The organism is Enterococcus sp. DIV1420a, assembly GCF_051712165.1.
GTDB lineage: Bacteria > Bacillota > Bacilli > Lactobacillales > Enterococcaceae > Enterococcus > Enterococcus faecalis.
In genome coordinates, this window is record NZ_JBIOOI010000003.1 from 1 (window position 1) to 54622 (window position 54622).

Below are 54622 nucleotides of genomic sequence, written 5' to 3' on the forward strand. Positions count from 1 at the left end.
ATGAACGATTTTCAATTTATTTCAGCTAATGAAACCTATAGAAATTTGTATTACCAATTACCTAAAGTACTTTTTACATCAGAATTTTATAAGAATATGTCTAATGATAGTAAAATAGCTTACGCAATGCTCCAAGACCGATGTGAATATTCAATTCAAAATAATTGGATTGATCAAGATGGGCATATATATTTTATCTTTACACGAAATGAACTGATGGATATTTTAGGGTGTAAAGAAAATAAAATTGCAAAAATAAAAAAAGAATTAAAAGACAAAAATTTACTTTATGAAAAACGTATTCCTCCGAAAAAACTCCCTACTGGTGAATTCAAAAACTACCCAAACAGATTGTATTTAGGTAAGTTGGAAGTTTCAGCAACAGATGTTTACGCCATCAGTAATGCTAGCTATACAAATGAGTTTCCCGAAAGTGGGAAAAACCAACCTTCGGATAAACATGATAAAATCGGCGTTTCTTTCGAAAGTGGGAAAAACCAACGTCCAGAAGAATCCAATAATACCAATACTTTGTTCGAAAGTGGGAAAAACCAACCCAATCTATATCTAACTAATTCTTTAGATACAATAGATACAATAGATACTGAAAAAGAACGATTGCAACAACAATTATTGCTCGATCAATTTTCAGAAGTTCAAGAGCATACATTTCTTAGCAAAAATAGCTTAGAATTTGTTGCTGCCTTTTCTGATACTATTCAAGAAGCTCATGAGCAAGTAGGAACAATTATTCGTGCTAAAACTAAAGTAGAAAAAGAATACAATCTCGTTCTAATTGGTGAAGATTATCAAGAAGAAATAGACAAATGCTTGCGACGAGTGATGCATAAAATCAAGACGGATTCTACTGTTAAAAGTCCTAAAGGCTTATTTTACAAGTCTTTTTACAATTTATTTGTTGAATGTGCGTTAGAAAAAGAAAATATAAAAAATAGGGATAATTCTAAAGGTTCTGAAATCACTTTGCATAATTGGCTTGAAAAATAAGTAATTGATTCATTTGTTTGGATAAATTTCATTCTCTATTTTGTATCCCTTTTAAAGTTTATTTGATAAAATTGTAAATATAATAGCTATTAATTGGTTATTTTATTTGTATATCGCTAGAATTAGTTAGCAAATTTAAACTACGGAGGTTGATAAAAATGAAGAAGTACAAGAAGTTTTGTTTTTTAGGTATTGGGTTATTACCTTTGGTATTAGCTAGTTGTGGGACAAATACTGCCACAAAAGATTCACAAGATGCAACAGAAAAAAAAGTAGAACAGGTAGCTACTTTGACTGCAGGGACACCTGTCCAAAGTTTAGACCCAGCAACTGCTGTAGATCAAACGAGTATAACTTTATTAGCCAATGTGATGGAGGGATTGTATCGATTAGATGAAAAAAATCAACCGCAACCAGCCATTGCAGCTGGTCAACCAAAAGTATCGAATAATGGCAAAACTTATACCATTGTGATTAGAGATGGCGCTAAGTGGTCTGATGGTACACAAATAACTGCTAGTGATTTTGTGGCCGCGTGGCAAAGAGTTGTAGATCCTAAAACAGCTTCTCCAAATGTGGAACTGTTTTCTGCTATAAAAAATGCCAAAGAAATTGCTTCAGGAAAACAAGCAAAAGATACTTTAGCAGTGAAAAGTATTGGTGAGAAAACATTAGAAATTGAATTAGTTGAACCAACACCTTATTTTACTGATCTGTTATCCTTAACTGCTTACTATCCAGTACAGCAGAAAGCAATTAAAGAGTATGGGAAAGACTATGGGGTTTCTCAAAAAGCAATTGTAACAAATGGAGCATTTAACTTAACAAACTTAGAGGGAGTAGGAACTTCTGATAAGTGGACGATTTCTAAAAATAAAGAGTACTGGGATCAAAAAGATGTTTCTATGGATAAAATTAATTTTCAAGTCGTCAAAGAAATTAATACAGGAATAAATTTGTATAATGATGGGCAATTAGATGAGGCGCCTTTAGCTGGTGAATATGCAAAACAATACAAGAAAGATAAAGAATATTCAACAACATTAATGGCTAATACAATGTTTTTAGAAATGAACCAAACTGGGGAAAATAAGCTTTTACAAAACAAAAATGTCCGAAAAGCGATTAGCTATGCAATTGATCGGGAAAGTCTAGTTAAAAAATTACTAGATAATGGGTCCGTTGCTTCTGTTGGCGTAGTACCAAAAGAAATGGCCTTTAATCCGGTAAATAAAAAAGATTTTGCTAATGAAAAATTAGTTGAATTTAACAAAAAACAAGCAGAAGAGTATTGGGATAAGGCTAAAAAAGAAATTGATTTATCCAAAAATACTTCTTTAGATTTACTTGTAAGTGATGGAGAGTTTGAACAAAAGGCAGGAGAATTTCTGCAAGGACAGTTGCAAGATAGCTTAGAAGGATTGAAGGTTACTGTGACGCCAATTCCTGCAAATGTCTTTATGGAACGCCTAACAAAAAAGGATTTTACTTTGAGCCTAAGTGGATGGCAAGCTGATTATGCAGACCCTATTAGCTTTTTAGCAAACTTTGAAACAAATAGTCCAATGAATCATGGTGGATATTCAAATAAAAATTATGATGAATTGCTAAAGGATTCTTCTTCTAAACGTTGGCAAGAATTGAAAAAAGCTGAAAAATTGTTGATCAATGATATGGGGGTCGTTCCAATTTTTCAAGTTGGAACAGCAAAATTAGAAAAAAGTAAAATAAAAAATGTTTTAATGCATTCAATAGGAGCAAAATATGACTACAAAAAAATGAGAATAGAGAAGTAATGGAGGGTATATGGAATTAGTTCGTCGCGTTTTTATAAAGGATAAGGAAATTATTTTAGTCGGGACTGCACATATTTCCAGTGAAAGTGCTGAATTAGTTAAAAATATAATCGAAGAAGAAAATCCAGATGTAGTTTGCCTTGAATGGGATCAAAGCCGATATGACAAGTACCTGAACCCTGATGAATGGTCGGATACAGATATTGTTCAAGTAATTAAACAAAAAAGACTAACTGTATTAATTTCTAGCGTTATTTACAAATTAATTCAAAAACATTTGGCTAAGATTAATGATTCTGTAGCTGGTGCTGAATTTTTTGAGGCTGTTAGTAGTGCAGAAAAAGTTGGTGCTAAAATAGCGTTAGTAGACAGAGACTCACAAGTAACTTTTAAACGATTTTGGCGCTTAATACCACTAAGAAAAAAAGCGTTACTTCCTTATGCTTTTGGTAGTGTTTTGGAAGGTGCGGAAGAATCTGAAGAAGAAATGCTAAAATTGTTGAATTCTGAGAATTTTGAGCCTATTTTTGAACAGCTACAAGAAGCATATCCAGAACTGTGGAAAGTTCTGTTAGTAGAACGAGATCAATATTTAGCTCAGAAAATTTCAGATCAGGAAGCTGGTAAAATCGTAGTTGTTATTGGGCAGGCGCATTTACGTGGTGTGGAGAAAAACTTAAAAAGTAATCAACAAATCAATATAAAAGAATTAGAAACTTTACCGCCAAAGCTTTGGTCAACTAAAGTTTTAGAGAGTATCATACCTTTGATTATCATAGGTTTGTTAATTTATTCCTTTTTCTTAGGTGTAGATGTAGGTAAAGACCAAATAATGAGATGGGGCATTTGGAACGGTGGTTTATCAGCACTATTTACTTTATTAGCGTTGGCTCACCCCTTAACAATTGTCACTTCCCTAGTGTTTGCCCCCCTTGCTACATTGCTACCAATGGTGTCTGTAGGAGTGTTTTCTGCTATTGTAGAGGCTACTTTAAGGAAACCAAAAGTACGTGATTTTCAAACGATGGATGAAGATATAAAATCTTTGAAAAAGATATATAAAAACCGTGTTTTGAGAGTGTTTTTAGTGTTCGTGTTAGCTAGTTTGGGAGGAATGATTGGTAATTTTGTTGGTGGCTTGGAAATGTTTAGGCACCTTATATAATAAAAAATAAAAGAGCAGTCATGAAAATATTTTCATGACTGCTCTTTTATTTCAGGAATAGGATTATTTTCTATTGCAACGTAATTTTCATAATACATGGTTACTTCTTTAGGGGGCGTAAATTTTTCTTTTGCAGATATTTTTGTAAGTTCCTCAACTAAAGATCTGTGAATATCTTCTTTTCCAATGATTTTAAAGATGTTGATAATATTTACCGCATTTAAATAAGAATCAATATTTTTGTCAGTTAAAAATTGATATATTTGTTTTAAATAGTTTATTTCTAAATCGTAATATCCATTTATGCTAATATTTTTAATTGTTTTTAAGTGTTCAAATTGATTAATATAATACTGCGCTTCTTTTAGATTTCTATTCATAATTGATATTGTTAAAGCATTTTTTAGAACAGTCTGAATAGTTAAATCGTAATCTTTACCAAAGGAATCCACGATTGGATACATAGGCTTAATGATACTTGAAACTTCTTCATACGGTAAGACATTTAAAAGATTTGAAACAATTTCATAATCAATTCCAAAAAATGTTGTTCTTTTATCATATAAATGTTTTAAATCTGAAGTAATTGTTTTATTAAAAGTAGGAACTTCAATGTTATAATGATGTGCAATAGAAATATATCCAAGATAAATACTAAAGTACTGAAGACTAGTTAAGCGCTTTGGCTCAATCCTTTGAAAATTTTTGTCAAATAAGTCAGGGTTTGTAAATATTTTTGAAATAAGAAGTTTTTCTTTTCCTGTTTCATTTACGCTTTTTGTATTCATGCCAGCTCTATTTAAAATTTCAAAAAAATTTACACCTAAACGTTCTGAGAACTTGCTTAACTCTTCTACAGAAATCGGTCGAGAGTCAGCTTCAACTTTTATGTAAACAGATTTGGACATTATTCCAGAATATAAATCAATCTGATGGTAATTTAACTCTTGCCTTATTTGTTTCAGGACAGAACCTATCTTAAACATTTTCTTCCTCCTAATATGTAAAGTATCAAAAAGTAGACCTAAAATTCGATAAACTACAAAAATTTGTTAATATTTTAATTTTAGGTATTGAATACGACACTCGAAGATGTGTTTATTAAGCTATATCCCTTTTTTTTAAAAAAAAATACATATTTTAGTTGAAAATATAATACTTAGATGTTAAGATGTTTTTATAGGAGGGGTGTAAATGAAAACCACTCTAAAAAAACTATCAAGATATATAGCTGTTGTAATTGCAATAACCTTAATATTTATCTGATAGAAAAAATCATAGTAACAATTAAACAAATTAAGAACCGACTGCCATAGGACGGCAATCCTAGGGGGCAGTTAAACAATTCATGGTATGACATGAACTCTACTCGGTTCTCGTTTGTTGCAACATTAGTTACAACGTATAGTATAACAATTTTTTATGTAAAATTCTAGACTTTTTTAAACTCCTTTATTTGTCTAGGAAAAGTTTTTACAGTGAATTGTTTTTATTAGTTGTATAAATGTTGGAGCAGCGGGGAATGTATACAGTTCATGTATATGTTCCCCGCTTTTTTTGTTGTCTGTTAACTTGTTGAAAAAATAAAAAAACCAAGTAACAAGCACGCTCATTTTCTAAAAATGACCCGCTTGTGGAATAATTCAATGCTTTCACGCATTGTTTGTACTGGAACTACTCGTAAGAGCCGTGCAAACAACGTGTTGCATGGCTCTTTTTCTACTTGGTTCAGAAAGTAGGTGAATCAATGATTGAACTGAAAGCAACTGATTTGCAACGTATTACGTGTCAATTGACCTTGTTTAATCGACAAAGATTTAAATTGTACAACGGTACAACAGAACGCATTGTATATGATTTTTCAGGAAGAAATCTGTTGATCAATCCTGTGAGTTTTGAAACGGAGCAAGACATGGAATGTTTATTCAGACAAGTAAAACTGATTTATTTTGATGGAAAAGTGGTCGGTTATCGTGGCTGCTCGGAGCTTCCGTTAAAACTTGAATGTAGAGCGTTCCAAAAAATGGTTAAACGACAAAAGATGTTACTTAATGCACCATTCAACTATAAGGTTTTTGAAGAAAATGAATTTAGGGAATGGTGTGAAAAAATGAGAAGCTATAAGTAGTGAATTTGTTTTTTTATACTTGGTCTTTTTGTTTGTTAGTTTTAACTAACATGCGCAATTTACCAATAGCTAGGTTAGCTATCGAAAAAGGATGCAGAAAAGCACACGGACACGAAGGTGCAAACTGGCTACACGTCAACTTTTTTGCAAAATTTGGGAGATCCTTAAAAAATGAATACTACAGGACTTATCTAGTCAATCAGCGTGTCTTTAAAGGGCTAGGTAAGGATAAACTACCTAAAGAGTACGGTCAGAATAAAGGCGGTACGTGATTATGGGTGTGACACAGTAACTAAAAAGATTTCGTGCGATGATCTTTTGTTTTAAAGGGAGCCAGATACTTTTTTAGAGTTTGGGGTTGCTACCGCTACAAACCCTGCGATCAGTAAAATCTGTAGAAAAATTGCTAAAAAGCTAGCAAACAAAAGGATCAAGTAAAACGAGGATATTTACCATAAAACCAATAGGAGGAAAGTGAACATGAAGACATAGGAGTGTTTTTCTAAGGGGTCCAAGGATAATATTTTTTTAATAATGAAGGCTTTGTTACTATGTTCTTGAGGTGAGAAAATATGACAAAAAAAGTGCAAAATATCTGGCGTAAAGAAATGTTGGCATTGATGAATGAAGACGCAGATTGGTATAGGAATGAAGATACCGAGCGTTTTAAACGAATACAAGAACTTGCAAAAAAGATAGAAACAGCAAACACCAGACAATTTTCTTCTCATATTAGCAAGGAAAGATTTGAAGCCTATCAAAAAATGGGCTTACAGTTTAAAGAGATAGCAGAAGAATTCCATATAACAACTACAGCGTTACAGCAATGGCGTAAAGACAATGGGTATCCCATTTACAATAAAAATAATAAGAAATGAGGAAAGCAAAATGAAAAAGTTCGCAAGTGCAGGGTTAAGTATTTTAGTCGCAACAGGGGTTGCAGGTATTGGGGGAAATGAAGTACAGGCAGCAGAACAAGCGCAACCAAAAACACCTGAAAATAGTTCTACAGAACAACCAGCAGTGAAAGGTACACAAACAACGGAGCAAGCCATTACTGAAAAACAGCAACAAGTAGCAGAGAAACAAGCAATTGTCGATCAAAAACAACAAGTTGCTGACACTGCGAAAAAAGAAAAAGACACCATTGATCAATCTGTTAAAGACCAACAAGCAGTGGTCAATCAAAACAAAGACGCATTGGATCAAAGTCAACAAGCAGTGACTGACCAACAAGCGGTTGTAGACGAGGCTAAAAAAGTTGTGGATGAAGCAACACCTTCAGCCATTGAAAAAACCAAAGAGCAAGTGGCTACGGATACACAGGCTGTTGATGACCAACAAAAAGTAGTGGAGCAAGCTCAAACAGACGTTAACCAACAACAAGCTGTTGTTGATGAAAAAGCAAAAGAAACGACTGCTGCTAAAGTGCAAAATGATAAAGATCAACAAACGGTAACAGCTGCGAAACAAGAACAAGCCAAGTTTGAAGAATTAGCGAAAAATGCGGAAGCGGAAAAAGCAAAGGCAGAAAAAGAACAAGCAGCAAAAGAAGCTGAACTGGCTAACAAACAGAAAGAAGAAGCCAAAGCTAAAGATCAAAAGGCGAAGGACGATCAAGCAGTTGCAGACCAACAAAGCGTTGTGACAACTAGTCAAGAGAAAGTAACAGACGCAAAAGCAGATACAGCTGCGAAACAGGCAGATTTAACTGCGAAAGAAAATGCTTTGAAAGACAAGCAAGCAGCAACAAAGCAAGCGCAGAATACTTTAGATAGCTCAAAAGAAGAGCTAAAAGGACATAAAGGGATTAACTTGCCTGCCAATTTCACACCTGATTATTACAAAAAATTATCTGAACAAGAAAAGCAAGCAATGGAAAAAGAAGCATTAGCATTAAATAAAGTTTTTCCTGAAAATCAAGCAGATGCGGCAAAAGCAACGGAAATGATCGACATTAAAAATCCTACAGAAAAACAAAAGAAACAAATGAGTGATTATTTTGTTGGTTTATTAAATGACGTTCGCGAAAAACTTGGATTGCAAAAATTAAAAGTGTCTAGTCAAAATATTAAATTTGCTTGGGATAATGCGAAGTATACTAATCCTAATGAAATTGGACATGATGAAAATGCAATTAATAAAGCAGCAAAAGAGAATGGTTTTAAAGAGTATCCAGGGCAAAACTTTTATGAAAATTTAAGTGGCGGATACTTCCAACCAAAAGACGGGAAAATATCAGTACTAGATTTTGAGCGAGCAGCAAGAGAAGCTTTAGTCGATATGCTGTTTAATGATGGAAGAATGGGTTATGGACATACTGAATCATTGTTACAAGCAGATAAAACAAATACTGCAATTGCTCTTTCAGAAGAAAATCACGGTTTTTCTTCCGGTAAAATTCATATTATTGGGTACAATCAATCAAGATTGGTAGATCAAAATACTTATGAAGAAGGAAGTGTACCAGTCTTTAAGAGTAAAGAAACCCTTCAAAAAGAAGTAGCAACCAATCAAGAAAAATTAGCTACCGCTCAACAAGCAGAATCAGACGCACAACAAGCAAGAAGTGCAAGTCAGAAAGCCTTAAATACAGCCAAAACAACACAAGCAACAGCAGAAAAAGAACTATCTGTTCATAAAGCGACATTGGCTAATCTTCAAGCAGTTGCGACTAAGAGTACGACAAACTATGAAGAAAAAGTACGACAAACTGCAACGGCAGAAAAAAGCCTTCAACAAACAAAAGATCAATTGGCAACAATCAATGAGTTAATTCAAAATCGAGCTGCTGTTTTAGAAAAAGCGAAAACAAAAGTTGCAGACGCACAAGCGATAGAACAAACGTCTGCTAAAGTGCTGAAAGAAAAACAAGAAGCCCAAAAAGCAGAAGAAAACACATTGAATAGCTTGAAGGAAGTATTGAATTTAGCAAAAGAAAACTTAAATCAAAAACAAATTGCGCTTAAAACAAGTACACGTTCATTGTCTCGTTTAGAAAATGCTCAACCAACATACGAAAAAGCATTAAACGAGTTAAACAAAGCAGAAGCGGCAGTGGTCCAAGCACAAGAAGCCTATGAAAATTCTCTGAAATCGTTGGAAGAACTTAAAGAACAACAAGCCGTTGCTACACTTGCTTATACACAAGCACAAGAAGACCTTTCTAACGCGAAGTTAGAGCTACAGCAGTACCAAGGCATATTAAGAGACTTAGAGGTACAACAAGCCGAACAGCGCCGACAAGAAGCGTTGCAAGAGCAAGTAGCGAAAGAGCAACAACGCCTTGAACGAGAAGCAAAACAAAACCAAACGTTAGTAGCAAGTGCTACTTCAGCAGACAAAACACCTGGTCTCCAACAGTTATCTTTTTCTAAACAAAAAGAACAACCAAAAGCACAAGCATTAACACATTCAGAACCTCGTAAGACGAAACAAGTAGCAAAAGCCCAAGAATCCTTACCACAAACGGGAGAACAACAAAGTATTTGGTTGACTATTATTGGATTATTGATGGCAGCAGGTACGATCAGTTTCAAGAACAAAAAACGTAAAAAAAATAGTTAATAATTGTTTGATATAGTAAAACAAAGGTATATATCGTGTTTTAAAAGAATATAAAATAACTAAGAGAATCGAAGATGCTTTCGGTTCTCTTTTTTTAGTAAGGAGGGAAATGACAATGAAAAAGCAACGAGCCCCTTGTGTTTCATGAGCTATTTTACAAACAAAAAAATAAAAAAATCGAGGAGAATGATACATGAATCAACAGACTGAAGTAAAAAAACGTTTTAAAATGTATAAGGCAAAGAAGCATTGGGTTGTAGCCCCTATTCTTTTTCTAGGCGTGTTAGGAGTTGTAGGATTAGCTACTGATAATGTACAAGCTGCGGAATTAGATACGCAACCAGAAACAACCATGGTGCAACCCGATAACCCCGATCCGCAGGTAGATAGTACAACGCCTAATACGGCAGTATCTGAAGAAGCACCAGTACAAAAAGACACTACTTCTCAACCGACCAAAGTAGAAGAAGTAGCGTCTGAAAAAAATGGAGCTGAACAGAGTTCAGCTACCCCAAATGATACCACAAACGTGCAACAACCAACAGTAGGAGCTGAAAAATCAGCACAAGAACAACCAGTAGTCAGCCCTGAAACAACCAATGAACCTCTAGGGCAGCCAACAGAAGTTGCACCAGTTGAACATGGAGCCAATAAAGCAACGACCATTCCTAAAGAATTTGAAACACCAGACGTTGACAAAGCCGTTGAGGAAGCGAAAAAAGATCCGAACATTACTGTCGTTGAAAAACCAGTAGAAGACTTAGGCAACGTTTCTTCTAAAGATTTAGCCGCAAAAGAAAAAGAAGTAGACCAACTACAAAAAGAACAAGCGAAAAAGATTGCGCAACAAGCAGCTGAATTAAAAGCCAAAAATGAAAAAATTGCCAAAGAAAATGCAGAAATTGCGGCAAAAAACAAAGCGGAAAAAGAGCGTTATGAAAAAGAAGTCGCTGAATACAACAAGCATAAGAACGAAAACAGCTATGTCAATGAAGCGATTAGTAAAAACCTAGTGTTCGATCAATCTGTTGTGACGAAAGACACTAAAATTTCGTCGATTAAAGGCGGAAAATTTATCAAAGCAACTGATTTTAATAAAGTAAATGCAGGGGATTCAAAAGATATCTTTACGAAATTACGAAAAGATATGGGCGGAAAAGCTACTGGCAACTTCCAGAATTCCTTTGTAAAAGAGGTAAACCTTGGGGCTAATGGGGGCTATGCGGTTCTTTTAGAAAAAAACAAACCAGTGACAGTGACCTATACAGGGCTAAACGCTAGTTACTTAGGGCGCAAAATTACAAAAGCAGAATTTGTTTATGAGCTACAATCCTCACCAAGTCAAAGCGGTACACTCAATGCAGTATTTTCAAATGATCCGATTATCACGGCTTTTATTGGTACAAACAGAGTCAATGGTAAGGATGTTAAAACACGCTTAACGATTAAGTTCTTTGATGCGTCAGGGAAAGAAGTACTACCAGATAAAGATAGTCCATTTGCGTATGCACTGTCTTCTTTAAATTCAAGTTTAACGAATAAAGGCGGCCATGCGGAATTTGTTTCTGATTTTGGGGCGAACAATACATTCAAATACATTAATGGCTCATATGTGAAAAAACAAGCGGATGGAAAATTTTACTCACCGGAAGATATTGACTATGGCACAGGACCTTCTGGTTTGAAAAATAGTGATTGGGACGCTGTAGGTCACAAGAATGCGTACTTTGGTTCAGGTGTAGGTCTAGCCAATGGGCGTATTTCCTTTTCTTTTGGTATGACAACAAAAGGAAAAAGTAATGTGCCTGTATCTAGTGCGCAATGGTTTGCTTTTAGTACCAACTTAAATGCAAAATCTGTAACACCGAAGAGACAATTTAATAGTCCTAAAGAACCAGAAAAAGCAACGATTGAATTTAATGGATACAAAGCCAATGTCGTTCCTGTTCTTGTTCCGAATAAAGAAGTCACTGATGGCCAGAAAAATATCAATGATTTAAATGTGAAACGTGGCGATTCTTTACAATACATTGTGACAGGGGATACGACAGAACTTGCCAAAGTAGATCCAAAAACAGTAACAAAACAAGGGATTCGAGATACCTTTGATGCAGAAAAAGTGACGATTGATTTATCCAAAGTGAAAGTTTATCAAGCAGACGCAAGTCTAAACGAAAAAGACTTAAAAGCTGTTGCTGCAGCAATTAATTCAGGAAAAGCCAAAGACGTGACCGCTTCTTATGACCTTCATTTAGACCAAAACACCGTCACAGCAATGATGAAAACCAACGCAGACGGCTCTGTTGTTTTAGCAATGGGGTATAAATATTTACTTGTCTTGCCGTTTGTAGTGAAAAATGTAGAAGGCGATTTTGAAAATACAGCTGTTCAATTAACAAACGATGGTGAAACGGTAACAAATACAGTGATTAACCATGTGCCAGGTAGTAATCCTTCCAAAGATGTAAAAGCAGATAAAAACGGTACAGTTGGCAGTGTTTCTCTACATGATAAAGATATTCCGTTACAAACAAAAATTTATTATGAAGTGAAATCTTCCGAACGTCCAGCCAACTATGGCGGAATCACAGAAGAATGGGGCATGAATGATGTCTTGGACACGACCCATGATCGTTTCACAGGGAAATGGCACGCTATTACGAACTATGACCTTAAAGTAGGGGACAAAACGTTAAAAGCAGGAACAGATATTTCTGCCTACATTCTTTTAGAAAACAAAGACAATAAAGACTTAACGTTTACGATGAATCAAGCATTATTGGCAGCGTTAAATGAAGGAAGCAATAAAGTAGGCAAACAAGCTTGGTCTGTGTATCTGGAAGTCGAACGGATCAAAACAGGTGACGTAGAAAATACGCAAACAGAAAACTACAACAAAGAGCTTGTTCGTTCTAATACGGTGGTGACGCATACACCTGATGATCCAAAACCAACTAAAGCCGTTCATAACAAGAAAGGGGAAGACATTAATCATGGAAAAGTGGCTCGTGGTGATGTTCTTTCTTATGAAATGACCTGGGACTTAAAAGGGTACGATAAAGACTTTGCCTTTGATACAGTCGATCTTGCGACAGGCGTTTCTTTCTTCGATGATTACGATGAAACGAAAGTGACACCAATCAAAGACTTACTTCGTGTCAAAGATTCTAAAGGGGTAGACATTACTAATCAGTTCACGATCTCATGGGACGATGCCAAAGGCACGGTGACAATCTCTGCAAAAGACCCACAAGCCTTTATTCTAGCGCATGGTGGGCAAGAATTGCGTGTAACGCTCCCTACAAAAGTCAAAGCTGATGTTTCTGGGGATGTTTATAATTCAGCGGAACAAAATACATTTGGCCAACGAATTAAAACCAATACCGTTGTCAACCATATTCCAAAAGTGAACCCTAAAAAAGACGTAGTTATTAAAGTCGGTGACAAACAAAGTCAAAATGGCGCTACAATCAAATTAGGGGAGAAATTCTTCTATGAATTTACAAGTAGTGACATTCCTGCAGAATACGCTGGTGTTGTGGAAGAATGGTCGCTTAGTGACAAACTAGACGTAAAACATGACAAATTTAGTGGCCAATGGTCTGTGTTTGCCAATTCTGCGTTTGTCTTAGCAGACGGAACCAAAGTGAATAAAGGGGATGACATTTCGAAACTATTCACGATGACCTTTGAACAAGGGGTAGTGAAAATCACGGCCAGTCAAGCCTTTTTAGATGCGATGAATCTAAAAGAAAACAAAAACGTTGCACACTCATGGAAAGCGTTCATTGGTGTAGAACGAATTGCGGCAGGAGACGTTTACAACACAATCGAAGAATCTTTCAACAATGAGAAGATTAAAACGAATACGGTAGTGACACATACACCAGAAAAACCACAAACACCACCAGAAAAAACAGTGATTGTACCACCAACACCAAAAACACCGCAAGCACCAGTAGAGCCATTAGTGGTAGAAAAGGCAAGTGTGGTGCCAGAATTGCCGCAAACAGGCGAAAAACAAAATGTCTTATTAACGGTAGCTGGTAGTTTAGCCGCAATGCTTGGCTTAGCAGGCTTAGGCTTTAAACGTAGAAAAGAAACAAAATAATTGAAGACGAAAAGAAGGACGAATTGCTTGTCCTTCTTTTTTTAGTTATGGAGGGGAAACATTGGAAGCAGTAGTAGCAGAAAGAGAGGCAAAGGGGATGAAAGAAATTGCCATCCAAGAAAAAGATTTGACCTTACAGTGGAGAGGAAACACAGGTAAGTTAGTTAAAGTTCGATTAAAGAATACACGAGCAATGGAAATGTGGTACAACAAACAAATTACCGAAGAAAACATTCAAGAGATCACCACGTTGAATATCATTAAAAATGGAAAATCTTTGGCATTAGAAGTATATCCAGAAAAAAGTATCTATGTGAAACCAAATTTAGGCAGAATCAATGTGCCTGTCTTTTTTATCAAAACACCTATTAACAGAGGAGTATTTGAAGAGATTTTCGGCGAAACGTTAAAAGCATAAGTAAAGGAGAAAGAAAAGCCAATGTATGTATCTTTTGTTCTAAGTTGTTTGCTTGGATTTTCTGCCTACAGTCTATTAAATAGGCTAAATTCGTTGGAATTTGTGGATGCTTGGTTAGACAAAGAAACACAAAAAATCACACTAAAACGCTGTTTTTATGATACTTCTTTCAAGAAACAAACACTAAAAGAGTTAGAAAGAGTGATTTTTCGCTTACGGCAACAGATCATGGACGATTCAACTAGTCGCTTATTCATTTTAAAAGAAAGATACAGTGTTCTTGAATTAGAAGAAAAATACGAAGGAATAAAACGATTCATGTTAGACGTTTTAGAAGATGCTTATTGGAAAGAATTAGCAAATATGCCAGAAGACCAACGACACTTAGACGATTGGGATTTCTTTTAAAATGGGTTATTGAAAGGAAGCAATAATAAAAAAATGATGCCTGACACAAAAATATAGGAGGGAAAAAATGATTATTTTATCAGGACTTTTTATTTTAGGGATAGGAATAGTTGGAGGTTATCAGCTAGCCACGTTACCTAAATTAATTGAAATGAAACAGCACAAAGCAATACAGAACCATTTCAATGTTAAAGGAAATGAGTACACCTATTATCAAGAAGACAGTGAAAATTACATTTTATCCTTGGAAGATACAGAATATCGAATTAAATTTTCCAAGAACACCCCGTTAAAAGTGGTATTCACTGAAATTTTAGAACCTATGTAAGGGTGAGTTTATGTATATCTCTTTTGATTTAGAAGCAACACAAGCAGAAAAAATAGCTTTACCAGTCCATCAACGATTTTCGCTCGTTCAAGGTCTTTTGTTACTTGAACAAGCCAATCAAGAAGTTTTGGCCACAAAACAAGGAGGCACGATAGCCTATTTTTTATATACAGGAAAAGAACAAGAACTACCTATTTTAGAAGCGGAACTTTTATTACCGGTCAAACAAAAGGATATGTTAGACGTATTACTTGAACCAGTCACAAATGATCCAACGCTTGATCCAATAGAAGTAAAAAACTTCTTACAGTTAGTTAATCAATCGTTGCCAAAGAAGCAACGAGCTAAAAGTAACAAAAAAAGTACAGAAAAGAAGGCAACTATTGATACAAAACCAGTGAAGAAAAAAGTTTTTTTGTCCGTTAGTCTTATCACACTTATTGGATTGATACTACTTATGAGTGGTTTTTTATTAGGGAAAACCAATTCTACACCTTATCAAGAAAAAGAATTAGAGGTGAAAAAAGAACTCAATACCTTAACAGAACAAGTCAATGAGCAAAATAAAGTAGAAACATTTACTCGATTCTTTCTAACTAATTACTATTCAGGAAAAACAGATGCCAAAACCAGACAAGCAGTTTTAAAAAAGTTTGTAAAAAAAGAAACCTTATCTGATTTTTTATCGGAGAAAAGCCGAGCGAGAAGTATGTTTCCCTGGGAAGTAAAGAAGAAAGACAAACAATGGACGATAGCGTTCATTGTTGTATTAATCAACGAAAAAGACGAGCAATCGACAAAGAAAATTACGTTTACAGCTGAAGAAACAAAAGAACAACTGGTCGTAATGGAACGACCGACAGAAGAAGATTTTGAACTTACAAATTAAAATTAAAATGGAGGAAATAATGATGAAAAAAATTCTTTTTGCTAGTTTATTTAGTGCCACACTACTATTTGGGGGAAGTGAAATTTCTGCTTTTGCACAAGAAATTATCCCTGATGATACTACGACACCGCCCATTGAAGTACCAACAGAACCAAGTACACCAGAAAAGCCAACAGATCCAACACCGCCAATTGAGCCACCTGTAGACCCTGTAGAGCCACCTATTACACCAACGGAGCCCACAGAACCGACAGAGCCGACAACACCAACAGAACCTGAAAAACCAGTAGAGCCAACGGAACCGACAACACCAACAGAACCGACAACTCCTACAGAGCCAAGTGAACCAGAACAACCAACGGAGCCAAGTAAACCAGTAGAACCTGAAAAACCAGTTACACCAAGCAAACCAGCAGAACCCGAAAAACCTGTGACACCAACTAAACCAACAGAACCTGAAAAACCAGTACAACCAGCAGAACCAAGCAAGCCAATCGACGTTGTTGTAACGCCAACAGGGGAATTAAATCACGCTGGAAATGGTACACAACAGCCAACAGTCCCTATTGAAACAAGTAATTTGGCAGAAATCACACACGTGCCAAGTGTAACAACACCTATTACAACTACAGATGGAGAAAACATTGTAGCTGTAGAAAAAGGTGTTCCACTTACACAAACAGCAGAAGGGTTAAAACCTATTCAATCAAGTTACAAAGTATTACCTAGCGGAAATGTAGAAGTAAAAGGTAAGGACGGTAAAATGAAGGTTTTACCATACACAGGTGAAGAAATGAATATCTTTTTATCTGCCGTAGGCGGTATCTTGTCTGTAGTATCTGGGTTTGTCATCTTTAAAAAACGCAAAGCTAAAGTATAAGCTAGCGTATAGATAGGAGCGTACCATGAATAAGAAAAGAATTGTCTTTGGGCTTCTCTCTTTTTTCTTACCTATATTTTTAGTCTTTGGAGGCTTACTTTTTTTTCTTTTATTATTAACGAGTACGTCAGATACTTCAAAAAATGATTGTATTCAGCCAAGTATAAATAATCCAACTGATGCGACAGATACACCTAAATCGATCGAGCAGTTTGTAAAAAGCCATAAAGATGCTTACCTTTTATCATGGAAAGCAGGTGGCTTTTTACCGTCTGCTAGTATTTCTCAAACGATGGTAGAAAATGGGTTTAATTTTACTAACCCATCGGGGACGTCATTTTGGCAGGCGCACAATATGGGCGGTGTTAAAACGTCAAAAAAAGAAGATTTTCCTGTAACTTTAGCAACATTCGGCCAAGATTCTGTTGATATTTCTGGTACAAAGCCAGGGTCAAACGTCGGGGATGGCACTGGTGGGGCATATACCTGGTTTAAAGACTACAATGCTGGAATTGTTGGAAAAGCAGAATTTATGGCACACCAGACACTGTATACAGGTGCTATCAATAATACTGACGGATTAAGTACTTTATCAGCTATTTATTCAGGAGGATGGGCTACAGACCCTACTTACCTCATGAAGTTACAGGCCACATACAACAGCTTAGGCAAACAGTTTCAATGGTTGGACCAAGAAGCAATACAGAAATATGGTAACGCACCGTTTAAAAAGAGCGAACTTGTCCCAAATATTCCCGGAAAATCGCCAATCACAAACGAAAAATCTGGTAAAAATTCTGATTGCGTTGTTACTTCAGATACATCCGATCAAGTTACAGGACAAAATACTGCCCCATCATTAGAAGTACCAAGTGCTTATAAAGGAAAGTTAACACTTCCGCCTATCGATTCGAATGATTACGCTGGAAATAACTATCCTTTTGGACAATGTACGTGGTACGCCTATAATCGTATGGCGCAAATAGGCAAACCAATTGAATGGTTTTCAGGTGATGGCGGAAATGGCGCAGGTTGGGCTAATTCTGCTCGTGCGAAAGGGTACACAGTAATAAAAGGAAAACCAAGTGTTGGTTGGGCAGCTAGCATGCAAGGTGGCATAGGAGGTTCTGCACCGCCCTATGGGCATGTGGCAGTTGTAGAGTATGTCAATTCTGACGGCAGTATTCTTGTGAGTGAAGCAAATGTTATTAATCAAGGATCTGGTACGCGTTCATGGCGAGTATTAGACAGAGCAACGGTTGAACAAATTGATTTTATTCAAGGAAAGGGAGCGTAGCAATGAGGGAGCGTTTAAAGCAAGCACAACCACTAGTGATCGTTCTTTTACTTGTTTTACTGACCACTTTAGGAGGCGGTTATTTCAATGAGAAAAAAGAAAATGCACAAATAAAAAATCAAAAAGAGAAAGAGCAGCAAGTCCTAAAGAAAACTTTAGAAGAAAAAAACGGACAACTGAATGATTTATCTAGAAAAATTGAACAATTATTGGATGAAAAAGAAGATCCTGTTAATGAGCCATTAACAAAAGCAGTGAATGCCTTATTTTCACTTGTGTTTGACTATGATACTAGCAATAAAGAACAAACAGTAGCTAAAAGAAAAGAAAAAGCAACTGTTTATGCGACAGAGCAAGGGTTATCCGGGGTATTCCCAAGGGATGCAGATAAAGTTGTTCCTAGTGTTGTGACCGTTTCTCAATTAGATAAGGCACCTGAAATTTATCGAACCACACAAAAAGATACAGGAAAAGAAAAAACGGCATTGGTCCGACTAGAATATTCAGTTCGAATCGCAGGAAGCCAAGCGCAACGTGGAAATTTTATTTATAAGGTAACTTTCAATGAAGAAAGCAAGAAATTTACAACCATTGAGAATTTAGGTGAGGAAAATCAGTAAAAAAGTACGAATTACAACGCTTATTAGTTTAATGCTTGTTTTAGGGGGGATAAGCCTCTTTTTATTTATGGTAAAACAAAATGAAAAGGCAATGCTCAATCAGGAAAAGGAGCGAGCGGCCGTAGTTTTAGCAGACAATGAAACACGTGTCTTATTTTTTTACAAAGATACGTGTGCTGATTGTCAAAAGGTCTATCCGACGGTTTACGAAGAGGACCAGGGCGAAAACAACATTGTATTTATCAATTTAAATCAACCTAAAAACCGTCACTATATAAAGACCTATACGTTGGAAAAAGTACCAACATTTGTTACACCGAAAAGAAGATACGTAGGAACAGATACGAAAAAAATTCAGCAATTAATTGCTGAAAATAATGACGAAAGAAGTGAAGATTAATGCACGAAAATCATGTGAATGAAAAGGAGACAGCCGTAGAAAATACGGAACGTATTGCTAAAAATTATGCTTATGAACGCCCAGCGATTCAAACGGCGCTATTTATCTTATGGCGGGTGCATAATAAGCAGTATCAAACAGGCGCTCGGATATTTTACGACGAATTAGAAAAGGCCACCAAGACGTCTAAGACCGCTTATAAAGAAGCATTAGCTTTTTTAGAAGGTGCAGGCATGGTGGTAAACGAGGTTGTCGTAGAAAGTAAAGTCCCCCAATCGTTAATTCAACGTTACGGGATTTTAAAAGATGAGTAACAAAAAGGCTGTATTCAATCCGCAAGCAGGGAAGCAAGCCCAGAAAGAAAAAGTGAGGAAAGAGACACGTGTTTCTTCATTGGTTCAAATAATCCGAGCAATCTTCAGGAAGAAAGAGAAAGAACCAGAAAATTCTCGAACCATTCGTTTTTCGCCACGTTCGGCGAAAAGTATTTACTCAATGGTGTTTTTCCTTTTATTTTTCTTGATAAGCTTATTTTTATTAATGAGTTTTGGACGATTAAACACGCTTACAAGGCTTGCGATGCAAAAGCAAGTAAATCGTGAGGAAATTATTGAAAGCGTGAATAAAGGCGTAGCTGCAAGTGATCAATTGAAATATGACGGAATGAAACTTGTGGATCGCTTATTTACAGTGTCCTCAAAATTAGAAGGAAAAGAGTACTGGGAAGCGCAAATAACCCCTTATTTAGCTGCTGGATTGCGTGCAGAAGATTTAGGTCTTGATAAGACAAATGATGACCGCGTTGCACGAAATGTACGCTTTATTCGATTAGAAACAGTTGATTATAAAGAATCACTTTACAGCTTGTACTATGATGTCCGTTTTACTGAAGGGAAAGAATGGCGCCAAGTGCAAGTGATTTTGCCTGTTAGTTATGCAGAAAATGAACTGAAGTTACTTGATAGACCAACGTTAATGAATTTAGCGAAGACAAGTGAGAGTAACAAAGTTGCTTATGACGAGCAACGTTTTATACCTAAAGGAAAAGAAGTCAATGAAGAAGAAACAAAAAAACTGACGGAATTTACCAATCGTTTCTTTGAATTATATGTAAAAAATGATGAAAAGTTAGGACTAATTGCGAATGTAAAAGGACTAGAACATGCGACGCTAGAAAAAGTAGATATTACAAGTCTAAGAGAAACAGGCCAAGGGATCTATGATGTTCGAGGAACCTATCAATTCAGTTATGAAGGGAAAAGTCCGCTAACGTCTAACTTCTCATTACAAATTGAAGCAACAAAAGATAGTTATTTTATTAAAAAAATGAATGGAGTGTAAGAATATGTTTGATTTATCTGGTTTAGCAAATAATATTTCCTCACAGGTGATTATATTATTGGTGATTTTAGGACTGGTATCCTTAGTTGTAGCGGTTGCAACACAAGGGGCCGCACGAGGAATTGCGACAGTCTGCTTAATCTTAATTTTAATCGCGTTGGTTTTAGTGTTAAAAGATGCTGAAAAAATTGGTACCTGGTTGAAAGACTTAATTTTCAAACCAAATGCCGGCTTTATTTTCCCAATAAAAGGTTGGCGATTTTGATGGAATATAATTACACACGAGAATTTAAACAACCTCACAAGATTTACAGTATCAAAGGGGTAGCATTGCCTTTTGCGCCAAACGGCATTCGATTGGAACAAATTTTTGTAGGTATTGGTATCCTTATTCTCTTATTGATATTCGCGATTATTTCATTTGTCGCTAAAATCAATTTTTTTACCACAATTATTGCTAATTTTTGGCTGATTCTTATAGTAGGAGTGGGCGTCCTTGTGTGGACGCTCTTTTCTTTAAAATGGGATAATAAGAGCTTTCTTGATTATCTAATTGGTCGAGGAAACTTCTTGTATCAAAAGAAAAAAAGATATGAACATGGGCTACTTGTCCAATTCCATAAAGAAAAAGTCCAATACAAAGTTAGAAAATAAAATGTTTAAAGAGAGATTGCGAGGGGAAATCAGACTAGTAGAATAAAAGAAAAGTAGCTTAGCACATGTTATAATGATTAGGAGTTATTAGATAGCATGATTTATTAAATCCATACAAGAAAATATTAATGACTATAAGAGTAGGAGGAAATAATCTTGATTAATAACGTTACGTTAGTTGGACGATTAACAAAAGACCCAGATTTAAGGTATACACAAAGTGGAACAGCCGTAGGTCAATTTACGTTGGCCATTAATCGCAACTTTACCAATGCTAACAATGAAAGGGAAGCAGATTTTATCAACTGTGTTATTTGGCGGAAAGCAGCCGAATCATTGGCAAATTATGCTAGAAAAGGCACCTTGATCGGTTTAACCGGACGAATTCAGACCAGAAACTACGACAATCAACAAGGACAACGGGTCTATGTGACAGAAGTTGTCGTTGAAAACTTTCAATTATTGGAATCAAAAGAAATCAATGAACAGCGTAGGGGGCAATCTACGGGGCAAGCAACGTTTGATAAAAATGTTACAAGTAACGAACAACCAGCAACAGAGAACCAGACCCCCGATCCATTGGATCCATTTTCTCCAGAGAATAGTTCATTGGATATTTCTGACAATGACCTGCCATTTTGAGTGTGTTGAAAAACAATTGAAGACAGCAAATGCAAAGAAAGACAAGTGAATCGATCACTTGTCTTTTTCGTTCAATGAATAATCAAATAATCAGAAAAGGCGGTGAGAGATTGAAGTATCAGTTTTTAATTTCTTACTTTGAATTTGAAGTTTTTGTAGCAGCGAGTGTGAAAAACTTCCAAATGATGGAAGAAGAACTGCTTGAAAATAGAATCAAAGATTACCAAAAGAACGGACAGAAACAGACAACGTTGTTCTATTGGGAAATGGACGGCGAAGGAAAAGAAGACAGAGATATCTACCACAAAAAACGTCCTACCCCTGATAATGCGTATTTATTATATTCTGAAGAACTAGAGTCAGAAAAACTGGTAGAAGCAGAGAAAGAGGCAATAAAAATTGCTGAAAAAGTTGGAACAAATGGTTTTCAATTTATGCAAAAGAATCAAGAAATTGCTGTCTTTGTTAAAATGAAAGGGAACTGGTTTTGGCTACCTTTAATGGACTTGTCAAAAGTTCCGGATTTTCAATCTCCGTTACTGTCGTTCAGTAAAATAAATGAAGGGGAACAATTCTTTTCCTCTCTTTTGAAAACGTAAAATAAGTTTTCCGTAGTTAGAAGAACCAACTATTAGAATCAAGAGAAGTAAACCAGCAACGAAAAGAACAGTTTACAAGTAAAGCTACGTTTGATAAACAGTCAATGGATAAACCTGATCCTCTGTATCCATTTGCGTCATAAAACAGCCTAGTGAATATTTCTGACAATAACCTGCCGTTTTAATGATTTATAAGTGAATAAACAAAAAAGGACGAGTGGACAGGGCACTCGTCCTTTTTTTGGTCAAATGATTAGAGCGATGACAGTAAACAAAATCAATTAAAAAAGGGAGGTATATGTTATGTACAAATTTATATTGTATACGTTATTGATTATTTTAATTGTATTTCAATATATTAAGTATGAAGAATGGTTTTTCAAAAATAATGGAAGAGCAGTAATGGTGAAAGATCATTCAACTAAATGGGCCCTTTTGGTAACTAGCGTTATTGTTTTCGAAGTTTTTCTTTTTGGCAGCATAATCTATTTGTATTAATTCGTCAACTTTAATTCAATGGATATTCTGATAATAACGTACCGTTTTAAACAGTTTACAAGCTAACAGATAATAAATGAAAAAAACAGGGATTAAAAAGAAAGGAGTTGATAAGGTGCCACTAAAAAGTAAAGAGCCACGCTTAGACTTTCCAATTGAAGCCATTACGAATAATTTTCTTTTTACAACCTCTAACGACGTGTGGGTAGGTTATAAACTTGCACACCAAGTATTTCCTTTGAATAATCTAGACTTTTTCAAGGAATACATAGAGGACGGAAAAGGCGTATTCGAGCAAGACACGTTCGATTACCATTTTATGAATATTCCAGAATACTTTGATCTCGACGAACAGATTGAAGCGACAATCGATAAACTGGTAAAGGGAAGCTTTGCGGATTTAGGAGAAATCTATTTCCGACAAGCGGGTGATATTCTAAAAGACGAAGTCCAAATGAACAAATATAGTACGTATTTGTTCATTCGTTTTACCGCACCTATACAAGTTGCTAATCCTATGGAGTATATGGAATTGTTCAAGGAAGTTGGACGTAAGGCAATCAATGCTTTAACAGGGGTTCATGTACCAGTTAGCCAACTTTATCGCGCATATCAAGGATTAGAAAACAAGATTTACAAAGACTTATCAAATTTTAAAAATGTGGAACGCTTGGATCCAAGAACCATAGGCCGATTGTTTTATTATTTCTTTCACCGTGCAAATACCCGTTTACCTGAACGAACGTTACTTCCGGAAGAAATGACGGAGGGGATTATTGAAAATGACACGGGATATATGACTATTGAACAATTGGATAAAACGCATTACCTGGCTTTTTTACCGTTGATCAGTTTGCCAACGAGTATGTTTGGAAGTGCGATTATACAAAACTTACAGGATAGTTTGAGTACCACGATTGAAACCCATGTCAAGGTTACCTTTCGCCACCCAGATAAAGATAAACGCGATGTACACAAACGTCGTAAAAGAATCTATGAACAGGACAAAGAGCAAACACAAGTTGACGGTATTTTAGACGAAGACGAAGTGATTTTATTTGGGGAAGAGCGATTGCACGAACTAAGTAAAAAGATACGTAGTAAAGAACGACGATTGTGTCGTATGACGACAACGTTTGTACTTTCAGCCGATAGTAAACAAGCATTAGAAGAGAAAATAAAAGAACTCGAATTTGTTTTAGACGGTACAGACTACAAGTTATATCGACCGCTAGTCGACCAATTAACATTGTTTAATCAGTGTTTAATTGGCGCTAAGAGTCAATTTAAAAGCTACGAGCATGTTGTTTCAACAGGTTATGTAGCGGACCTTGGAATGGATTTAGAAAAAGAAATTGGTAACCGCTATGGCATGCCTCTAGGTCGTGTCATAACTGCTAAAAAATTCAAGTCCGTACAACAGGCACTTTCTTTATCAAGCAAAATCGTATGGTTTTTCCCAAACTTGACTAAAAAAGCCATAGAAGGCGCACAATATACAAATGGGAATACGCTAATCATTGGCCCACCTGGACAAGGAAAGTCAGTACTTGTTAAGTACATTTTCTTGTGGTTAACGTTTTTAGGACAAAAAATACTTTATATTGATCCAAAAAATGAAACCGTCCTTTTTTTCAAACGAGCATTAGATAAGTTCGGACATATTCCAGAATTTAAAGCTTTGTATCAACGCATTAACTTTGTTTCGTTATCAAGTGAAGAAAGGTATCGAGGAATGTTAGATCCATTGCTATTTCTGCCAAGAGAAGAAGCTATTCAAACCGCACGAAACGTGTTAGAAAATTTTGGTGAAGTTACGACAGACAGTCACACTGCAAGTGATAAGAAGACGCTGATTTTAGATTCTGTCAATGCGGTGATGAAAGGTAAAGGGAAAAAACACCTAACGAAAGTAATCGAGGTTATTCGCGAAAAAGACCCTAAATTAGCAAATTTAATCTCTGGCCACAATGTTGGGTTAGGCAAAATTCTTTTAGGGAACGATTACAGCGAACCTATTCGCTTTGAAAATCAAATCAATGTCTTAGGTACCCAGGGGCTTAAAATCCCTACACAAGCGGAAATAGACAGCGGACGATTAAACAATGAACAAATCGCAGGCATGTCTATTATGGAAGTTATTATGAAAATGACAACGATCTTCTCTACAGATAAAACTGAAGATGCTGCGATTATTTTCGATGAAGCGAAAGGATTTGAAGACACGGCCCAAGGACGTTTTCTAATTGAAGGAAGTTTACGTCAAGGACGTGCGAACATGACCGATATATACCTTGTCACACAAGCGTTTATGGATTATGATAAAGAAGATAAAAAAGAACTATTGTCTTATAAATTTGCGTTCCGCCCAAACCAAAAAGAAGCACAGAAAAAAGTTTTAGAATTTTTTGGTATGGATACGAACCCAGCAAATATTCAGTTAATTAATGAACTAAAATCAGGGACTTGTTTATTCCAAGACCATCGAGGACGTAGCCAGCCTATTGCAATTGATGTTTTATTCGATAGTTGGTTAATGGCCGTTTCGTCTACTAATAAAGAAGATGAAGCTACTCAAATGGCGTTGGCAATGGAACAAGGATCATAAAAAAGGAGAAGTGAGCATGAAAAAAGTACTACCTTTTATTGCCTTAGTCGGCTTGTTATTGTTGTCAGGTTGTGGAACAGATATGAAAAAGATATTAACTTCCGATGGTGGTAAATGGGAAGGGACGGGTTTTGGTGTGTCAACTCAATTCACTTTTTATAAAGATGGAGAAGTTAGTTTATTAGAGTCTGGATCAAGCTATAGCGGAACATACAGTTACAACGATAAGGAAGAAAAATTGACTATTGATATAAGTAACATAGGCAAAAACATTTTTTCTGATGTAAAAGAAAAGAATGGGAAAATAACTGCTAAGTATGGGAAAAACAAAATATCTCTTGAAAAAGTCAAAGAAAAATAAGAGGTGATACCTTGAACAAGAAATTATTAATTAAAACAGCCTTACTGTTTCTAGTAGGCTGTTTTTTTGTTGTTACACAAACTACATCTGTTAATGCAGCACCTAAACCTGATGAAAATAAGGTTATTGTTACGGAGCCAACTACTAATGTAGATACAATATATGATACTTACAAAGACAATGCTTTTGAGTTAATGACTAAGGAAAAAGAGAAAGAATCTGTAACGGGTTTTAATGAAGCTATCACTAATGCTTCTGCGACAATAAAGACTTTTGTTTGGTCAATGGTAAAAGGACTCGGAGAGTTTAATGCAGTTATGGTAAAAACACTATTTAGTATGGATATTATAACTGCTATTAAGCAACCGATTATGAACCTAACGTCTAGCATAGCAACTAATATGTTGGGCATTGCGGGAACGATTGGTATTGCCTTTGTCTTTGTTATTTTAGGTGTAAAATTTATTGGACAACAACGATACAAACGGTTTTTTGGTATTTTTTTAATGACGATTCTTATTTTTACGGGTCTTTCCGTCCTAAAAGATGCCAACACGTCCAATTCTTTGTTTGATATGATGTTTAGTGTAGATAAAGAAGTTGAGACTGCATTTGTGAATATTAATCCGGTCTTAGGTGATGTTAGTGTACCAATGACAGAGAAAGGAAAAGATAAGAACGGAAATGAAGTAGAGCAAAAATTATCTGCAGATCAACGAGCAAAAAGTGCAGGAAATTTAATTGCTTCACGTGTTTTTTACACCAATGTGTATGAACCTTACTTGCTCATGAACTACGGAACAAGTGATGTTAATAAAATCCGTAAGAAAACAGTGAAGTATAAAGACAAAGAATATGATCGAATCAACTTATTGTTAGACAACGATATGAATAGCGAAGAAAATGATAAGTTAATGGAAGAAGTTGTAAATTACGAAAGTAAAGACTTAAAGAACCGATCAATTATGTATTATAACAACTGGACCAATACTTTTTATGGTTTGTTTTACCTGGTAGTTAACTTCATTCAAACAGTGGTGTATTTTCTGTTAAGTTTCTTACGATTAATTATTGCGGTCATTCAATTGTTCCTATTGCCGTTGTTACCGTTATTGTTGTTCGCAGGACTCTTTTTAACTGAAACCAACGTCTTTGCGAATTACTTTAAAACCTTTGGCATGACTATATTTATGAAGGGAATGGTTGGTTTTGCGACTATTTTCTTTGCAAGTTTCTTATCACTAGGGTTTCAATTAAGCAATCAGACAGAGAACGTGTGGCAGAAGATATTAACGATACTTATTTATCTTCTTACACCGCTTGGTTTGTATGTCTTCCGGAAATTCTTTGCTAATCTTGTCACGGGACGTGTTTCACTTTCTGATGGTGTCGGGTTTATCGGAAATCCTTTTGGCACAGAAGCTAATATGCGTAGAGCGGCAAAAGAACAAAAACAAGAGAATAAGGAGCGCAGGAAACAGGCACAAGAAGAACGTAAAGCAGCTATTAAAAAACGTCAAGAAGAAGCAAGGAAACATGGTAAAGCAGAAACTGGCTTAAAACAACGACCATTAAATAAAGAACAAGAAAAACGTAGTGCGCTACGCCGTGAGTTGAAGCCAAGACCTCAACATAAAGCGCCAAATGCTATCGAAAAAGCACAAGAAGGATTAAGACAAGCGCACGAAAAAGGACGTATGCAAGAACAGAAGTCTGAAGAACAACTCAAACGGCAGCAACATGAATCAGCTCGTCAAAAAGAATATGAAAAAGATCGCTTGAAAAAACAGGAATCACTCAAAAAAATTAATGATCAAAGCGACGAATCAACTAATTTAACAGCTTTAAGAAATCAAAATCGGCGTACTGGACAGCGAAGTAAAAAACGCGAAACAGGTCATCAAACACTTATGAAACGACAAGGAGAAAAAGTGCTTCAACCAACAAATAAACCAAAAGATATGAAAAAACAAGTGGTTGCTCGTAGTCCAAGACGAACAGGACAACCAACGACTCGTCAAAATATCCAACCAAAAGTAGCGGCCCAAACGGTCAAACGGAGTGGTGGAACGTTGGGAAGTAATCCTGCCTATCGACGTCCAGAAGTACGTAAAAAAATGGATCAAGTGAAGCAAGTAACGCAAGTTGATGTACCTCAAACGCATTCTACACCACAACGTGTACAACCCAAGGTAAATGAGCCAATCACACGTATGAATAGACATAATACGCCAATAATTAAGAAAGAAAAGAGAACTAAACAATCACCAGTTGTTCGCAGAGAACGCAAGAAACCTGGTACACAGAAGATAACAAACAAACCTAAAGGAGTGAGACAACCTCGTGCAAGGAAATAATTTGTTTAACAATGGCTTGCTACAACCAAAGAAACCGCCAATAGGACAAGAACAACAAAAAATGACTCGCTACCACCAACTCCGACTAGTCTTTGGATTAGTCGGAGTTCTTTTATATCCTTTTGCGATTTTAGGCAGTATTCCATTACTGATTGGTCTAGCGGTTGATAAAAAAGACAAAGCTGCAAATGTATTTGATATGGACTATGAGAGTTTTTTGAAACGAAATAGTATTGTTTTTCTTAGTTTTTCAGGTGTGTTATTTGTAATAAATGTCTTTGCATTTATCCTCTGGATTCCCAGAGGGTATCTGTCTGCGTATCTTCTTTTCCCCTTAAATCTTCTTAATACAGCACTGCGGTTTAATTGGGAGACAATAGTCGCTTTGCTTATTGGATCAAGCGGAATGGGAGCCATTTTTTTGGCATTTTCTTCATTTGTGGCAAAACGAAAAGTTATCTCAAAGGAAGACGAACGGAAGAAAATAACCGAATCAAAAGCCTACAAAGGCCGAGAAAAAAATAAATTTGAAGAGTCGCAACGCTTCACAGATGAACAAGAAGAAGCGTATGAAGAAGCAGTAGAAACAGTTGATATTGACAAGTATAAAGAACTATCCAATCAATTATTGCTTGGCACAAGTGAGTTCGGGTTGCCGTATATCATCAACTTTTCAGAGTTCAATCAGCATGTTCTTGTTCCCGCAACGACAGGTTCAGGAAAGACAACATTACTACAATTAATCGTTCAACACGCCGTAAAATTCAACCTCCCTGTCATTCTCATTGATGGGAAAGGCGCACGCGATACGCTAGAAAGTATGCGAGAGATTGCACGGTTTTATGATAAAGAAGTACATGCCTTCACAGACGATGGCGATATGAGATACAACCCAGTAGAGCATGGAAATGACATATCTATTCGAGATAAGTTAGTGTCTTTAGCCGAAACAGAGAGTGTCTTTTATTCAGGCGCAGCGAAAGCTCTTTTGCAAGTAACAATTCAATTGTTAGACGAGTTTAAAGGAGCCAAGGTTACTTTATCTGGAGACACTCGTACGACAGAAACCGTTGAACGAAGTCTACCATTTGTTCAACGATTTTTACTTCCGAGAAATGTTTTACACTTATTTGCGGATGCGATTTTACCAAACAATCCCAAACTATTTGAGATTGAAGTAGAAAAGAAAATACAACAACCTAAGAAAAAATCAGTGAAAGAAGGAAGCGAGATACTGCCTGATTCAGACCTTGATAAAGAAGAAAAAGAGGAAGATTTACAAATTAAGAACAGTAAATTTAGAAACATTTCCCAACTAGGAATAGCACAAAAAGAAACGGAAACGATTGTCCTTAATCCAGAAACATTAGATTTAGACTCGTACTATTTATTACTCAAACGAAACCTAAGATATTTGCCAACAGACGAAGAAACAGGAGAAAATATCAAACAAAAATTGTTCGAACGATTATTTATTCGTTATGAACATAAAGATTCACCGTTTTATTTGTATGCCACATCAGAAGCATTACAGACAAACATTAACATGTTATTAGACAGTGAGTTAGGAAAATTATTTGATACAAAAAACGCAAAAAATGTTCTTGATGTGCAAGAAATTGTCAATCAACGCAAGTTAGTTTACGTATCGTTCAATGGATTGATTTACAAAGAATATATCCGCACTTTAGCGCAAATGTTAGTCGGAGACGTAAATTATTTTGCTTCTGAAATGTATCGAAAAAATGTGAAACGTGAAGTCCTTGTGATTTTTGATGAACCTGCTTCTTATCTAAATGAAACGTTTATTGATATGGTAAATAAAGGTAGAGGTGCAGGTGTTTATGGTATTTTCACCCCTCAAACGATGGCAGATATTGCAAAATTAGGGGATAAATTAATGGAACAACTTGTCGGAAATGTGAATACTTTGTTCATTGGAAAGACCAACGAAAAAGGTGAAGCCGAGTATTGGAGTGAAACAATGGGAACGTATCAAGACATTGATGTAACTTCAGTTACGGAACAAGAAGATGGTTATTCAGATGTTGGAAAATCTGATTGGTCAGGAGATAGAGGAACCAAACGTAATGTAGATCGCTTCAAAATTAGTCCAAACAAGATAAAAGAATTGCGTACAGGGGAGTTTATTATTTATCGTACAGCAGAAAATGTAAACCTCCCACCACAAAAAGTTTATGTGCGAAACGCACTCGAATGGTTACAAAAAAGTAATTCAAAATAGATTAATATAGTGTGTCAAATTTTGGAAACATCATGGAAATACTTAGGAAAACCACTGGAAAGTGTGTGGAATTATAAATTGTAGTGGCGTGTCCTCGGCGCTTGGTATAAAAGGCTTTCTCCGCCTGCAAAATTCCTGACCATTTTCGCTCAACGTGGGTTAAAACCCCCATTAAGCGAAAATGGTCAGGAATTTTGCAACTACGAAAAAAATACCAAGCGCCGAGGACAAACAGAATAGAGTAAAAAATAGAATGAGTAAGGTGATAGAAGTAATAAAAAATAAAGAAAAAAGTTCAAAAGATAAAGTTCAAAAGATTAACAACTACCCCTTGCGATAGACGCCCCTTCACCAAACCTTGAAGGGACTATCGCCCAAAACAACAACCTCCTAAATCCTCCACCAAAACTTGGAGGACTTAAAAGCTGAAAAAGAATTTCTACACGTTGTTCCGAAACTCTTTTTCAATGAAACAAATAGGCTTTGCCTATTTGTACATTTTATAGAAATGCGGTGATACTTTGAAACCATTACTTTACAATTACTTTATTGATTATTCAAAAGAAGATAAGATACACTTGATTCTTTTATGTTTACTACATGAATTGAGAGTTGTATCGGTAAAACAGCTTATTGACTTTTGTCAATTTGATAATATGGCAAAAAAAAGTAGTGTATACGGTAATCTAAAAAAACTGAAGGAAAAAAATCTAGTGGAATGTTCCCAAATTGGATCAACAAAATTTTATTACCTAACAAAAGAAGGGCATAATTACATTGGTGGGTACTACACCTTGCCAAAAGTTCCTGAATACAATTTACAACACCACTTACAAATTAATGATTATCTGATAAAAATGTTGGAACTTTGTAATAACCACCCGCACCTTAAAGCGGTAGTATCAGAGCGTCGCAAAGTATATGAAGTAAAGGACGAGAAGAAAAATCAAAAAGGCGTAAAATACTTTGTTCCTGACTTCATTTTTATGTTTTTGGATAGTATTGGACGAGAAGTAGAGTGGCAATTTGAAATAGAATTAACACTAAAGACAAAACGACGTTATAGTCAGGGTGTGTTTCCAAAATACATTAAACATTTAAAAAATTATGAAGATGCACGCTTAATTTATGTAACACCTAGTTCAATCATTAAAGAAGAACTTGATATGTTTAAAGAATATTTTATTGACAAAGAAGGGGACGAGTACAAAGAAGTGTTTGATCGATTGCATGTTTTTTCAGCTGAAGAATTTGAAAGTGAACTGAAACGATTACTAGAAAAAGATAAATTCATTAATTGGGAGTGAGTTTCATGAGAAGAATAGAGAAAGAATTCAACAAGAAGCTAGCCAGTTACGAAAGAGAGTTAAAAAAATTAGGCTGTCTGGATGATGAAACAGGGCTTATTCCCATAAGCAAAAGACGATGGCATGTCATTTGGTGGCAACCTGTTACACTTGCAAAAACAATCGTGAGATCTTTTCGATTAACGCTAGATAATGAAAACTTATGTATTTTAGGAGATGTAGAAATCACTATTTATCATGATGGAACATATGGTATTTCTAAAGAAGCTGTCCCAATTTTTATTAATGATTTATTGTCTTTAAAAAAGTTAATTACTATTTTCTATGGAACACCTTTTAACTTAAATTTTGAAAAAATTCGCTGCGTTAATTTTAACAGGTATTGTGTCTCTATTCCTGAAATTTATGTCGAGAAATTTGAAGTATTAATAAGCTACTTGATAATTTTAAGTAGCTGCTTATATGAAGTAAAAAAGCACGTAGAATATGATTAACAAGCTTTTCTTCTTTCAGAAGAACACCAATAGATTGGTTGAGTTCGCATACGCTCACCTAAGAGAGGAAAAGAACGAAGTCAAGCTTCGTTCTTTTTTCTACGTCGGAGAACCGACGTAGTGATTCAGACGCAAAAACCATGCGTCTGAATCAGGCCCGTTTTTAGGAAGGGCTAGTGTGTTTGATTTATCAGTTCTCATAGCCGTGTAATTTCTAAGATTCCCTAATCGTCTATCAGTCACTCGGCGAGTATAACCTAAAACATAACCTGTCGGAGGTCAAGGGCAAGTGGCATCGGCAAGCCGACCCTTGTCCTCCGACAGAACATGTTTTCTAGTCGGTTATGCCGAACGACCGATATACGAAAAGGGAATCTAACCAGAATTTCCCCTCTGACCTTTGAAAACTGAAAAGCGAAATCAAACAAACAGGCCTTCGTCTAAAAACGAGCCTAATCAAACCTTAGGGGTTGCACCCCTAACACCCGGCGCCTCACTCCCTCAACCGAAAAGGTTGGTTGGAAAGGCGTTGACCAAAAAATAGCTATCTATTGGTTGTTTGAAAATAAAAATCGAAAGAAGGAAAGCAAAATGCTAACAACAAAAGAAAAAAACAGATTAAAAAAAATGGTAGAAGGAAACAAAACGTTTCATTATTCTTATGTCGATAGACTTAGACAAGATGTAAGATATTACGTTAATCAATGTGAATCAGCTGTTAAAGCTAGAGAAAGCATGGAAATCTTAGAATTTATCTACAGTCTATTTTCTGATAAAGAGTTACCAGAATGGTACACAGAAGCCGACCTTGAAAATGATAAAAAATCAATTGAAAAATTGGAACGCTGGGCAGCTTAGCTGCTCAGCAACAATCAGAAAGGGCGATTAACATGAAATTTATCAAAGATGTAACGACATTAGAAGAATTGAAACGCGTATATAAAAAGCTAGCTTTAAAATACCACCCAGATATGGGCGGTACTGATAAAGAAATGGCGCAAATAAATAACGAGTATGAAGCGTTGTTCGATAAGCTTAAAAATACACACAAAAATAAAGAAGGTGAGTACTACCAAAAAGAAACGACAGAAACACCGCAAGAATGGCAAGAAATCATACACAAGTTGTTAACGCTAAAAATGGAAAATGTTTCAATTGAAGTGATAGGCGCATTCTTATGGGTATCAGGGAACACCAAGCCTTATAAAGAAGAGTTAAAAGCTTTAAATATGAAATGGAGCAACAACAAAAAGTCCTGGTATTTAGCCCCCGATGGATATAAAAAACGCAGTAAGAAAAAATACAATATGAGCGATATTCGCAATATGTATGGTTCGCAGGTAGTTAAAGAAGAACAAGCCAAACAAAAGACATTAACAGCAACAGCCTAAGGAGGAAGTAAAATGGAACAACGACGCCCAGTTATTCACACATTAAAAATTGAAACCGAGTTTTTCAAGGCAGTAAAAGAACGGCGAAAAACATTTGAGATAAGAAAGAACGATCGTAATTTTCAAGTAGGGGATATTTTAATTCTCGAAGAATATATGAATGGCATGTATTTAGATGATGAATGCGAAGCGGAAGTTATTTATATAACGGATTATGCACAACGTGAAGGTTATGTGGTGCTAGGAATTGAATTACATTAGTAAAAAATTAGATTATACGTCCAAAGAGGTAAAACCTCTTTGGACGACCAAATAAAAAGAAAGAAGGAATCAAGAATGATTAAAACAAGTGCAGTAGGAAGATTAACAAAAAGTTCAGAACTAAGAGTAACGTCAACAGGGAAGGCCGTTGCCAATTTTGCATTAGCTTGCAAAAGAGAAAGACTTGATAAAGAAGGGAATGCCCAAACGACTTTTATTCAATGTGTAATCTGGGGGAAACCTGCAGAGGTGTTAGCAAAATATACGCAAAAAGGCTCATTAATTGCGGTAAATGGTGAATTGCAATCACGTTCTTATGATGACCAACAAGGACAAACGCATTATGTTACAGAATTAGTCGTAGCAGGCTTTGAATTTTTAGAATCAAAAGAAACTGTACAAAATAGAGAACAAAAACAACAAATGCCAGAAATGGCGAACGCCGAACCGTTTTATGGTATGGATGATATGGAACCGCCTGCTTATCATTAAAATTTATCTGAAGGAGGGAGAAAATGAAAAAGTTAATCGGTAAAAAGTGGCTGCTGCTTACAGCAGTAGCCACTTTTTTATTATCAGGATGCGTAAGTCTTGAACAAAAAGCACAGGATAGCGTAAAAGAAGTTACTGGAAATTTTACTCAAACGATCTCAAACGATCAACGTATACCAGCTGACTTTGTACGACACGTAGACGGTGACACAACGGTTTTGAGGATTGACGGAAAAGAACGAAAGGTTCGCTTTTTATTAATTGACACACCCGAGACGGTCAAACCAAACACAAAAGTTCAACCGTTTGGGTTGGAAGCTAGTAACCGCACAAAAGAGCTTTTGTCTACTGCTACAGAAATCACTTTTGAATATGATAAGGGCGATAAAACAGACCGTTACGGGCGAGCGTTGGGCTACATATTCGTAGATGGAATATTACTACAAAAAACGCTTGTAAGTGAAGGGTTAGCACGTGTGGCCTATGTAAAAGAGCCTAACACTAAGTATTTGGAAGAACTAGAGCAAGCCCAAGAACAAGCTAAAAGTGAATCACTCGGAATCTGGAGCATACCAGGTTATGTGACAGGAAGGGGATTTCAGCCATGAAACAAACAGAACAAGGGAATTTTGAAGAGTTTTGTTGGTACTTATATGAACTCAAAATTGTTACACCGAAGGAATGTACCAAACATATCATAATAGAGAAATCGTAAAGAAGTTTTCACAGATACGGAAAGAAAAAATACCAGGTGTACACCTGGCTGCCAATAAAATAGAAACGCACAGAAAACCTATATAAAATAGGCTTTCTGTGCGTTTTATGATATACTAAAGCAGTAGAAAAGTTATGACGGTGGCTATCCAATCCGAAAGTGAGGTGGTGCGTATGAGCGTACTTCCAAAATCTAAAGAAAGGAGAAGCCTTTTGTCTGCATTAGAAACAATTCAGCTGATATTAAGCTTTGGTATGTTTACCATTGCGTTGATTAAGTTGATTGTGGAATTGCTAAAAAACGACAAAAAATAACCGTTCATTAACTTTGGCGAGTTAAACGGTTATTTTTTAACTATAAACAAATGCCACCGTCTTAAACGGTTCTACACTAGAGAGTTGTGTTAGCGCACAGCTCTCTTTTCGTTTATAGTATAGCATATTCTAAAAAAAAATACTACTAAACGACCAGGGCGCAACGATCTATACAGACGTGCGCCTTTTTTAGTTCGGGAAAAGGGAATGAATCCGTTGTTCCGCGGCGGTGCGGTAGCCCTTGCTCCAAAACCAACGGATTAACTGCTGCACTCAACACGAGTCAATTAAACGTTCTCTACCCATTCGTTCCGATTGGGGAACGTTTCCTTTTCCTACTCGTTCCTCGCTTAACGGAAAAGTCCATTGACACGAGTTGTTCCTTGTGGGATCACAAGGAAGCGTTCCGCAGTGATTAACATTTCTAGTAGGTATTTCATACCTACTAGAAAATAAAGTCAAGGGCGTTCCGGTCAAAAATCCCTTTTCTGATGTCAGAACAGTGTCACGCGACCTTTTTCGTTTTCAGGCCGTTCATTTTGCAGTGTGTAACGTGCTGCTCACTGTTTGCTACAGTACCACAGCCAGTCGAAAAAACAAGGGTATATAAACGAGCAAGCTCGCCCTTGTTTTTTCTTTATGTCTATGGTCCTTCCACGGCACAGCGAGCGACACGAACACACTGGCGAAAATGAACAACCTAAACAAAAACGAAAAAGGGGGTAGACTACACCGTTTGACGAAAAGGAATTTTTGACCGTCCAGCTTCACTTCCTCAAACGCCTAACAAAAATGGTTGTTCAAAACCCAAAAACCTGAAAGGAGGTGGTTAAAATGAATGAGCCACAATTAAAACTTGACCTAGAAAAGGCACAATTGGAATACCAAAAATTAAGCCAAGCAATCAATGAAAATGATACAGTCACGCTGTTGTTAAATTATGGTTGTTTAAAAAATGCCAATGACCGTTTAAACCAACTATCATTTTTATTGAACCATATTGAATGGAAGGACGTGTAATAATGGCAAAAAAAAAGAAAAAATACTGTGTGACAATTGTTGAAACTTTAGAGGTAGCTGTATATGTTTACGCTGAAAGCGAAGAACAAGCACATGAATTAGTTTCTAACATGTATTACGACCAAGAAATAATCTTAACAGAAGATAATCACGAAACAACAGAATTTATCATTTAAAACAACGAAAGAGGTGAAAAAGATATTTTAGAGGTGTTGAATTATTTCCACGAAAAAAGCGCAAAAAAAGAAACCTTTTGCCACAAACAAAAGATTTCTAAAGAATTGGTAGTTATACCTGAATAAATTTGTAATTCAAGTATAACGTATCTCATGACCTTTGACAAGTGAAATTCCCCCAACCTCTTATTCATAAGAGGTTGGACTAACAAAAGAAACGAGGGAACGTTATGGACTTTCAAAATATACAAACTGTAAAAGAATTGACATACGCACTCAAACAATACAATCAAAATCTAGCAACCACTATTTTTGACGACACACAAGGTTATATCAGTGTAGCTTTTAGAAAAGAAAGCATTGAAAGAAACGGAAAAAACTTCCAATTTTTGTGTTTCTATCCTAATTATGAAGTAGCCCTTTATCCAGTCGTGACGTTGCTTTCTTATCTTGAAAAGCTACCAGAAAAAGCAATCGTTGCGATTAAAGACTCCGACGGTAACTATTCGTCCCTTTATCTAACCATTGATGAAACGATAGATAAAGGGACGAAATACAAATGGCTAGTAATTAGCGACAGATTTTCTTATGAACGTTTTTTCTTAACTAGTCAATTGACTATACAAGAGCAAGCACTGGAAAAGATGTTAAAAGAACTAGAAACCGAACCTGACAGTAGACTAGAAGCTATTCACAACTGGCTATGTCAGCAAACCGATAAAGACCTTTTGACTGGTATTTTAAAGGAAGATAGAACATTGAAAGGGGCAGAAGCTTACTGCATTCAAAAGGCCTATGAAATACGTAATGGTAACGGGGCAATGGCTAGTCACATTACTGTTTTTAACTGGGTTAGAGAATATTATACGCTTGACGAACTGCCAACGGATAAGCCAAAAATACAAGCGACAATAAAAAGCGATTATATCAATCAAAAAATACAGCGACCAACACCAGTAGAAACCAAGAATAATAACGAAATAGATTTGTTTGAGGGGGAAGATTTTTAATGAATACTAATGACTATGTAGAGAATAAATTACAACCGCCAAGAGCGTTCTTTGAATGGTGCTACACTTCTTTTCGGACATATGTATGGAAAAATAAGAGTGAAACCATTGTTGCTTCAACAAGAAAACACGATTGGATAATTGAGAAAAAATTGAGAAAGAACTCTCGATTGACCTTTTATGATTCAAGTAATTGTTTTCAGATTGTTCTAAGTACAAGTAAGCGAATTGAAGTACAGACCTACAAAGTTATTTCAGAGTATGAAAATGGAGTGCAATGTTTTAGTGAACAGCTAGAATGTATTGAAATATTTTCAAATAATCAACATATCAAGATTGGAAAGATATGTTTACCTGTATATTATGGTTACAATATGGGCATAGCCTTATATCCTAATGAATGGAAAAAGCGTTTAGAACGTGTGTCAGAGTTGAAATATCTAAATTTAGAGCGACTAAACGTTGACAATTTAGCTATCACGTACAAATATAGAACCTTGATAGAATTTGCTCAGAAAATAAATGCTCATAAATTAGCATATGATGTTATGAGTGGTGCAGTAGACATGCGAATACTTACAAAGAACTGTTTAAGGAAGTACAAAACATTTTTAAAGAATACAGACAATAGTTTAAAAGAGATACAGCTGAAACAAACATTTGAAAGCTTAAACATACCAATGGTAAAAGGGATTGAAAAATACGTATTAAAGAGCGACATATCCGATTTTCCAAATGAGATTGGCGCTGTTAAGTTTCAGAATTGGTTAGTAAAGCAAGGAAAGTCATTTAAATATTATCAAGACTACCTCAATATGTTAACGCTCCTAAAAATAGAAATAAACAAACGTAATCAGTTACCGCCAGATTTAGAAGTCGCACACGATTGTGCAGTGGATAGAATTAATCAGGTGAACTATGAAGAAAGGGATAAAGAAATAAAAGAACGTTTGGAACAATTAAGGAAGTATGAAAGAGATATTGATGGGTACACATTTGTGTTACCTAAACGAGCAAACGACATAAAAAAAGAAGGAAAAGCACTAAACCATTGCGTAGCAAGCTATATAAGCAGACACGCAAAGGGAGAAACAACGATTATCTTCGTAAGAGAGAAGAAGAACCCTCAAAAATCTTATTTCACATTAGAGTACAACTACAATAGGGTTGTTCAGTTACAAGGAAAGAAGAATCGACAAAAGGTACCAGATGAATTGAAACAAGCGGTAGACAAATGGGTCAAGGTCATTAAAGATTAAACGTTAGGAATGCTAAGAAAAGACCGTTCTTAGCATTCCTAACCGAAATCTAGGACAAAATCCATTGTTCCGCTGCGGTGCAGTTGCCCTTGCTCCAAAACCAATGGATTTTCTGCTGCACTCAACACGAGTCAATTAAACGTTCTATTCCCATTCGTTCCGACTGGTGAACGTTTCTCTTTTCCTACTCGTTCCTCGCTTAACGGAAAAGGACATTGACACGAGTTGTTCCTTGTGAGACCACAAGGAAGCGTTCCGCAGATTTAAGTTTTTTCTGAAGCAGTTTCACTGCTACAGAAAAAAGGCGTTGGTTCTATGGCATTTTTCTGTCACTCGTCACTCTGTTGCGGTTATCATTTCTTCAGTGAGCCGGCCTTGTGTACTTGCGAATCATACAACAGCCAGTCGAAAACACAAGGGTAAAATGCACGAGCAAGCTCGCCCTTGTGTTTTCTTTGTGTCTGATGTCTGTTCTCTGCGCACCCAAAACCTCAAACTCACTGAAGAAATGGATCATAACAGCAAACAAAGAAAGGAGAGGACCACAGAAAAATACCGAACCAACGAAGTTCAAAAGAAGCACCCCTTCCTAAATCTTCAAAAAAAATGAGTTTTGAAAAAAATAAAAAAACAGAAAGAAGCGAGTAAAAATGACTAGACTTGAACAAGCACAAGGAAAATTGCAACGACTAAAAAGAGAAAGCGAAGAAACACACCGCTTAATTAGAGCGGAACATGACCGTATCCCTTTTGGACAGCCTAACATTATTGGCCGTGGGGACATTTATAAGAAAGTAAATGGCTATCATGATCGTGCAATTAAATTACTGAAGGAACAAGAAAAACAAGAAAAAAGAGTGGAAATGCTGGAAAAGGTAGAAGACTTTAAGGAAAAAAACGAGTTAATTAAAGACGTTCATGTGGTCGGTAAATCAAGTTATGCGACGGTTGGCGCAAAAACAAGCGTCAATAATATTGACTACTTTAAAAATGAACTAAAAGAGCTTGAAAAAGCTAACGAAAAAGCAAAAGCCTATAACAAGACAAAACCAGCAATTAAGGCGAGAACCTACGGCGCAGCAATCACGAAACTAAAAAATAAAATTGCGACCCTGGAACAAATGAAGGAAGCGGATGAAAACAAGGTGGTGAGTGAGAGAACAAAAGAGCTGATAGAAAGCGGTGCAGTGACGCAGTGGAAGAAAAAACCAATATTCTATTTCGTTAAAGGGTTGCGAAAAGTAGCACTAGAAATTGACGAAAATGGAGAATTCTTTATTTCTAACTATTATCCGGCTTGTACAGATGCAGATAAGGAATTTATCAATAAGTTATTAGATCCTGCAGCTGAAAGCACAAAAAAAGAAACCTTTTGCTGAAGACAAAAGATTTCTAGGACGTTAACTATTTATAGTCATGAATAAGTATAGCGTACCTTAGAAAAATATTCAATGGGTTCCTGCCATAACGATGGAGTTATGGCAAGGATTCATTGCAACTCATAGAATAGAACAATTATCTAACAGTAACGAATTAAAAAAAATATTGCTTTTGGAGGAATACAAATGAGAAGATTAAGTAATACGACAATGGCCAACGAAACTCTAAAAAAAGAAGCATGGTATAGAATGATGCTTACCGACCTATCAAGTTCTGTCATTGATGAGTTCATGGAAACAGGGAAATGCCATTACACCAGCAATTACTTTCAAGGTGAAAATATTTTAGTCACTGAAGAAATAGAGGCAATCATAAAGACGGCCGAAAAGAAGTATGGCTTCCTGGTGTACTATGTAACTGAAAATAAAACAGCGGATGGCCAGAGATTTTTATCATTATTCTACGTTGGACGCGATACTAGTGATTGGCTTTACTGTCACAGGGATTTAGAATCTTATAGGCAATATGTGTATGTAGTTAATACGACGAACCCTGCATTTTCAGAATTTGGAATGATTCAATTTGATCCAATACTAGGCAGTCTTTTACGAACTGCATAGATAAAAAAATATATTTTATGGTATCAGTTGGGCTTTTTGGCCCAGCTGAAGCCTAACGTAAGGAATTATAAGAAAGGTGGGGAATGAGCATGGAAATACGGGAATTAACCATAATAGAAGATCCTTGCTTTTATCAATATACGACGATAAAAGAACTTGAATCGTTCAATACGTCTGAATTAACGATTGCGCTTAGCGTAGTTAGAAAAGAGCAGCGTCGTTTGAAAGAAAAAGTGTATCATTCTGGATCTGGAGATCAAGTGGATAAAAATAACGTTAAATTAATCAACAAGTACAGAGCCAATCTTGAAAAACTGCTGTTTATTAAGCAAGGGTATATTCCGGATGCAATCACGCAAAACATGATTGATACATTGATCAAAAACAATAAAAAATCCATACAGAAGATTAAAAAAGGTTGAGTTTAACAAGGCAATAGAAACAACATTTAATAGAAGAGAGGATGTAAAGCATGGCTGAAAAAATTGATTTGAAAAAGTTATATCATGAAAGTAAAAAGGAAAGAACCGAAAAACAAACGAAAATGGAACGAGCGTTAGAAGGAGTCGTGTGTGGTTTTCCAAGAAATACAGCAGATGATCCAATTTTAAAGATTACTATGAGCAAGGAGAATACGAATGGATGAAAAAAGAAAAGATAAAATTCAACGGTTGTTAGCACTAGCGAACGATGCGAATGATGAAGAATCAATGACAGCTTTAGCAAAGGCCCAGGAATTGATGCTAGCCTATGGAATTGATGAAGAAGAAGTGTTTCATTATCAGCAACACCAAAGACAGGAAAAGGTTGTAGATAAAGTGATTTACAAAGGAAGACCACATAAATGGGTCTACAGACTAGCTGGAATCATTGCAAAGAATTTTCGTGTGAAGAATTACTATCAAAGTTCTTCAGATATAGAATTACACTACGTAGGTTTAACAACAGATGCAGAGATTGCAGAAATTACATTTTTATATGCAAAAGGTAGTGTTGCCTTTTGTTCAAAAGAGTTTATGAAGCAACCGGAAATTAAGCGAAAATATAAACGAAAATGGCAATTAAAACAAGACTATATCGAAGGGTATTTGACAGCTCTTAGTTCTGTATTTGAAGCCCAGGTACTTACGAATGGTTACGAACTTGCATTGCAGTTGCCTGTCGCAGTCCATGAAGAAGTCTCAAAGCTAGGCTTAGTTAAAGGAAAAGACACCTCACACCAGGTTGAAAACTTCGATGCTTTTCAGTCTGGTTACCAGGAAGGCTTGCAGTTTAAGAGTAAAGAGTTAATCAACTAATGAATTTATAAATGGAGGAAATAATATGCCTGATTTGGATTCCTACTTAGAAAGATTTGAAAACTATCTGAAGGAGCAAGAAGAACAAAATGAAATTTTTGATCCAGACGATAGGAGGTGCAGAGTTTGTGGATGTACCCAATTTAATGCATGCCCAGGGGGCTGTTATTGGATTGAAGAAGACTTATGCAGTAAATGTGTATAGAAAGAGAACAAAAAAAGCAGATAAAAAATTATTTGCTTTTTTTACTTATATATTTTATACGATAAAAAAACGTGGTTTTTAGTTTGAAAACCCTGTAAGATTAATATATGGACCCATTTAATGTAAATATAAAAGGTGTTCGTTTTCTTAGGGGGGATTTTAATAAAATTTGAGGAGTGAAAAAATGAATAAGTTTCAAAGTTGGCTTATGGCCAATAAAAATCTGTTAATTACAAGTGTAGTAATGTGTCAAGTCTTAGTTTTAAGCATAGGGATAATCAACTTTCCTTATATTGATGACACCGGCAGGCAAATTGATGGTAATACGGACTTTGCTAGAAGTTATTCTCGTTGGGGTAGCGAAATTGGTTCTTGGTTAGTTCAAGGGAGTAGACACCTTACGGATATGGGGTTATGGACGCATATTATTTCTGGATTCATTGTATCAGTAACAGGGATTATCATTGTTTACTCTTTTCATAAGAAGCTATCTCTTTTAGCTTTAACAGCAGCCATGTTGGTTGGCTTTAATCCTTGGTTTTTACAAAATTTAAGTTTCAGGTTCGACAGTCCTTACATGTCTTTGAGCCTTTTATTTTCAGTACTTCCATTTCTATTTTGGAATAAAAATAAAGTCTTATTTTTAGTTGTTTCTATTTTAAGCATTTTTTTGATGTGTAATACTTATCAGGCGTCTTCGGGGATCTATGTCGTGATGGTGTTAGCATTATCACTGAAGCAGCTGTTAGACAATCAATCGTTTATTGCTGTTCTTAAAAAAGCGATTGTAGCTATGATTAGCTATATAAGCGCCATGTTTCTTTATCTTATTGAAACAAAATTTAATCCTGAAATAGCAACGCGAGGCGGTATGACAACAATCGCGAGTGTTAAGGATATACCCAAAACAATCCTGGTAAATAGTCAAATGTATCTGTCAAAAATAACTGAACAGAGTACAAAACTATGGATACTTTTGTTTTTTATTCTAGTAATTTTCTTTGTTTTAAGTACTGTTCTTAATGCGAAAGTATCGCCTGTTAAAAGCTTTTTATACGCAGTGTTATTTCTATTTTTAGGCTCTATTTTGAGTTACGGCGTCTTTTTAATCTTTCCGGAAAAGCTTTTGTTAATTTCGCCTAGATACGGCTATGGATTTAGTTTTTTTGTAGTTTCAATTATCATGCTTACTTTGGCAAATACTTCTAAAAACGTGCTAGGATATGTGTCAAAAACAGCGGTTTGTCTTTTCTGTGTTTACCTTTTATCTTTTACATTTGTTTATGCTAGTGCGTTAAGCCACCAAAAGGAATCTTTTGAACGACAAAGTATGATATTAGCCGATGATTTAAAAGACCTAGTGAACCGTGACACGGTGACCGTGCATAGTACGTCTTTATTTAAGGATTCGCCAGTATTTGTTAATAGTTCGAAGAATTATCCTATATTAAAAGAACTGGTTCCACCAAATGAAGCCCTTTATTGGCCAAATCAGTTTTTATTTAGAACGTACACTGGTTTAAAAGTGAACATGGAGATCTTTGATATTAACGCGTTGAATAAAGAAGAAAGTGAGTTAATGAAATCTAATTATTACCATGACATTTATGTAAAAGATTCAGAAGTATTTGTTCATGTTAAATAATCTTGAAATAAAAGTAATATCAAGGCAATTGAAAGGCCAAGGTAGATACTGTAAAATAAAAATAGCTATTTCAGATTTAACTATTTTCTTACAGACTGAATGAATTGATCGTTCAGTTCTATGAGTATTTGTTAGAAATGAAAGGCTAAAATAAGTTATAACCTAAGAGACTGTCTCCCCCCAAGAGACAGTCTTTATTATTTTATTGATGACTAAATAATTTAAAAAATATAATAGATATTTTAATGAGTTATCGTTTGGAACGTGAAATTTTTATCGTTTCATGGTTTATGCTGTTACTACTTTTTTTAAAATTGTATACTAAATGTGAGGTAAGTTATTTCTTAATATCTTGAAAGAAAGCGCTTTATATGTTGTGTTTATATATAATCTTTTTGAAAGTAGGTGTTTGCTATTCAATTAAAAAAAGTAAAAATAGTTTCTTCGGTTGTTATTTCTTTGTTTGTTCTAAGTTCTTGTACGGGAGAAGGAGGGGAAAATAAAAAAAGTGTAAAAGTAAGTAAAGAAAATGTGGAAGCTGTTGAAGTCTCTAAAGATAAGGAGGAAGAAGAATTTAGTATTTATGATGATACAGTTAGTAAATTTAGTAGAGTAACAGCGAAAGAACTTTTGGAAAATAACGACAACAAAAAAAGATTTGTTTATTTTGGACGACGAACTTGTCCATATTGTAGAAAATTTGCACCTTTATTAGGTCAACTAGCCCAAAAAAACAAATTGCAAATAGAATATTTAGATACAGAAGATACACAAATTGATAAAGATATTCAAAATGTACGTGAAAAATACAATGTTGAAACTGTTCCTACTTTAATTTATTTCAATACCCGAGGTGAAGTGCAAAAATATGATAGTGAAACAAAAGAAGCATTACCAAAATGGTTAGAACAAAAAAATTAAGATAAGGAGAATTAAGATGAAAAAGATAGTAGTTTTTATGTTAGGGATTGCCATTCTTGGAGGGTTTATTGTTCCTGGTACAGTATTAGCAGACGAATTAGTTAAGGAGAATTCTTTAGATCAAGTAACAACTTTGGATGATGTGGATTTTGATTTAACTGGGGATGCAGACCATATTATTATGCCAAGAGAAAGCGGCAGAGGATCTTGTAGAGATATGGTTCGTATTGGTCGTAGACCTGCAAATTCTTGTGATTCTGCTGGTAGACCTATAGGTAACCCAGTTAAGATAACGGCAAAACAAAAAAATTGTTTAATTGCATTGTATGGTACGGGTATTGATGGGGCTTTTGCTTATGCAACTGGAGGACTATGGTGGGCAGTTGTGGGTATTCATGGATTGAAGAGTTTGGCAGGTTGCGTATAATTTTGGGAGAGTGATGTTATGTCTATAACAGGACTTAGAATATTGAGTTTTCTCACTTGGATATTTTTTGTTTTATCTTTACTTAGTTGGTCAAATTCACTATGGAGCGTAGGATTTCTTTTTTTAGCAATTTTATGTCAATTTATCACCCCAAACGAGTATAGAATGAGTGTATCAGTGTCTGATAATAAACGTACAGTTTGGTTTGATAATGCTTTAAAAAAAAGAGAAGTTTTTTGGACAATCGCATTGTATTTAATACCGTTAGTGGTAGTAATTAGCATTTTAATTTACACAAAATTAGGTTGAATAGATTTTGCTAAAAATTACATTGTGTATCCTCTGGGAAAAGGTATAAGTAGCTATGAACAATAAGAATAAAGTTTTTTCAAGAAATAGCTTCTTAGTTTTTACTTTCTATATGATCTGGAACTTTTTTACTCAAGTTGTTTTTAATGAATTTAATAGGTTAAAATTTTTGGAAATTTTTATTTCCACAATAATTGTTTATGTAGGATTAGGTTTATTGGAAAATGTCTATTATTACTTTAAAAGAAAGTAACAGTAAAAAGAACCAACAGGGTATGCCTTGTTGGTTCTTTTCTTTGTCCAGTTGTTACCAGGTCAGTAGTAGGACATTCAAATTGGGCATACGTCATTTGTGTTAATTTTGAGTACGCTTTAAATTTACATGTAATGAATAAAGTAATGGGTATTCGTTTTCCACTAACTGGCCAAACAGATAGATAGGTGAAGAACCAATTTAACACAAACAGGAATGATTGTGTTTACATTTACCTTATGTGTGATATAATATAAGTGTAATCAAAGAAGCCTACTCTTGAAAATTCAAGAATAGGCGGGTCGCTAAACCTCTTTGATTATACCATATATCAAAGGAAGAAGGAATGAAAATGGGATACGTAGGAAAATCAAGAAGTGTAAGAAGTCAGATAGCAATTGATAATGCGGAGGTTCCGTTGAATCACATTACGAAAGACTACATTTTAACGTTTGTTACTGAAAATAACATCGATGAAACATTAAAAAATGAATCTGTAGCAATGTGGAAATTTGTTGCAAAAAGACACGGATCAACTAGTTGGCACCATGTTAGTAAACACTACAAAAAAATTGATCATTATGATTTACATGACGTAGCGGAATATTTCTCTATGAATTATGATAGCTTAAAAAATGATTATCAAAATTTATTAGATCAAAAAAGGCAAGCAAAGAATGATTTAATTAAAAATCTTAAATTAGGTATTATTAAAGTTCAAATTTGGGGAGGAACGAAAAGATACCCTAAACTTGAAGGATATGAAAGTGTTATGGGAGTAGTTAAAGATGGGTGGTTGCACACTGTGACACTCTCAAATCAAACAAAGTATAAAATTACAGGAAACAAAATAGAAGAAATCAATATTTTTGAATTAGATCAATACGATATTTTAACGAAAAAATTTCCAGAGTTTAGAGCAATGAAAAGAAAAATCAACAAAGAAGTAGCACGATTAAGTAAGTAAAGGAGGAATTTGTTTGGCTATTTTGAATAATAAAGGAGAAAAGATCAGCATTGATTGTGATGACCTAATATCTGAAGTAGAAGAAGACATTCTCATTTTTGGTGGTACGTTTCTAGTCTATGCTATATGCTCTTGGAGAGAAATAGAGCAAGTAGAGTATATTTCTGACTATGTACATGCAGATAATCCTGAAAGTTATAAAGATGAGTTAACAACAAAAGAGTATGCAGAATTAAAGGAAATTTATGAAAAGGACCTGGAAGAATTAAAAATTACAAAAAATAAACAGATGAATCTGAATGAGCTACTATCTATCTTAACTATCCAGAACTCAATAACGTGAAAGGGCTGTTAGAATTGTCAACGATTGATTTATTTTTAAAAAAATATGGTATTACTAGAAACAAAGTTGCGACACAAAATATAAAGCACAAAATATCCAACAATGCGCTAGCACAAGCAAACTTACGTCCAGTAGAAACGTATTCGGTAAAACTGATCTTAGGGTTATCCGAAGCAGTAAATGAAGCACCAGAAAAAGTCATGGCACAATTACTAGAAATTGAGAAAACTCAAACGAATTCAGAAAGCGCTCAAAAGAAAGAAGCCTATCAATTTGGGAATATTATTTTAGAAGGTATTCTAAATACCAATAGATCCACTCATGAAATTCGCCTAGTGCAATACTTAGGGAAAAGGACCTTGTTTTGTACGTACGTTTCTGGTGTTGGAGCAATGAATTGGTCTGTGAGTGATTATAAAGAAATTGCAGAAACACTAAAAATTGATGACGTTGATATTCGTTTTAGGACAAGTGAAAATGATCAGTTTTGGGATGTATCGGAAAGTTATAGATATTAAGACAAAAGTTATTAATCTAAATGCAAAGTATTGGGGTTAGTAATTGACCTAATTAATGATGATTTAATAGGAAAGGAAGTAGTAAAACATGACACATGAAACAAGTAACGGAAATAAGGGCTTAAACATTGTAAATTCAGGTGTTGGAGTTTCAAAAAAAATAGTTGATCCTTATATTAAAGACGGTGTAATAACAATAGTTGATTCAAAAGGTTATTTAAATACAGAAGATTTGGAAGCTAAAGGATACGAAGTTAAAACAATTTCTTTAGAAAAAGATAAATGCACTCTTTTTGATCCATATCAAGCATTGCAAGAACTTGCTGGAGAAGATCCGATTAAATTTAAAAGGGTTGTAGATGAGTTAGAAGGCATTATCAAAAGGATAACAAAAGAGAATTAAAATGTTTAACAAAGAAGAGAACCTTTTTTGTAAACAATTCACACAATAAAGCATTGAAAATTTACAAGAAAAAAAGATGCGATGAATATGACACAACCTTGTTGTGACTTATTCAACTAAAACCGACAGGTCAGAAACTTTTAAGTTTTTGACCTGTTTGTTTTTTCGTGCTATACTTGGAATTATCAAGTGTCAAAAACTTATGTTCAGAAAAGGTGAGGAAAATTGGCCATTTATGGGTATTCACGAGTCAGTACCAGCAATCAAGATTACAAAACCCAAATTCGAAAATTAGAAGAAGCTGGAGCAGAAAAAATTTTTAGTGAGAAATATACAGGTACAAAAAAAGAAGGAAGAAAAGAATTAGAAGAGCTGCTTTCAATTGTAAAAGCTGGCGATAAAGTTTTGGTGACAAAAATTGATCGATTGGCCAGAAGTATCGTTGATTTAAATTCAATTATTTCTACATTAAATCATGAAGGTGTGACTATTTCTTTTTTAGATGATCACTTAACGTTTGAACCTGATAAGAAGGACTCTATGCAAACGTTAATGATGAATATGCTGGGTAGCTTTGCGCAATTTGAAAGAGATTTAATCGTGACGAGAACGCAAGAAGGGAAACAGTGGCATCGAGCGAACAATAAAAATTATCGAGAAGGACGTCCAAAAAGAGTTCTAAATGATAAATATAAACATGCACTAGAGCTAATGGAAACAAACAGCATGCGAGAAGTGGAACGGAAAACAGGTATTTCTTTGTCTACCCTCAAAAGAATCAAGAAACAAGCAAAGGAAGAACAGTTACTTAATGAAAAATAATTCAGGAGTAGTTATTATGGAAAATAGAGAGAAAATTATTCAGTTGTTGAAGAATCCTTTAGTAACAGGTTATGGGATAGAGATAATGTCAAATGGGCGACTCTATTCAGCAAACTTCCAAAGATATAAGAATCGAGTAAAGAAAGAAAAAAACCCATTGATTATTTTTGAGAGCATGACAGCAAAGGTTGAGCAGGTATTTTTAGAATTAGCTGAAGAAGTAATACGAACGAACCCTAAAACAAAACAAGAATTCAAAGATATGATTAAAGAATATAGTTATAAGGAGGGTAACAAATGGTAGTTCGAAAAACATATGATCATTGGGGGATCGAAATCAGCACATGGAACAAAAGTAATATAGTTACTTTTATTGATTGTGACTGCGGGCAATTAGCTAAAAGAGAACTGGGAAAGTATAATCAGTTTAAATGTGATAGCTGCAATAAAGAATACAAATTGTACCAAGGCAACTATATCGCAATTGATGAAAAAACAAATGAAGTAGCTCAAAACGATTGAAAAAGTAAAAAAGATTTTTGATTGTGTACTTTCAATAATTTAAAAAAGGTGGAGAGTTTAATGAATTTTGGATATTTAAATTTTGGAACAAAAGACGCCGTTTTAGTGATCGCAATATTTATTATCTTAATTTTGACGGTACTGTTTCGTTGGTCAGCTTTAGAATTTGTCCTTTCTTCAGGTGCAGTAGGACTTGCTTTTTTTGCTGGAAATATGAAACAAGACAAAAGGATAGCAGATAGGCAAAACAAAAAAAGTGAGAAGAAGTAAGGAGAATATTTATGCCAGTTAATAAAAATGGTTTACCTTTTTATCTCGATAGAAAATTAGATGTAATACGCTTTGGAGTTGATCCAGATAATCATGTGAAAGAACAACAACCTTTTAAATCTCTGGTTAAAACGGAGAATCCAAATAAAAAAGAACGTTTCATTGAAAAAGAAAGTGAATCTTTAACTCAATTAGGATATAAAATTGTAGTTGATACAGTTACTGGTGTTAATTATTTAGAGAGCCCTAGAGGAGGAATTACACCATTGCTTGATGAAACTGGGAAAGTTTGCATCGATAAAATTAGTAAGTAAATAAAACCCCACCCCTGAAAATCTTTTTTTGGGGGTTATTCTATATTCAATTATTAATGATAATTATAGTGATGAGAGAGCAATTCTAAGCCATTTTCACAATTATTTATCGGTAAGTTATGCAATGAAGAGATTTTAACGCTCGCTTTTACAGGATTAAATATGATATGTAGATGAAAATAAAAAAATCTCTATTTAAATACGAATAATTTTTCATACCAGGCATGTGGCCAACCCTCAAAAGACGAATGATTGGTTTCGCTTTGCTCAACTGGCCTTCAACGTTTTGTATAGTTTCCCTCTCTGTGTTCAGTCCAACTATGCCAAAAGTTTACAGGTATATAAAAAAATACGGAAAACTGAATTTTACTAGTTGCCAAAGAGAACGTTAGTTCGTATAATGGGTTAGTAGAAAGAAGGGATTTTGGATGAATTTGACGTTCGATTATACGAAAGAACCCAGTCGTGATGTGCTTTGTATCGACGTAAAAAGTTTTTATGCCAGCGTGGAATGCGTAGAACGTGGACTTGATCCATTGAAGACAATGCTTGTGGTCATGAGCAATTCTGAAAATTCGGGTGGCTTGGTACTCGCTGCTTCCCCTATGGCAAAAAAAGTATTAGGCATTTCCAATGTTACAAGGAAAAATGAAGTTCCGGACCACCCGAACTTAATTATTGTATCTCCACGCATGAAATTATACATGAAGAAAAATCAAGAAATTAACAATTTATATAAACGCTTTGTTTCTGATGAAGACCATTCTGTATTCAGTGTCGATGAATCGTTTCTTGATGTGACTGCTTCGCTGACCTATTTTAAGTGTGACACCGCCTATAAACTGGCCAAGATTATTCAACGTGTGATTTATAACCATATGGGATTGTATGTGACAATCGGAATTGGGGAAAATCCGTTGCTGGCCAAGTTAGCATTGGATAATGAAGCAAAGAATGCACCAGGCTTTGTGGCTGAATGGCGCTATGAAGATGTGCCAAAAAAAGTTTGGCCAATCTCCCCTCTTACAGAATTTTGTGGGATAGGAAATCGCATGGCTGCTCGCTTAAAAAAGCTAGGTATTCGGTCCATTTATGACCTAGCGCACATTGAACCTTACATGTTAAAAGAGCGTTTTGGTATCATGGGGCTACAGCTGTACGCGCACTCATGGGGCATAGATCGTAGTTTTTTAGGGCAAAAAGCAGGACGGCCAACAGAAAAATCATTTGGCAATAGTCAGGTTTTACCCAAAGATTATGCAAATAAAGAACAAATAAAATTGGTTTTGAAGGAATTGTCGGACCAGGTTGCTAGTCGCTTACGCATGGCATCGTGTCAGACAACCTGTGTCTCTTTGTTTGTTGGCTACTCAAAAGGTCAGACAGACAAATACGGCCAAACCGGCTGGCGTAGACAAATGAAAGTAGAACCAAGTAATAATACAAAAGTCTTGACTGAACATGTACTGCGTCTTTTTGAAGAGAATTACGCACCAGGGGTCGACGTACGAAATTTAGGGGTATCCTATGGCCGTCTTGTATGGAACAAAAATTTACAGCTGGATTTATTTTCTGTTCCGGAGGAGCAAATTCATGAAACGGATATGTATTTTCTTATTGATAAAATTCGTCAGAAATTTGGGTTTAAAGCACTGATACATGCTTCTTCACTGATGGAAGGCGCCACAGCAATTTCACGAGCAAGCCTTGTTGGTGGCCATGCAGGTGGAACTGTTGGCTTAGGTACAACCAAATGAAGCAAAATAGAAAAGAATTTTCTTCGTATTTTTCTCGCTCAATCAAACAAAATAAGCCATTATATTTATTACTTATGTCTTCAGAAACCAATCCTTTTCCTAGACCAGTTATAGGAACTTTTAGAGGATATGCGGAAGAAAACAAAATAATAATTGGTGAAGATTCCTATAGTATAGAAGAAGTTGACTTTGTGTGTATGTATCGTCATTCTAGTAGAATAAAACAAGAAGAAAGAGTAAATTCAAACCCTTTTCAAGGTTTAGTCTCCCCTACTTTGTCAAAAAAAGAGCAGAAAAAGTTAGATGAGTATTTTAGCGATTGGGGGTTTCGTAATGAAGGCATATGATTATAATGGTACCATTATTCCTCTAGGAGACAGCGTCCACCAAGTGGCTTATGTAGAATGCAGCTGTGGCTGTCTAGCAAGCAGAGTTACGAGTGACTCAAACAAGTATAAATGTTCCTGGTGTAAACGAGTTTACACGCTTAGAAAAGATCATAGAACAGCTAGATAAATTGTTGAATGTTTTATTATTGAATTGGCAGAATTTCAATCTATGATATAATTAATACGGCAGCTCGCCTCGATTGGAGATGTGTTATTTGTGAAAGATTTAATGTCGTTGGTTATCGCACCGATCTTTGTAGGATTGGTTCTGGAAATGATTTCTCGTGTGTTGGACGAGGAAGACGATAACCGAAAGTAAGCTGCTATCAACACACACGCTAGGAGTCGCAACTAGTGTAAAAAAAAAGCAATCCTATTCGCCGTAGGATTGCTTTTTGTGTTATTTGTACGATTTAATGTCGTTTCGCACCTTTAGTATAACATATTTTTAAAAGAGGTCAACCAAAAAGAAGCAGATACACCCTTCCCTTATTGCATGTTTTTTAGTACAATATTACTGCAAACGCATTAATAAGCTAAGAAAGGAAACTTACCCATCATGCCTAGAAAAACCTTTGTATATCCACACCCTATCAACGCATACATTATCAAGCAACTAGGGATTACTGTAGAAGAATTTTGTGAATTACATGCTTTCTCTCAAGGAACTGTTTCTTCTTGGATTACTCGTAACAAAAAAATTGAAACACTTCCTATCTCATTTATTTATTCTCTTTCTTTATCGGCCAGCCAGACTATGGATCAGGTATATTCAGACCTTCTAAAACTGCAAGACGATTATTTGCTGCACTTAGAACGCCACAGACGAACTAAAAAAATTATAGACGAAGAATGATATTGTGATATCACACTATTGTAACATCGTATAGTCAAACTATAATAATATTGTATTATTACAATATCACGTTGCTACAATTTCACTATATCGCGAAGTAACAATACTATGCAATTGTAATATCGTAATATTAATAAATCACAATAGTATGACTCCACGATTGAACAATATTGTAATATTAATAAATTATGATATTGCAATATTGCGATATTGTGATATAATAATGACATAACATCACAAGGAGGACATTATTATGGCACGAATAATTTCAGTTGCAAACCAAAAAGGCGGTGTTTCAAAGACAACGACTAGCATTAACCTTGGAGCGGCATTGCATTTTACTTTTAACAAAAGCGTACTTGTAATTGACATGGACCCCCAGGGAAATGCCACTGATAATTTTGGATTCGACATTGATGGCACGAATGTTCCAACAATATATGAAGTATTAAAAGATGAGGCTTCGATTACTGAAGCTATTCTAAATTACAAAGGAATCGATGTAATTCCTGCTGATATTGCTCTTTCTTCAGCAGAACGTGAATTTACACAAGTTGGAAGTGAACATAGACTTAAAAGAGTTCTTCAACCAATTGAAGAAAACTATGATTATATTATTATTGATTGCCCACCAAGTTTAGGTATATTAACAGTAAATGCGTTCACTGTCTCTGATGAAATTATTATTCCTGTAGAAGCCGCATATTTTTCACTAAAAGGATTAGTTAAATTGAACGAAACAATCGAGACTGTTAAAGAATACACAAATGATAGATTAATCATACGAGGTGTTCTTTTCACAAAATATAATGAAAGATTTAACATTTCAAAAGAAATGAATAAAACAGCAAATCAAATTTCTGATGCCCTCAACGTAAACATATTTGATACTTACATTAGACGAACTATCACTGTTGATGAAGCTCAAGCAGCAGGTTCCGACTTGATTAGCTTTAATAAGACTTCGACCGCTGAAGACGATTATATCCAGTTTACAAAAGAATTTTTAGAGAAGGTAGGAGATTTGAATGAGTAATAATAGAGGAAAATCAGCCGCGGAACGACTTTTGGGTGCAGGAAAAGAAGACACCAATCCAACTAAAGCAACTACTTCTAATGAAAAAGAATTAAAAACTACACATGAACACATTGTTATGAATAAAAAAAACATAGAAAAATTGATTAAACAACAAGGTAACAGCAAAAGAAATGCTGATAGTATTCGGATCAATCCAATCCTTGCAAATGCTTTAAAATACTGGACTTCAATTGGTGAACCAGAAAAAAGTAAACCTGATGTTATCGAAGAAACGCTTTTGAAATCTATTCCTGAAGAGTATTTAATTAAAGGATATGAAATGGCAAAAAAACAAAATAAAATTTGATAATATTGTGGAATCACAATATTACAATATTAGACAACAACAATATCATAATATTGTTGTTGTTTTTTTTCTACAAACGCTGTTGTATCAATAATAATCTTTTGAATATTGTAATATCACAATATTACAATATTACAATTGCATTATATCGAAATATCGTGATATAATAAGAAAGTAGGAAAATACTGTTATATCAGTATTTGCAAGGGAAATAAAAGTAGGTTAAACTATAAACTAACAAAAACAGAGAGGTAAAGCT

Annotated in this window: 65 protein-coding genes; 64 read left to right on the forward strand and 1 reads right to left on the reverse strand. The window is 35.3% G+C overall.

The window, feature by feature from the left end:
* The 3 genes from IGI80_RS18415 to IGI80_RS18425 all read left to right on the forward strand — a co-directional run bounded on the left by IGI80_RS18415 (position 1) and on the right by IGI80_RS18425 (position 3969).
* Positions 1-1008: a replication initiator protein A gene (locus tag IGI80_RS18415; RefSeq protein WP_048952488.1), complete on the forward strand. Its 1008-nt coding sequence runs from the start codon at positions 1-3 to the stop codon at positions 1006-1008.
* Positions 1009-1166: 158 nt separating this feature from the next.
* The gene (gene traC / locus IGI80_RS18420) at positions 1167-2804 is read left to right on the forward strand and encodes a peptide pheromone-binding protein TraC (protein ID WP_002366014.1); all 1638 of its coding nucleotides are present in this window, start codon (positions 1167-1169) and stop codon (positions 2802-2804) included.
* Positions 2805-2814: 10 nt separating this feature from the next.
* Entirely contained in the window at positions 2815-3969 is a 1155-nt protein-coding gene (locus tag IGI80_RS18425) for a TraB/GumN family protein (protein ID WP_002366016.1), read from the forward strand.
* Between the two features lie 32 nt (positions 3970-4001).
* Here the strand turns inward: IGI80_RS18425 and prgX are convergent, their stop codons facing one another.
* The gene (prgX, locus tag IGI80_RS18430) at positions 4002-4955 is read right to left on the reverse strand and encodes a transcriptional regulator PrgX (RefSeq protein ID WP_002366018.1); all 954 of its coding nucleotides are present in this window, start codon (positions 4953-4955) and stop codon (positions 4002-4004) included.
* Positions 4956-5716: 761 nt separating this feature from the next.
* Between prgX and IGI80_RS18435 the strand changes: the two genes are divergently transcribed.
* From IGI80_RS18435 to IGI80_RS18735, 61 genes are all read left to right on the forward strand, one after another.
* Positions 5717-6097, forward strand: coding sequence for a hypothetical protein (locus tag IGI80_RS18435; protein WP_010714274.1), 381 nt, complete (start codon positions 5717-5719; stop codon positions 6095-6097).
* A 50-nt stretch (positions 6098-6147) separates the two neighbouring features.
* Positions 6148-6369: a hypothetical protein gene (locus IGI80_RS18440; protein WP_002385566.1), complete on the forward strand. Its 222-nt coding sequence runs from the start codon at positions 6148-6150 to the stop codon at positions 6367-6369.
* Positions 6370-6669: 300 nt separating this feature from the next.
* Positions 6670-6975, forward strand: a complete 306-nt coding sequence (locus IGI80_RS18445; RefSeq protein ID WP_010714570.1) for a hypothetical protein — start codon at positions 6670-6672, stop codon at positions 6973-6975.
* Positions 6976-6985: 10 nt separating this feature from the next.
* Positions 6986-9664 carry a surface exclusion protein SEA1/PrgA gene (gene sea1 / locus IGI80_RS18450; RefSeq protein WP_438724271.1) on the forward strand — a complete coding sequence of 893 codons (2679 nt, stop codon included), beginning with the start codon at positions 6986-6988 and terminating at the stop codon, positions 9662-9664.
* 193 nt (positions 9665-9857) lie between these two features.
* Positions 9858-13775: an LPXTG-anchored aggregation substance PrgB/Asc10 gene (gene prgB, locus IGI80_RS18455; protein ID WP_438724272.1), complete on the forward strand. Its 3918-nt coding sequence runs from the start codon at positions 9858-9860 to the stop codon at positions 13773-13775.
* 61 nt (positions 13776-13836) lie between these two features.
* Positions 13837-14193, forward strand: coding sequence for a pheromone response system RNA-binding regulator PrgU (prgU, locus tag IGI80_RS18460; RefSeq protein ID WP_002403568.1), 357 nt, complete (start codon positions 13837-13839; stop codon positions 14191-14193).
* A 21-nt stretch (positions 14194-14214) separates the two neighbouring features.
* Positions 14215-14601, forward strand: coding sequence for a hypothetical protein (locus IGI80_RS18465; RefSeq protein ID WP_010714827.1), 387 nt, complete (start codon positions 14215-14217; stop codon positions 14599-14601).
* A gap of 67 nt (positions 14602-14668) precedes the next feature.
* Positions 14669-14929 carry a hypothetical protein gene (locus IGI80_RS18470; protein WP_002370667.1) on the forward strand — a complete coding sequence of 87 codons (261 nt, stop codon included), beginning with the start codon at positions 14669-14671 and terminating at the stop codon, positions 14927-14929.
* Positions 14930-14939: 10 nt separating this feature from the next.
* The gene (locus tag IGI80_RS18475; RefSeq protein WP_002365963.1) at positions 14940-15818 is read left to right on the forward strand and encodes a hypothetical protein; all 879 of its coding nucleotides are present in this window, start codon (positions 14940-14942) and stop codon (positions 15816-15818) included.
* A 19-nt stretch (positions 15819-15837) separates the two neighbouring features.
* Positions 15838-16698 carry an LPXTG cell wall anchor domain-containing protein gene (locus tag IGI80_RS18480; RefSeq protein ID WP_010714270.1) on the forward strand — a complete coding sequence of 287 codons (861 nt, stop codon included), beginning with the start codon at positions 15838-15840 and terminating at the stop codon, positions 16696-16698.
* 25 nt (positions 16699-16723) lie between these two features.
* Entirely contained in the window at positions 16724-17995 is a 1272-nt protein-coding gene (locus IGI80_RS18485; protein WP_010773576.1) for a CHAP domain-containing protein, read from the forward strand.
* A gap of 2 nt (positions 17996-17997) precedes the next feature.
* Positions 17998-18615: a hypothetical protein gene (locus tag IGI80_RS18490; RefSeq protein ID WP_002398539.1), complete on the forward strand. Its 618-nt coding sequence runs from the start codon at positions 17998-18000 to the stop codon at positions 18613-18615.
* A complete protein-coding gene (locus IGI80_RS18495) occupies positions 18599-19015 on the forward strand; it encodes a thioredoxin domain-containing protein (RefSeq protein WP_002392846.1) in 417 nt (138 codons plus the stop codon). Before IGI80_RS18490 ends, IGI80_RS18495 begins: the two co-directional genes overlap by 17 nt.
* Entirely contained in the window at positions 19015-19329 is a 315-nt protein-coding gene (locus tag IGI80_RS18500) for a hypothetical protein (RefSeq protein ID WP_002360796.1), read from the forward strand. Before IGI80_RS18495 ends, IGI80_RS18500 begins: the two co-directional genes overlap by 1 nt.
* A complete protein-coding gene (locus IGI80_RS18505; protein ID WP_010774162.1) occupies positions 19322-20356 on the forward strand; it encodes a conjugal transfer protein in 1035 nt (344 codons plus the stop codon). Before IGI80_RS18500 ends, IGI80_RS18505 begins: the two co-directional genes overlap by 8 nt.
* Positions 20357-20360: 4 nt before the next feature.
* Positions 20361-20621 (forward strand): hypothetical protein, encoded by a 261-nt coding sequence (locus tag IGI80_RS18510; protein WP_010706916.1) that lies wholly within the window; start codon positions 20361-20363, stop codon positions 20619-20621.
* Complete coding sequence (locus tag IGI80_RS18515; RefSeq protein ID WP_002360791.1) at positions 20621-21010, forward strand: TcpE family conjugal transfer membrane protein; 390 nt, start codon at positions 20621-20623, stop codon at positions 21008-21010. The genes IGI80_RS18510 and IGI80_RS18515 overlap by 1 nt, the downstream gene beginning before the upstream one ends.
* Before the next feature lie 156 nt (positions 21011-21166).
* Positions 21167-21652: a single-stranded DNA-binding protein gene (ssb, locus tag IGI80_RS18520; protein WP_002365967.1), complete on the forward strand. Its 486-nt coding sequence runs from the start codon at positions 21167-21169 to the stop codon at positions 21650-21652.
* Positions 21653-21681: 29 nt separating this feature from the next.
* The gene (locus IGI80_RS18525) at positions 21682-22251 is read left to right on the forward strand and encodes a hypothetical protein (RefSeq protein ID WP_438724273.1); all 570 of its coding nucleotides are present in this window, start codon (positions 21682-21684) and stop codon (positions 22249-22251) included.
* Positions 22252-22825: 574 nt separating this feature from the next.
* The gene (locus tag IGI80_RS18530) at positions 22826-25357 is read left to right on the forward strand and encodes an ATP-binding protein (RefSeq protein WP_438724274.1); all 2532 of its coding nucleotides are present in this window, start codon (positions 22826-22828) and stop codon (positions 25355-25357) included.
* A complete protein-coding gene (locus tag IGI80_RS18535; protein ID WP_002400624.1) occupies positions 25314-25718 on the forward strand; it encodes a hypothetical protein in 405 nt (134 codons plus the stop codon). Before IGI80_RS18530 ends, IGI80_RS18535 begins: the two co-directional genes overlap by 44 nt.
* An 11-nt stretch (positions 25719-25729) precedes the next feature.
* Entirely contained in the window at positions 25730-28075 is a 2346-nt protein-coding gene (locus tag IGI80_RS18540; protein WP_010822506.1) for a CD3337/EF1877 family mobilome membrane protein, read from the forward strand.
* A complete protein-coding gene (locus tag IGI80_RS18545) occupies positions 28062-30320 on the forward strand; it encodes a type IV secretory system conjugative DNA transfer family protein (protein WP_010822507.1) in 2259 nt (752 codons plus the stop codon). The genes IGI80_RS18540 and IGI80_RS18545 overlap by 14 nt, the downstream gene beginning before the upstream one ends.
* 521 nt (positions 30321-30841) lie before the next feature.
* Positions 30842-31627 (forward strand): replication-relaxation family protein, encoded by a 786-nt coding sequence (locus IGI80_RS18550; RefSeq protein WP_002385543.1) that lies wholly within the window; start codon positions 30842-30844, stop codon positions 31625-31627.
* Between the two features lie 5 nt (positions 31628-31632).
* Entirely contained in the window at positions 31633-32121 is a 489-nt protein-coding gene (locus IGI80_RS18555) for a hypothetical protein (protein WP_033624748.1), read from the forward strand.
* Between the two features lie 591 nt (positions 32122-32712).
* A complete protein-coding gene (locus tag IGI80_RS18560) occupies positions 32713-32979 on the forward strand; it encodes a hypothetical protein (protein WP_002365974.1) in 267 nt (88 codons plus the stop codon).
* 32 nt (positions 32980-33011) lie between these two features.
* Entirely contained in the window at positions 33012-33512 is a 501-nt protein-coding gene (locus tag IGI80_RS18565; protein ID WP_002360775.1) for a DnaJ domain-containing protein, read from the forward strand.
* Between the two features lie 12 nt (positions 33513-33524).
* Positions 33525-33773, forward strand: coding sequence for a DUF3850 domain-containing protein (locus tag IGI80_RS18570; RefSeq protein ID WP_002369776.1), 249 nt, complete (start codon positions 33525-33527; stop codon positions 33771-33773).
* A gap of 75 nt (positions 33774-33848) precedes the next feature.
* Positions 33849-34265, forward strand: a complete 417-nt coding sequence (locus IGI80_RS18575) for a single-stranded DNA-binding protein (protein WP_010710134.1) — start codon at positions 33849-33851, stop codon at positions 34263-34265.
* A 23-nt stretch (positions 34266-34288) separates the two neighbouring features.
* A complete protein-coding gene (locus tag IGI80_RS18580) occupies positions 34289-34873 on the forward strand; it encodes a thermonuclease family protein (protein ID WP_065536090.1) in 585 nt (194 codons plus the stop codon).
* A 280-nt stretch (positions 34874-35153) separates the two neighbouring features.
* Positions 35154-35294, forward strand: coding sequence for a type I toxin-antitoxin system toxin PepG1 (pepG1, locus tag IGI80_RS18585; RefSeq protein WP_289481688.1), 141 nt, complete (start codon positions 35154-35156; stop codon positions 35292-35294).
* An 834-nt stretch (positions 35295-36128) separates the two neighbouring features.
* Complete coding sequence (locus IGI80_RS18590) at positions 36129-36314, forward strand: hypothetical protein (protein ID WP_002365983.1); 186 nt, start codon at positions 36129-36131, stop codon at positions 36312-36314.
* Entirely contained in the window at positions 36299-36490 is a 192-nt protein-coding gene (locus IGI80_RS18595) for a DpnD/PcfM family protein (RefSeq protein ID WP_033624753.1), read from the forward strand. Before IGI80_RS18590 ends, IGI80_RS18595 begins: the two co-directional genes overlap by 16 nt.
* Positions 36491-36720: 230 nt before the next feature.
* On the forward strand, positions 36721-37500 hold the full coding sequence (locus IGI80_RS18600) for a Cas9 inhibitor AcrIIA9 family protein (RefSeq protein ID WP_002404731.1): 780 nt from the start codon (positions 36721-36723) through the stop codon (positions 37498-37500).
* Entirely contained in the window at positions 37500-38759 is a 1260-nt protein-coding gene (locus IGI80_RS18605; RefSeq protein ID WP_065536089.1) for a PcfJ domain-containing protein, read from the forward strand. Before IGI80_RS18600 ends, IGI80_RS18605 begins: the two co-directional genes overlap by 1 nt.
* 650 nt (positions 38760-39409) lie before the next feature.
* Positions 39410-40138 (forward strand): hypothetical protein, encoded by a 729-nt coding sequence (locus IGI80_RS18610; protein WP_002383622.1) that lies wholly within the window; start codon positions 39410-39412, stop codon positions 40136-40138.
* A gap of 186 nt (positions 40139-40324) precedes the next feature.
* Positions 40325-40759 carry a hypothetical protein gene (locus IGI80_RS18615; RefSeq protein ID WP_002385579.1) on the forward strand — a complete coding sequence of 145 codons (435 nt, stop codon included), beginning with the start codon at positions 40325-40327 and terminating at the stop codon, positions 40757-40759.
* Between the two features lie 83 nt (positions 40760-40842).
* Entirely contained in the window at positions 40843-41181 is a 339-nt protein-coding gene (locus IGI80_RS18620; RefSeq protein WP_065536088.1) for a hypothetical protein, read from the forward strand.
* A gap of 50 nt (positions 41182-41231) precedes the next feature.
* Positions 41232-41405: a hypothetical protein gene (locus IGI80_RS18625; protein WP_010785714.1), complete on the forward strand. Its 174-nt coding sequence runs from the start codon at positions 41232-41234 to the stop codon at positions 41403-41405.
* Complete coding sequence (locus IGI80_RS18630; RefSeq protein WP_010830231.1) at positions 41398-42057, forward strand: DUF2786 domain-containing protein; 660 nt, start codon at positions 41398-41400, stop codon at positions 42055-42057. The genes IGI80_RS18625 and IGI80_RS18630 overlap by 8 nt, the downstream gene beginning before the upstream one ends.
* A gap of 89 nt (positions 42058-42146) precedes the next feature.
* The gene (locus IGI80_RS18635; protein WP_025191506.1) at positions 42147-42344 is read left to right on the forward strand and encodes a hypothetical protein; all 198 of its coding nucleotides are present in this window, start codon (positions 42147-42149) and stop codon (positions 42342-42344) included.
* Positions 42345-42446: 102 nt separating this feature from the next.
* Complete coding sequence (locus IGI80_RS18640) at positions 42447-43907, forward strand: glucosyltransferase domain-containing protein (protein ID WP_010785717.1); 1461 nt, start codon at positions 42447-42449, stop codon at positions 43905-43907.
* Between the two features lie 405 nt (positions 43908-44312).
* On the forward strand, positions 44313-44828 hold the full coding sequence (traF, locus tag IGI80_RS18645; protein ID WP_002365995.1) for a conjugal transfer protein TraF: 516 nt from the start codon (positions 44313-44315) through the stop codon (positions 44826-44828).
* A gap of 16 nt (positions 44829-44844) precedes the next feature.
* The gene (locus IGI80_RS18650) at positions 44845-45255 is read left to right on the forward strand and encodes a hypothetical protein (protein WP_002365996.1); all 411 of its coding nucleotides are present in this window, start codon (positions 44845-44847) and stop codon (positions 45253-45255) included.
* An 18-nt stretch (positions 45256-45273) separates the two neighbouring features.
* Positions 45274-45564 (forward strand): hypothetical protein, encoded by a 291-nt coding sequence (locus tag IGI80_RS18655; RefSeq protein WP_002365997.1) that lies wholly within the window; start codon positions 45274-45276, stop codon positions 45562-45564.
* 599 nt (positions 45565-46163) lie between these two features.
* Positions 46164-46784 (forward strand): hypothetical protein, encoded by a 621-nt coding sequence (locus IGI80_RS18660; RefSeq protein WP_438724275.1) that lies wholly within the window; start codon positions 46164-46166, stop codon positions 46782-46784.
* A 13-nt stretch (positions 46785-46797) separates the two neighbouring features.
* Positions 46798-47127 carry a hypothetical protein gene (locus IGI80_RS18665; protein WP_438724276.1) on the forward strand — a complete coding sequence of 110 codons (330 nt, stop codon included), beginning with the start codon at positions 46798-46800 and terminating at the stop codon, positions 47125-47127.
* The gene (locus tag IGI80_RS18670) at positions 47124-47645 is read left to right on the forward strand and encodes a hypothetical protein (RefSeq protein ID WP_198434975.1); all 522 of its coding nucleotides are present in this window, start codon (positions 47124-47126) and stop codon (positions 47643-47645) included. Before IGI80_RS18665 ends, IGI80_RS18670 begins: the two co-directional genes overlap by 4 nt.
* Positions 47646-47733: 88 nt before the next feature.
* Entirely contained in the window at positions 47734-48048 is a 315-nt protein-coding gene (locus tag IGI80_RS18675; RefSeq protein ID WP_174082604.1) for a hypothetical protein, read from the forward strand.
* A 225-nt stretch (positions 48049-48273) separates the two neighbouring features.
* Positions 48274-48870, forward strand: a complete 597-nt coding sequence (locus tag IGI80_RS18680) for a recombinase family protein (RefSeq protein WP_002414744.1) — start codon at positions 48274-48276, stop codon at positions 48868-48870.
* Entirely contained in the window at positions 48860-49174 is a 315-nt protein-coding gene (locus IGI80_RS18685; protein WP_025188489.1) for a hypothetical protein, read from the forward strand. Before IGI80_RS18680 ends, IGI80_RS18685 begins: the two co-directional genes overlap by 11 nt.
* Complete coding sequence (gene uvrC, locus IGI80_RS18690; RefSeq protein WP_002406593.1) at positions 49168-49392, forward strand: ultraviolet resistance protein UvrA repressor UvrC; 225 nt, start codon at positions 49168-49170, stop codon at positions 49390-49392. Before IGI80_RS18685 ends, uvrC begins: the two co-directional genes overlap by 7 nt.
* A 60-nt stretch (positions 49393-49452) precedes the next feature.
* Positions 49453-49662: a hypothetical protein gene (locus IGI80_RS18695; protein WP_010822384.1), complete on the forward strand. Its 210-nt coding sequence runs from the start codon at positions 49453-49455 to the stop codon at positions 49660-49662.
* 11 nt (positions 49663-49673) lie between these two features.
* On the forward strand, positions 49674-49976 hold the full coding sequence (locus IGI80_RS18700) for a DUF6440 family protein (RefSeq protein ID WP_002406176.1): 303 nt from the start codon (positions 49674-49676) through the stop codon (positions 49974-49976).
* Between the two features lie 428 nt (positions 49977-50404).
* Positions 50405-51733: an ultraviolet resistance protein UvrA gene (gene uvrA, locus IGI80_RS18705; protein WP_002370254.1), complete on the forward strand. Its 1329-nt coding sequence runs from the start codon at positions 50405-50407 to the stop codon at positions 51731-51733.
* Positions 51730-52080, forward strand: a complete 351-nt coding sequence (locus tag IGI80_RS18710) for a hypothetical protein (RefSeq protein WP_010824125.1) — start codon at positions 51730-51732, stop codon at positions 52078-52080. Before uvrA ends, IGI80_RS18710 begins: the two co-directional genes overlap by 4 nt.
* Positions 52037-52249 (forward strand): hypothetical protein, encoded by a 213-nt coding sequence (locus tag IGI80_RS18715; protein ID WP_033604193.1) that lies wholly within the window; start codon positions 52037-52039, stop codon positions 52247-52249. The genes IGI80_RS18710 and IGI80_RS18715 overlap by 44 nt, the downstream gene beginning before the upstream one ends.
* Positions 52250-52351: 102 nt before the next feature.
* Positions 52352-52441, forward strand: coding sequence for a type I toxin-antitoxin system Fst family toxin (locus IGI80_RS18720; protein ID WP_153829630.1), 90 nt, complete (start codon positions 52352-52354; stop codon positions 52439-52441).
* A 240-nt stretch (positions 52442-52681) separates the two neighbouring features.
* On the forward strand, positions 52682-52978 hold the full coding sequence (locus IGI80_RS18725) for a replication control protein PrgN (protein ID WP_002360665.1): 297 nt from the start codon (positions 52682-52684) through the stop codon (positions 52976-52978).
* 253 nt (positions 52979-53231) lie between these two features.
* A complete protein-coding gene (locus tag IGI80_RS18730; protein ID WP_002419204.1) occupies positions 53232-54014 on the forward strand; it encodes a ParA family protein in 783 nt (260 codons plus the stop codon).
* Complete coding sequence (locus tag IGI80_RS18735; RefSeq protein WP_002360663.1) at positions 54007-54363, forward strand: hypothetical protein; 357 nt, start codon at positions 54007-54009, stop codon at positions 54361-54363. Before IGI80_RS18730 ends, IGI80_RS18735 begins: the two co-directional genes overlap by 8 nt.
* Positions 54364-54622 lie beyond the last annotated feature (259 nt).

What these genes read in the sequence shown, in the direction of transcription:
- IGI80_RS18475 (WP_002365963.1), top strand. Translation starts at nt 14,940, where the DNA reads ATGTATATCTCTTTTGATTTAGAAGCAACACAAGCAGAAAAAATAGCT.
- IGI80_RS18555 (WP_033624748.1), top strand. Translation starts at nt 31,633, where the DNA reads ATGAGAAGAATAGAGAAAGAATTCAACAAGAAGCTAGCCAGTTACGAA.
- IGI80_RS18710 (WP_010824125.1), top strand. Translation starts at nt 51,730, where the DNA reads ATGAAGCAAAATAGAAAAGAATTTTCTTCGTATTTTTCTCGCTCAATC.
- IGI80_RS18685 (WP_025188489.1), top strand. Translation starts at nt 48,860, where the DNA reads ATGAAAAATAATTCAGGAGTAGTTATTATGGAAAATAGAGAGAAAATT.
- IGI80_RS18595 (WP_033624753.1), top strand. Translation starts at nt 36,299, where the DNA reads ATGGAAGGACGTGTAATAATGGCAAAAAAAAAGAAAAAATACTGTGTG.
- sea1 (WP_438724271.1), top strand. Translation starts at nt 6,986, where the DNA reads ATGAAAAAGTTCGCAAGTGCAGGGTTAAGTATTTTAGTCGCAACAGGG.
- IGI80_RS18425 (WP_002366016.1), top strand. Translation starts at nt 2,815, where the DNA reads ATGGAATTAGTTCGTCGCGTTTTTATAAAGGATAAGGAAATTATTTTA.
- IGI80_RS18485 (WP_010773576.1), top strand. Translation starts at nt 16,724, where the DNA reads ATGAATAAGAAAAGAATTGTCTTTGGGCTTCTCTCTTTTTTCTTACCT.
- IGI80_RS18535 (WP_002400624.1), top strand. Translation starts at nt 25,314, where the DNA reads ATGAAGCTACTCAAATGGCGTTGGCAATGGAACAAGGATCATAAAAAA.
- IGI80_RS18560 (WP_002365974.1), top strand. Translation starts at nt 32,713, where the DNA reads ATGCTAACAACAAAAGAAAAAAACAGATTAAAAAAAATGGTAGAAGGA.
- IGI80_RS18440 (WP_002385566.1), top strand. Translation starts at nt 6,148, where the DNA reads ATGCGCAATTTACCAATAGCTAGGTTAGCTATCGAAAAAGGATGCAGA.
- IGI80_RS18660 (WP_438724275.1), top strand. Translation starts at nt 46,164, where the DNA reads ATGAAAATGGGATACGTAGGAAAATCAAGAAGTGTAAGAAGTCAGATA.
- traC (WP_002366014.1), top strand. Translation starts at nt 1,167, where the DNA reads ATGAAGAAGTACAAGAAGTTTTGTTTTTTAGGTATTGGGTTATTACCT.
- IGI80_RS18435 (WP_010714274.1), top strand. Translation starts at nt 5,717, where the DNA reads ATGATTGAACTGAAAGCAACTGATTTGCAACGTATTACGTGTCAATTG.
- IGI80_RS18470 (WP_002370667.1), top strand. Translation starts at nt 14,669, where the DNA reads ATGATTATTTTATCAGGACTTTTTATTTTAGGGATAGGAATAGTTGGA.
- IGI80_RS18675 (WP_174082604.1), top strand. Translation starts at nt 47,734, where the DNA reads ATGACACATGAAACAAGTAACGGAAATAAGGGCTTAAACATTGTAAAT.
- IGI80_RS18735 (WP_002360663.1), top strand. Translation starts at nt 54,007, where the DNA reads ATGAGTAATAATAGAGGAAAATCAGCCGCGGAACGACTTTTGGGTGCA.
- IGI80_RS18575 (WP_010710134.1), top strand. Translation starts at nt 33,849, where the DNA reads ATGATTAAAACAAGTGCAGTAGGAAGATTAACAAAAAGTTCAGAACTA.
- IGI80_RS18530 (WP_438724274.1), top strand. Translation starts at nt 22,826, where the DNA reads ATGAAAAAAACAGGGATTAAAAAGAAAGGAGTTGATAAGGTGCCACTA.
- IGI80_RS18625 (WP_010785714.1), top strand. Translation starts at nt 41,232, where the DNA reads ATGGCTGAAAAAATTGATTTGAAAAAGTTATATCATGAAAGTAAAAAG.
- IGI80_RS18570 (WP_002369776.1), top strand. Translation starts at nt 33,525, where the DNA reads ATGGAACAACGACGCCCAGTTATTCACACATTAAAAATTGAAACCGAG.
- IGI80_RS18590 (WP_002365983.1), top strand. Translation starts at nt 36,129, where the DNA reads ATGAATGAGCCACAATTAAAACTTGACCTAGAAAAGGCACAATTGGAA.
- uvrC (WP_002406593.1), top strand. Translation starts at nt 49,168, where the DNA reads ATGGTAGTTCGAAAAACATATGATCATTGGGGGATCGAAATCAGCACA.
- IGI80_RS18715 (WP_033604193.1), top strand. Translation starts at nt 52,037, where the DNA reads ATGAGTATTTTAGCGATTGGGGGTTTCGTAATGAAGGCATATGATTAT.
- IGI80_RS18725 (WP_002360665.1), top strand. Translation starts at nt 52,682, where the DNA reads ATGCCTAGAAAAACCTTTGTATATCCACACCCTATCAACGCATACATT.
- IGI80_RS18480 (WP_010714270.1), top strand. Translation starts at nt 15,838, where the DNA reads ATGATGAAAAAAATTCTTTTTGCTAGTTTATTTAGTGCCACACTACTA.
- IGI80_RS18505 (WP_010774162.1), top strand. Translation starts at nt 19,322, where the DNA reads ATGAGTAACAAAAAGGCTGTATTCAATCCGCAAGCAGGGAAGCAAGCC.
- IGI80_RS18605 (WP_065536089.1), top strand. Translation starts at nt 37,500, where the DNA reads ATGAATACTAATGACTATGTAGAGAATAAATTACAACCGCCAAGAGCG.
- IGI80_RS18580 (WP_065536090.1), top strand. Translation starts at nt 34,289, where the DNA reads ATGAAAAAGTTAATCGGTAAAAAGTGGCTGCTGCTTACAGCAGTAGCC.
- IGI80_RS18490 (WP_002398539.1), top strand. Translation starts at nt 17,998, where the DNA reads ATGAGGGAGCGTTTAAAGCAAGCACAACCACTAGTGATCGTTCTTTTA.
- uvrA (WP_002370254.1), top strand. Translation starts at nt 50,405, where the DNA reads ATGAATTTGACGTTCGATTATACGAAAGAACCCAGTCGTGATGTGCTT.
- IGI80_RS18630 (WP_010830231.1), top strand. Translation starts at nt 41,398, where the DNA reads ATGGATGAAAAAAGAAAAGATAAAATTCAACGGTTGTTAGCACTAGCG.
- IGI80_RS18615 (WP_002385579.1), top strand. Translation starts at nt 40,325, where the DNA reads ATGAGAAGATTAAGTAATACGACAATGGCCAACGAAACTCTAAAAAAA.
- IGI80_RS18635 (WP_025191506.1), top strand. Translation starts at nt 42,147, where the DNA reads ATGAAATTTTTGATCCAGACGATAGGAGGTGCAGAGTTTGTGGATGTA.
- IGI80_RS18465 (WP_010714827.1), top strand. Translation starts at nt 14,215, where the DNA reads ATGTATGTATCTTTTGTTCTAAGTTGTTTGCTTGGATTTTCTGCCTAC.
- IGI80_RS18445 (WP_010714570.1), top strand. Translation starts at nt 6,670, where the DNA reads ATGACAAAAAAAGTGCAAAATATCTGGCGTAAAGAAATGTTGGCATTG.
- IGI80_RS18510 (WP_010706916.1), top strand. Translation starts at nt 20,361, where the DNA reads ATGTTTGATTTATCTGGTTTAGCAAATAATATTTCCTCACAGGTGATT.
- IGI80_RS18640 (WP_010785717.1), top strand. Translation starts at nt 42,447, where the DNA reads ATGAATAAGTTTCAAAGTTGGCTTATGGCCAATAAAAATCTGTTAATT.
- IGI80_RS18565 (WP_002360775.1), top strand. Translation starts at nt 33,012, where the DNA reads ATGAAATTTATCAAAGATGTAACGACATTAGAAGAATTGAAACGCGTA.
- IGI80_RS18730 (WP_002419204.1), top strand. Translation starts at nt 53,232, where the DNA reads ATGGCACGAATAATTTCAGTTGCAAACCAAAAAGGCGGTGTTTCAAAG.
- IGI80_RS18655 (WP_002365997.1), top strand. Translation starts at nt 45,274, where the DNA reads ATGTCTATAACAGGACTTAGAATATTGAGTTTTCTCACTTGGATATTT.
- IGI80_RS18525 (WP_438724273.1), top strand. Translation starts at nt 21,682, where the DNA reads ATGCAAAGAAAGACAAGTGAATCGATCACTTGTCTTTTTCGTTCAATG.
- IGI80_RS18720 (WP_153829630.1), top strand. Translation starts at nt 52,352, where the DNA reads ATGTCGTTGGTTATCGCACCGATCTTTGTAGGATTGGTTCTGGAAATG.
- prgB (WP_438724272.1), top strand. Translation starts at nt 9,858, where the DNA reads ATGAATCAACAGACTGAAGTAAAAAAACGTTTTAAAATGTATAAGGCA.
- IGI80_RS18695 (WP_010822384.1), top strand. Translation starts at nt 49,453, where the DNA reads ATGAATTTTGGATATTTAAATTTTGGAACAAAAGACGCCGTTTTAGTG.
- IGI80_RS18620 (WP_065536088.1), top strand. Translation starts at nt 40,843, where the DNA reads ATGAGCATGGAAATACGGGAATTAACCATAATAGAAGATCCTTGCTTT.
- IGI80_RS18610 (WP_002383622.1), top strand. Translation starts at nt 39,410, where the DNA reads ATGACTAGACTTGAACAAGCACAAGGAAAATTGCAACGACTAAAAAGA.
- IGI80_RS18700 (WP_002406176.1), top strand. Translation starts at nt 49,674, where the DNA reads ATGCCAGTTAATAAAAATGGTTTACCTTTTTATCTCGATAGAAAATTA.
- IGI80_RS18650 (WP_002365996.1), top strand. Translation starts at nt 44,845, where the DNA reads ATGAAAAAGATAGTAGTTTTTATGTTAGGGATTGCCATTCTTGGAGGG.
- IGI80_RS18500 (WP_002360796.1), top strand. Translation starts at nt 19,015, where the DNA reads ATGCACGAAAATCATGTGAATGAAAAGGAGACAGCCGTAGAAAATACG.
- prgX (WP_002366018.1), bottom strand. Translation starts at nt 4,955, where the DNA reads ATGTTTAAGATAGGTTCTGTCCTGAAACAAATAAGGCAAGAGTTAAAT.
- IGI80_RS18515 (WP_002360791.1), top strand. Translation starts at nt 20,621, where the DNA reads ATGGAATATAATTACACACGAGAATTTAAACAACCTCACAAGATTTAC.
- IGI80_RS18415 (WP_048952488.1), top strand. Translation starts at nt 1, where the DNA reads ATGAACGATTTTCAATTTATTTCAGCTAATGAAACCTATAGAAATTTG.
- IGI80_RS18600 (WP_002404731.1), top strand. Translation starts at nt 36,721, where the DNA reads ATGGACTTTCAAAATATACAAACTGTAAAAGAATTGACATACGCACTC.
- pepG1 (WP_289481688.1), top strand. Translation starts at nt 35,154, where the DNA reads ATGAGCGTACTTCCAAAATCTAAAGAAAGGAGAAGCCTTTTGTCTGCA.